We start from the raw sequence: 45,726 nt of genomic DNA, 5'->3' as shown, positions 1-45,726 counted from the left end.
AGTTGCGTATCATGATTCGTCACGGTAGTGCATTGCTTTTAAACTAAAAAAGATCAAGAGGAAATAATCCTCTTGATCTCCAATAATTCTAAGATTTCTCTTCACCAACATCATTTGACAAAGAGCCGCAATAAAAAAGGGCAAGTGTTTATGTAGTAGGTACGAACTATATCGTCTATAGTTAGGACTTCCGAAAGGTAATTAGGCCTCCTTCAGGCAACTTGATGTACCCTCTATCAAGTCTTCGAATTTATCGAACAAAATAAGCATGCTTTAAAAGTTTGGAATAAAGGAAGTTAGCTACACTTCTCACCATTAATATAACACCAGTACATAAATCAGTCAATAAAATTGTTTTGTTCAAATACTTAAAATACGTTTTTTTCACAACATCATGTAACATTTTTAACTCAAATTGTTACTATTTCGCTACATTTATCTTTAATGAGATTATGTATTACGAAAATAAAATAACAAAAAAATAATATTTTTATCAAGAAATTCTGATGGAAATTATTTTTAACTAATTAATTTGCTAACAAAAACCGCTTATTATAATAAATTTAACTACTACTAGTACCATGAATAGAAATAGCATAGTCTAATTGACAAGTTTTTACAAGTTTTCAAATGTTGGGTTTTGTTGGTTAGTCGGTTATAACAATGTAAATTATCGCTATATCTATACTAAAATCTATCTTCCTCAAATGAACTAAGAAATTTGTTTATAGAATACATTAGCACAATGATTATTATTGAATATACAACAAGTTTACCTAGAAAAATAGATACAAACATTTCCTCGCTATATCCTGCCTTTTCTACTGAATTTACTAAATTAGTCGGAAGTAAAAACATACAAAAAGAACCAAATAGATTTACAAATAGCTTTGCATACTTAATCATGACGCTACCTCCTTATTTTATAAACAATTTATTTTTATACTTATATTTTATCATTTTGAGGTGTAAATAGCACTGATTTATATGTTAGGGTCTGCAAAGGGTAAGGTTGCATACTATCCCAATAATTCCCAATATGCCTACACTCAATTTATGCCATCATTTGCCATCATGAAAATGTCAACAAATATCAACATTTTGTACCATGATTTACCATCATTGGTTGCTCTAAAATACCAACATTTACCAACATTCTAAACGCCTATTTATACCACATTTAACCACACTAAATGCTATCATATGCTATCATATGCCTGCGTGATTAAAGCCCTGTAATACTAGCAAATACTAGCATTTAACCACTAACAAATACTAACGCTCAAAGCCTTTAGAAGCGATGTCATCACCCTATTTTCATCGCCTAAATGGTTGCAAAAAAGGTTGCATACAAAATAAAAAAGGTTGCACACAAAATTATTTGCATACAACCCTATTTTAGTAATTATTATTCCTGTATATAATAATTACTTTTTAGCAATTAAGATAATATTTCGGATAGCTCATTTTCAATTTTTAACATATTTTTATTTCCCTTAAATGAGTACCCTAGTCCAATAAGATGAGATAAGCGAACAACATGTGAGTAAGCACCACAAAAAACAATAGCTGTTCTTTTATTGACTTTGGTTATTTTCCCACTGATCTCCTTACCTTGAATATTTTTACAATTAATCGTATCTCCTACTTCTAATAGCATATACTCATCTCCAAATTTTTATTATCGCTTAGATTAAACAGTACTTTAATCCTTTTCACTTTAATTTAAAAGCAATAACATGCTATATGACACAAATGTTAGGAAATAACTGTTTTGTATTAATTCAAAACATATATTTTTATCAATCATTTTAAGTCTCATCTATTTTGTATCCCAACTCCTCTAAATGTGACAATTTAACTAAATGGTTGTTTGCGTTACAGTATACAATAGCTGTTCTTTCATTAATTTTAGCAATAGTTCCTTTTATTTTTTCACCTTGTATATTTTTGCACTCTACATTATCACCTATAGATAAAATCATAGGATCACCCCCCGTATAGCGTTTTCATAACTTTAACATTTTAGTCTTTATTTAACAAAAAATAACCTACTTATATTTAATAAAAAATTAATCACGATGATTGTTGCATTCTTAACTTATTGTTTATTTACTTAAGTTTCGTTTTCTTATTTTCATCAATTTATTGTAGTACTATTACAACAATAATCATTGCTAGAATAAGTAACCTATGTTACCTAATCAATAATGTTACCTTTGATTCATTGGTAACGTGTTACTTTTGCAGGTTGTGGACAATGTCCCGACTTTTTACGGACAAATGTCTTTAATGCTTCTGTGTGTTCATACTTCTTCATACCAAGTACGATCCTTTAATCTTATTTATGCAGGCGATGGCCTTTTTTATGATCTCCTAGTAATTCTTAAGGTTGTCCAAAATTGGGCAGGCTCCTTTTTAGGTGCTCGGGTATCTCATGATAAAGAACTTCTTATAAGCGATGTCATCGCCTTTTTATCCACTTACTGAAAATCGGTATGTGGGTAACTTAGAACTTAATTTGTACAATCGGATAATGTGAGAAGTCGCCTAATGGTTCCTTTACTAAGCCTAAATACATTTCTAACATTTCGGGCAACTGATCCCCATAATTAAAGATGAGTGCTTGCTTGTTGTCTTGTGTGAATACAAAATTAGGTTCTAAATAAGTGCCATCTACTTCTTTATACTCTTTTAAATATAACTTGCCACACTTTAACCAATAACGCTCCAATCTTTCTCGTACACCATCATTAAAGGCTTTTGTTTCTTCCTTTATCGCTTGCCTTAGCTTGTCCATGATCTCACGCCTTTTAGTAGCATAACTTAGCTTATCCACTCCCAATGCTTCTGCCATCTGCTGATCTGATCTAGGCTTGTAACTATCAATAGTCGGGCGATTATCAACTATCCCGCTTTTATCATTCGTATAATATTTCTCTCCTAAAAATCGTACTTCTTTTTCATCTAATCGTTTAAGTGATCTAAAAAATACAGTGGCACACGCTTGTATACGATCATTTAATTCGTAACGATTCACCACGAACCCTTTCCAATGTCTTAAATACCAATCTATGCGAATATCCGTTCGTACAAAATCGTTCATATAGCAAACGCTCCTAACATCATATCAATATCCGTTATAAGATTTGCCTTTTCTTCTTTTGGTGGTATCGGTGGCAGGTCATATTTTAAGGATATAGCCGTTTCAATCTCGTATATCTCATCTAGTACTTTTTCTTTGATACTTTCGTCCATAGTGCCACTTAGAATACTTTCACGCTCTTTTTGAGTGATTTCGTTCATAAATCTAGTAAAATATACTTGTTTTTCCTTAAGACGCTTTAAACGTCTTTTTATAAGCTCACACGCTTCTACATTATCAGAAACTATATGCTCTACTTTTGGGGCTTTTGCGTGTATGCCTAGTTCGTCATAAGCGATGTGCGTTGCTAGTGTCTGCTCATAGATTAGATGGCTTGTGGCTTCCTGCAATACTTCCAAATACTTAATGCTAAAATCTAGGTTCAAATACTTCATGATGTCGTATTCTTCCGATGGCAAACGCTCCTTTTCTTTCCCGACAACTTGGGAAACTGTAAAAATTTAACTGTTTTTGTATAGGTGGTCGAAAAATCGGCAAGCCTGCGAACTTTTTCGCAACCCCTAAATGCTTAACGTAAAAATGCGTTTAGTGTGCTATGATTATCCAAGAATAGGTTCAATATTTGCCCGTGGTAGTGGTTGCCATGGGCTTTTTGTCTTGGGGTGCCCCTCATGTGAGAAAACCCCGTGTGTTAAATCTAGGTTGCACTCCGTTCTTAAAAAAATAATAATAATCAACAACAACAGGGGTGTTTATATTTTCAGTTGTGATTTATACTTAAATTAGTGAATTGAGTAATTTAAGGAGGCTTTTTACATGACTATTAAAAAAAGATACATTGTAATCGCTATTATTCTTATACCTGTTTTAATTTCTTTGTTTGTTCATCAAGAATACAAAAAAAGATGGCTTGATGGAACTTGGGAAACTGAACGTCAATTCAAGGAAAGAAAAATTGATATTGAAGTAATCAGTGCTAAAAAACTACATTTAACTGGTAGTCATGGAACAAGTTTCTTTGTATATAGTTATCGAAAAAATAGTAATCCATATTACTTTTTTAAGGATAAAAAACATAACGTTTACAAAATAGAAAAACTATCCGATACAAGTTTCAGATTTTACACAACTAACGAAAATATTGCGCATTATCAAGGTGTTATATTTGATAAGGTTGAAGAATAACAAAAAGGGAAAAACGGTCACAGAAGACTGTGCGTTATGCGATGATCCCTTAACCTAGCCCCGTTTCTATTCTGTGGGGTATGTCATCGCCTGCTAATGTAAATCTGATCCAAACTTGATGTTTTTTGACGTTTTTCATACGTTTTTATTCTGATTATGGTCGCTGTGAACGACTACTTTTCTAAAATGTAAGGTTTTGTAAGGTTTTCGATGTTAAGTTTTGCTAAGCTCCTAACGTCACGTGATGTCATGGCTAACGTTACTCAAGCGTTACAATGTAACAAGCTTCATGATGTGACGATCTAGCGTAACTACGATGTAACAATGTTACACCTTAATAATTTTTCATATCATCGCTTTTTTTAAGTCCGGCTTTTTCAACATAGCGATCCAAGAAATTTATTTTATCTAAAATTTGGGCGTTCTTTTGCCTAATATAAGTATCGCTATACTGCAATCGTTTCGCTATCTCCCTTAGTCCTAACTTTTCTATGTACTTCATCTTAGCAATTGCTTTTTCTATGCCTTCTAGTGCTTCTATTTTCAAATAAAACTCTCTTTCTTTGCTCATCAATTGATTTATATTCTCTTTTTTATTCTGTATATTGTTTTCTAAGTCATCTAGTCTAAAATTGTTCTCTATTTCAATCTGCGATAGTTCGCCTTCAAGCCATCTGCTCAATTCCATTTCATCTTTTTTAATTGACCATACTAGATAATCTAATTGTTGCTTTACGTCATCGTATTGATTCAATTCATCTTTTTTCATAGGGGTTTACCTCCCGACCTAACGTTTTGTTATATCATCGAACAAGGGTAGTTCTGACTACGGTTGTTTTCGCCCTTAAGTGGTCGAATAGTATCGTGCTCACAAATGGGTATGCTTGCCTGCTGATCCTAAAAAGTAATGATTGCTTAACAGACTTTTTAAAATCTTTTATATACTTCATTCGCCTATACTTTTATGTGTATCCACTATGTATCCAAGTTGTATACATTATGTTTACAAATACTTTGGTTAGCTTTTCGGCACTTCTGTCGAATGATCTCCTAAATTGGGCAACGTTGCACTATTTAACAATATTCTGCCACCGCTTACTATCCCCACAAGTGGGGACAACCTCAATCGCCCAAGTGAATTTTCCCATCGGCTTAATTTCTCCCAATCCATCTATGGCTTCGGCTAGTCACTTAGCCGATTTTTCGGCTTAGCTATCTTAGTTAGCATAATTTTATGCCACCCTGCGAATATATAGTAAAATCACAAGTCATCTAAACACGTTGCAAGCCTCATCGTTCTAAGACTAAGAAGCCTTTTTGTAAAATCATTAAATCATGCTATATTTTTACGTTTAATTCGCTATCAATCTGTGTGATAGCCGATTTGTATTTCATTTCGTTATCGTTTTAAACGATAGCCGAATTTTGTTTGATCTAATTGGTGGAAAGTCTGACCGAACGTTTCGTTATGGCAGGTACTTTTCTTTTCGCCACAAGTGGAGAACTTTAAACGCTGAACGATTCGTTACCCGTTGCGATGTGCAAGTATTTAACCATAGCCACAAGTGGCAACGATCCTTAAAAACAAAAAGGCGTGGCGTTTCGTCCACACCTCCTGCTTTTATTTGCTCATAATAAGCGTTTCTAAGGCTTCTAATATCATTACGTCTTGTTCTTCCATAATGGTCTGATGTGCCCCTGTGATTTCGATAGGTTGCCCGTAACGATCCATTAAAAATAAATCCATCGCAACGTATCGAGTCAATAACTCAAAATATTCTAATCGGTCTATGATCTCCGATGGTGTGGCATTATTTACAAACTCGGTTATACTTGCTTGCTCGGTCTGATCCTTCAAATAGTGGAACATATCGGCTACTAATTCCGCTCTTACGTTATCATGTGGCGATTCTTTAAAGTCTGCAAAGCGTTGTGATAGCTGATACTCCTTGTAAATAGTCTTTGCTAGGTTCATCGCTGATTCGTTTACATTCATTTTATACTCTCCTTTAGTACCCTGCTAGGTATATTTATTTGTTATTTCCAAGTTTGTTACCAACCTGTTACCAAGAATTTTCCAAGTTTTATCGGCTCTAACTACTGATACAAAGGCATTGTTTCCAAGTTTTCCAATTATTGTCGATTTATCTTTTATATATATTTTTTTATTATTTTTCTTTTACTATATAAAGATTTATAAAAAAGTTGGTAAAATTGGAAAGAATACTATCATATCAATGCTTGTAGCTTTTAAAAGTTGGAAAAAACTTGGAAACTAGTTGGAAATAAATTGGTAAAACTTGGAAAGAATTTAATTATTCAAGCTTGGGCGTATTAATTCTAGTCCAATGTATCTCCATTGGTTCGTTCCTCCATCTGCTCCATACCCTTGGGTGGTTCTTTTCTTAGTGATCCCTTTTTTCTCAAGATATGATTTAAATGCCTGCGATGACTTAGCAAGGTATTTATTAACGGCACAAAACTTGGTGTATTCATCGTATACAGTGGTGGCGATCTCTCCCCGATGATCCACTAGATTTATATTGGTGTATTCAGTTAAGAACTCGCCTATATGGTCATTTTCGTATAACCATTTTTGTATAGCTTCCTGCATACTCTTAGGCTTAGTAAACGTGGCCTTTTTGCCGTTAAATATCTTTCTAAACTCCCGAATACACTCATAAGTAAAGCTAGGGGCTTCCTGCTCTATCTTATTCATATCATGATCTTTCCAAAAAGTAGCGTCTTTATCTCGTTGGTTCCCATTAATAAATGGCAGGACAACTAAACGAGCTCCAAACCCTCCCGATAAATCGCTGAAACGTGGTAGACTATTTGCCGAAAAGATTTGTTTAGCATAGTTAGTCATCGTAAAGCCTTGTATCCCTTTATATTGGGCGGTAAAAAAATCGCCACCTGTAATGCGTTTCAATAAACTTGTATCTTTGATGTAATTATCTGATATATCGGCACTTACATTTATTGATTTGCCTAGTAGTTCGGCACTCAAAAATTTGTCGTTCGATAAGTCTTGGGGCGTGATTGCTGAAGCATTTTCCGATCCTACAAGGTACTTTGTAATAAAGTTAAGCAGGGAGCTTTTTCCCTCTCCGCCCTCTCCTTTAAAGAAAACCATCTCTTGTGCAGGCGAATAACTACGATAAAACATGTAGCCGATGAATTGTTTTAAAAATATAGCGTTCTCGCCTACCATTCCATCAAGTAAAGCGTTGGTATGTGGGTTCTCTTTGCCACTCATATTTAAATCATAATCATGAAAAGTCATAATATGATAATCAGGCGAATGATTGTACATTTCATCGGTCAAAAGGTTGTAGGTTCCATTTCTAAATGCGACTAGTTCGGGTTTACTTGTTTCAAATGGGGTTACACTAGGATAGCTTTTGTCATAACTCATATTAGACACGTAACGGATCGTTTGATTGACGTATTGGTCCCGTTCGTAAAAATTCCATCGCTTTAATTCGCTAATCGTTTCGTTTCCTACGAATATATCCATCTCTCTTTTACCAAAGTATCTCCAAATGCCCTTAGAAGCTTCATAGACGGCTCCCTCAATGAGTTTAGGATATTTGACTAGCTTATATTTACTGATAAGCATATCGCCCATTTTTTCATGGTTAAATGCTTTTTTAATCAGGTACTTTTTGCCTTTTTCCTCAATGTAAGCAAAAAACCAAGTGGGTGTGATTGCGTTTAGTTGGTCAAGTGCTTCTTGTGTTTCCTCCATTGTGTCTAGCGATGAAATGCGATTTACTTCCTGCTTGATGTCTACGAACTTAGGTTTTTGATTTCTTAATGTATTTTGTTCTTTAATAAATTGTGCCATGTCTTGATCTAGTGGTTCCATAAGCTATGCCCCTTTACTGTGTTTTTTCGTCATGCTTTTAAATGCTTGATCTACCTCATATTGTGGCAACGGATCAGACAAAAAGTTTTGATTTACTACGCTTATCATGGTGTAAATTGTTTCAAGTTCTGCCCCTGTATTTAACATTCGGCTGATTTGTCGTGCGATCCAATTATTACGATTGCCGTTCATCGCCCCTGCTACCAATTCATCAAGAAAAGCCCCTGTATATTTTTTGTTTGTGTGATTGCTTGTATAAAACGGCTTTTGTTTCGGTTTAGCTTGCGTATAGTTGGGGTTATTCCTAAAAATATTCAAAAACGTATCCACGGGAAAAACCTTTTTATCGTCTTGATAACGTGTTTGTGCTTCTTTGGTGTATTCCGTGATAATCGGCAATGCTTGAGCTTGTGAGAACGTCTTATTAGACTGATCGAACGTGTATACGATCCCTAGCGTTTCATACAGTCCAAAGACAAGCGTTTGATAGTCATCGCTATTTACTTCACGATCTAGCTCCACCACTAAACGATAGCGAACGTTGTCGATAGGTTTATACTTAAGCGTTGGATAAAGGGCATAATTAAATCCGCTTAGCTTAAGGTCAATTTTTGCCATCATATCGGCTTCGGGTTCCTGCACGCCATCAATATCTAAGAAAAGAAGCGAACGGCTTTGCAGGTTCTCATCATTGCGATGTAAACCGGCCATTGTGCCTGCTATAACAATTCTCATATGATATAGCTTTATCGCTCTTTCTTGATCCTTGCTAGTAGGATAGGGGAACTTTTGGGGCTCATACTCTCTAAAAAAAGAAAAGTCACGATTATCTCGCAACTTCTCAATTTTCATAGGTTCTTTTGTATTTACAATATTGGTGTATATCATGGCTAGACCTCCAATGATTCCAAATGATCTGTGTGTTTTTCTGTCAGTACCTTAACGGCTTCACTTGTGGCGATAAGTATATTTAACTTTTCAATTTGATCTTTACAATTTATGTCGTAAAGACCATTTATGATCCCCTCTAGTGCGTTTTTAATATGATTTGCTTGTACTGTAAGCGTATCTAGTAAATCATCGTTTAAACTATTCCCCATTGTGTTACATTCTCTAGTTTTATCCATGGTTAGCGTTGTCCCCCTTGTCGTTGGTTAAAAGTGAACTCCTCAAAGTCCAATACCAAGTACAATGCTATCGGCAGGCACACAATGGCTTTTACAACCAATGTAAGTGGCGATGACAACAAACAAAGTAATGCTATAAATAAAATTCTTCTTATTCTTTCCATAATCTCTTATTCTCGCTTTCTTATGATCTTTTAAAATGGTAAGATATAAGAATAAAAGCGTACGTGAAATACCGTACTGATAGCCTTTTGAGTGTTTCAGACCGTCCAAAGTTGAAAACACTCTTAAGGTTCTTTTTTTATCCTCATATCTCATCATTAAATTGCAATTCCTTTTTCTTTTTCAACCATGGCATAAATTTTTTCACTTACAGATATACCTAAGTTGTGCTTTTCTTCAAATGCCATCAATTCCACCACTTGATCCAAAATTTCACGTCTATAAATTAGCATTTCCGGTGTCATATCTTTTTTATTAATTGACTTAGGTAAATCAAATTTGATTGATACCGCTTTGTTTGTAATCATATTTGCTTTGATGTAATTTTTCGGCTTTGGATCAATGAAATTATGCTGAATAACGGCCATCGCTTCTTGTTGGTGTACCGGATCAAGTAATTTGAAAATTTCATATCCCTCAATACCGCTTGCTTGTCGCAAATTCTTGATAACTTCAAATATCCAAGTCCTAAATGCTTCGGCTTGTGGTTTATGACTACTGAATATTGCTTCATAAACGCCAAATTCTGATAATATTGCATATTCACGTCTTTGTACCTGACCATGCAAAATGCGAAACGAGGTATACGCTCTAGGAACTAGTCTTAACATATTTTTTGTTTGTTTATACTCCAATGCTTCTGCGATGTCCTTAGCAATTGCCCACCATTCGCCCTCAATTTCAACGAACCTTATTTCGTGACCGTTCCATGTTTCTACTTTCATACGTGCATTGTCCTTTCTAAATAAATACCTAGCGACAATTTAAAACTATCTGCAAAATCAATTTGTTCCATCGCCTGCATTACATAAAACCATGTGATCTCGTTTCTGCTTGCCCTAGCGTTTATTTATTTTTAATAAATTGGATCACTTCATCACGATCATAATAGTAAATTCGCTCACTCGCTTTGTATTCAGGTAAGCCCTGCATTACAAACTGTTGTAATACCTGCGGGGACACTCCTAAGAACTCACACGCCTGTTTACGGCTTAATAGTCGTTTATAGCTTGCGGACTGTTTCGCCTGCTCAATCGCTTCTAGCGTGGTTTTAAGTACCTGCTCGGCTATTTGATCTAGTTGCTCCTCTGATAGTACGTGGCTGATCTCAACGCTTAAACGTCCATCGCTCATCGTTCACACCTCCTTTCAGTGAGTTACCTCAATTATTGGGGTTGTTTCGTCAATGAGTCGATAGCTTTAAGCACTCGTTCTTTTCGTTCATCGGATAATTCCGTTCTTAGCCATACGCTTAACCTAGAATCGCTGATCCCTACGGCTTGGGCTACTTCCCAATTTTTTAAACGATTGAAAAAGATTTGATCTCTAATTTCTTGATTTGCTTTCATGTGTTTACCTCCTATTTTTTGTTCTTTATAACGAACAAATATTTTTAGAACGTTCGCTAAAAACATCTTATCATACGTTCGCTAAATAAATCAACAATAATTTTTAATGTTCATATAAATGAACATAATAAAAAAATGAACATCTTTTGTTGTTGACGTTCATTAACTTAAACACTTATAATTGTCTTGAGGTGAAAAGATGAGAAATAATATAAGTTACTTTATGGAACGTTCCAATATGACTGTAACTGAATTAGCAAAAAAATCTAATTTAGGTAGAACATTAGTATCTGAATTAGTGAACAGTTACGAATTACCTGTAAAAACAAAATTAGACTCTCTATTAAAAATTAGCGATGCTTTAAAAATTTCAATTTACGAACTGTTAAATTATGAACACGAACCAAAGCAAAATGAAATTACCTTAAAAAAATTTCTTATAGATTCAGTACAAGAACCTTATAAAACAGACAATAGCATTCATTATAATTTGGTACTAAAAAATAAAGAAGATAAAAAAATATTAGCAATACTAGTTATTTCAAGTGGTCTTAAAAATACTGAAGATAATTTTGAAAGATTCAGTAGTGCTAGACTTCATATAGTCGGATATGAAAATTTTAGTGATAATGATTTTAAAGAAATGATTTTAAAAGAAGAATTTGATGATATTTCTATCTTTATGGAGAATACTCTTAATTCAAAACACTGGGGTATTTTTGAGAGTCAAGTTTTCACAGAGTTGAGCATAGAAATAGGAAATTTAGTTTTTAAATTGTCTGCTATAAGAATTTGTTTATATGATATAAAAACAAGAAAATTTAAAACTTCAAGAAGAAAAAACGATGGAACTATAGAAACACCATAACTTTTCCACTCTCTCCGCCTGCTTGCCCTAGCTGATAGGAGAAAAAGAAAATGGGAAATTTTAAACAATACGAGAAAAAAGACGGCACTAAGAAATGGCTTATCAACTCCCTGTACCTTGGTTTAGATGAATACGGGAAACAAGTCCGTGTGACTAGACGGGGCTTTGATACGCTCAAAGAAGCGAAAAAGGAAGCTACTCGGCTTAAGATGTTATTTGATCGTGGCGAATATGGAAAACAACAAAAAGAAAGCACGTTTAAAGAAGTATTCGAATTGTGGTTTGAAACCTATTCTAAGACGGTTAAGGAAGTCACTAAAATGGAAACATACGCAAATGTCACAAAACATTTTATGCCTACTTTGGGTCATATCAAAATAAACAAGGTAACGCCTGCGATGGCTCAAAAAGAAGTCAATCGTGTTTCTAAAACAAGAAAATCATATAAGCAGGTAGTCCAATACGTGAAAGCAATCTTTAAATTTGCGGTGTCTTTAGAAATGATAGATAGAAACCCTTTTGAAAATGTGATTTATCCAAAAAGTACCGTGGAAGTGAAAGAAAAAGAAGTGAAGTTTTATACTACGGATCAAATAAAGCTTATCATGGACACGCTAGAAAACGATGTGAAGCAATCGGCTAATAAGAACATCGGGAAACAGTACAGAACCCTGTTAACACTTTCCTTATATCGTACGCTTGCTTTTTCGGGTATGCGTGTAGGCGAAGCGTGTGCCCTTACGTGGTCGGATATTGATTTTCTAAACAATACAATCACGATCAACAAAACACTAAGCAAAGTTAAAAAGGGCTATGTAGTATCATCGCCTAAAACGAAAAGCTCAAATAGAACGCTAGCGATGGATCATAAAACCATGCGAATATTAAAACAATGGCAATTAAAACAAAAAGAACTACTTTTTGCTAATGGTATTACTAAGGCGGATCATGTATTTACTCAATGGCACGGGAAAATGTTAAATTCACACACTGTTTTGTTTAACAGTAAGACAATAGCTAAAAGATGTAATTTGCCTGTTATCGGCACTCATGCGTATCGGCATTCTCATGCGTCAATGCTTTTTGAAAGTAATGTATCTATGAAAGAAGCACAAGTTCGGCTTGGTCACTCAAATATAGAAATGACCATGAATATCTATACTCATGTGACGAGTGAAGCACAAACGAAAACGATCGAAAAACTAACTAAATTTGCTAATTTTTAGGCTTACTGTAATCAAAACTGTAATCATTTTTAAATTTGCTAAAAATAAAAACGCTAAAACCCTTGATACATAAGGACTTTGGCGTTTAGTTATTATTTTATTAAGAGTTTAGCATAAAAGTATAAAAAAATATAGAATCTTTAAAGCAAGAAGCTATGACAAAAGTCTATCGTTCCTTCTTAACTTTCAAGAGACCGATATCCTAGGAATAGTTCTCTTGAAAATAAACTGAATCCTTGCCGATAATAGGTGCACCTATTATCGGCAACGATTCGGTTTATTCCGTTTACTGCTCACTTCTCGCACAGCCTTTTTGACTATGGTTGCACTAGCACTGCATGTGCCTCATATCCTGCATTAGTCAATAATGTTTCGACTGCTTGTGTGTCTGTCGTATCGACTTGTACTTCAATAATCGTTTTTGTCGTTTGATGATCGACGACGACGGTCACGATACTTAACTGGTGATCAGCTAATAATTGTGCAACTTTCGCAATTATTCCTAATTGATCGTCGACGATGGTGATGGCAACTCTCGTCCCACCTTGAGTATAGCCTGTGATTTTTAAAAAAGCATCGAAAATATCATTATTGGTGATGATCCCTACCAAGGTCGTTTCATCCAAAACTGGTAATACAGCAATATTTTTTTGTCGCATTTTTGCAATTGCTTGTTCTAACAATGCATCAGGTGCAATCGTTTCAACTTGTTTTAACATCACATCCCCTACTTTGGTTTTTGTGATTAAATAATTCAATTCATAAACACTTAATGAGGTTGCCTTTGAAGGTAGCGACTCATGAATGATTCCTTCTGTAATTAATCCAACCAGTTTTTGTTCTTGCATGACAGGTAAGCGATGGATCTCATGTTGCTTCATTAAATCAATTGCATCAAATACAGGTGTATCCGGTGTTACCGTTACAACTGTTTTCGTCATAAAATCTTGAACACTCATCTCTTATCCTCCTAGATACGCTTTTTTGACTTCTTCACTGCTTAATAATTCCTGACCCGTTCCTTCTAATACGATCTTTCCGGTTTCAAGTACATATCCACGATCGGCAATCGATAAGGCCATATTTGCATTTTGCTCAATCAACAAGACAGTAGTTCCTTGTGCTTTGATTTCCTCAATGATTGAAAAGATTTCGCGAATAAAAATCGGCGCTAGTCCCATCGAAGGTTCATCTAGTAATAGTAATTTGGGTTTAGACATCAAGGCTCGTCCCATCGCCAGCATTTGTTGTTCTCCACCTGATAAGGTCGCTGCATCTTGGTGCTTTCGTTCTTCTAATACTGGAAATTTGCTAAAGACCTGAGCATAGTCTTCTTTGACTTGTTTGTCCTTACGCAAAAATGCGCCCATCTCTAAATTTTCTTGAACCGTTAACTCTGCAAAAACGTGACGCCCTTCTGGGACTTGTGATAGTCCTGAAGAAACGATTTTTTGTGGAGCCATTTTTTGAATCGATTGGTCCTTAAATGTAATCGATCCATTAGAAGGACGAATCAATCCAGAAATCGTTCGTAAAATCGTTGTCTTCCCAGCTCCATTGGCGCCAATTAAAGAGACGATTTCTCCTTCATTTACATGAAAAGAGACATCATGAACAGCTTGGATCATTCCATAATGGACCGATAAATTTTCTACGGTTAACATCACAACTCTCCTCCCAAATACGCTTGGATCACACGTGGATTATTTTTGATCTCGACTGGTGTTCCATGCGCGATCACTTGGCCGTACTCCAATACATAGATTCGTTCGCACACGTCCATTACAAGATTCATATCGTGTTCGATCAACACGATCGTTAACCCAAACTCACGTTGGATCTTACGGATCAATTTTGTTAATTCTGCAGTTTCTTGTGGATTCATGCCCGCTGCTGGTTCATCTAAAAAGAGTACTTTTGGCTTTGTCGCCAAGGCACGTACGATTTCTAATCGACGTTGCTCACCATAAGGCAAGTTTTTTGCTAGCGTATCGATTTTTGATGCCATATCAAAAATATTTAATAATGACAGCACTTCTTCACGCATTCGTGCTTCAGTTTGATAAAATTTAGGCAAGCGAAAGACGCTCGTTAAAAAGCCTTCTTTATTCTTAGCGTTCATAGCGATTAATACATTATCCATTACGGTCAACTCTTTAAATAAGCGAATATTTTGAAATGTACGAGACAAGCCTAGATCAGCTACTTTATATGGTTTCATGCCATTTAATCGCTGGTCTTTACCATCAGTATGCAATAACACATCGCCTTCACTTGGCTCATAAACACCCGTTAATAAATTAAATAATGTCGTTTTTCCAGCTCCATTTGGTCCGATCAGACCAATCAACTCGTTTTCATTTGCTTCAAGGTTGACACGAGAGACCGCCGTCAATCCACCAAAATGCTTGGTTAAATTATTTACCGTTAATAGGGGCATTCGTGTCCTCTCCTTTCTTCGTAAACCGATCAAATATCCGTTTTACTGAAAATTCCCAAGTACCCAAAAGTCCACTTGGTTTAAAGATCATAATAATAATTAAAGCCAATGCATAGATGATCATCCGTAAACTTCCGAAATCTTGTAAGTACATATTGATAATCCCTAAAACCACAGCTGCAACAATGGCACCCGTCGTGCTGCCCAAACCACCGAATACAACGATGATTAAGATATCAATTGATTTGTTAAAGGTGTAGTCGCTTGGGAATACAGATTGTTGGTAACTTGCATACAGTGATCCAGCAAGACTTGCAATCATCGCGCCAAAGACAAATGCGATTACTTTAAATTTAGTAGTGTTTACTCCCATCGATTCTGCTGCAATTTCATCTTCACGAACAGCTAAAGTTGCACGACCAGAACCACTATTGATAAAATTTGACACAAATAAGATACTAATAAATGCAAAGATGAATACAATCTGCCAATTACTAAATTCTGGAATACCAAAGATCCCAGAAGGCCCATTGGTTAACCATCCCATATTAACGATCAAGATACGGATAATTTCAGAGATCCCTAGAGTCGCAATCGCTAAATAGTCTCCTTTTAGTCGCAGCGTAGGAATACCAACTACTAATGCTACAACTCCCGTTACGATCATCCCTACGATCAAGGCAAGTACGAATCCACCAGCTGTAGGCATTTGACTTGTAATGATCGCACTCGCATATGCACCGATCGCCATAAATCCAGCATGTCCTAATGAAAATTGACCAGAAAATCCAATGATCAAATTCAAACTAACAGCTAACATGATATTGATCCCGATATTGACAATGATAGCATCGGTAAAGATATTGATTGCACCACCGTTATACAAGCCGAATAATGCAAAATAGAACACCAAGGCAATCAGCAGCCAAACGAGATTGTATTTTAAATTTTTTTTCATTTAAGCTACCTACACTTTCTCTTTAATATTTTTACCTAAGATACCTGCTGGACGAATCAATAAGATTAAAATCAAGATCGCATATACCAATGCATCTTTATAAGCAGACAATCCTAATGCCGTTGAGATCGTTTCAACTAACCCAATCACAAATCCACCCACTGCAGCTCCCGGAATCACACCGATTCCACCTAAAACAGCCGCTACGAATGATTTCAATCCAGGTACAACCCCCATCATTGGATCGATCGAATTATAATACAATCCAATCAGCATTCCACCAGCCGCAGCAAGTGCTGAACCTAGTGCAAACGTAAATGAGATCGTCCGATTAACATTGATTCCCATCAACTGGGCAGCATCAGGATCGACACTCACTGCACGCATCGCTTTTCCCATGCGTGTTTTTTTGATGATCAATTGAAGCAAGATCATCAAGATCAAGGAAACACCTAAAATCAATAATTGGATATTGCTTATCGATAAAAAGCCGAGATTGTACGTTTGACGTTCAATTGCTTGTGGGAACGAACGTTTATCTGGAGTAAAAAAGTAGATCATCACATTTTGCAATAAATAAGATACTCCAATTGCCGTAATCAAGGCTGAGATACGTGTCGATTTACGTAGCGGACGGTACGCTAAAATTTCAATCATCACACCTAACGCCGCACAGCCGATCATCGACAAAATCATCGCTGGGAAAAAACCTAACCCTAATTGTTTAATTAAAAAATACCCAATAAAACTTCCGATCATATAGACTTCACCGTGTGCGAAGTTGATCAATTTTATAATTCCATATACCATTGTGTATCCTAATGCCATTAAGGCATAAATACTTCCTAAAAATAGTCCGTTGACTAATTGTTGGATAAGCATTTCCATATTATCTATCCTTTCTTAAAAAGAAACTGGAACAAAACCATCTGACGATTTTGCTCCAGTCTACCTTTTTATTTATGGTTCAACTGTTACGGCAGAACTTTCTTTACCGTCTTTGTATTCGATCACGACTACTGATTTTTCAGGATTATGATCTTTATCTACTGTAATATTTCCTGTTACTCCAACAAAATCTTTCAAGTTTGCTAATCCTTTTGTAATAGCTTCAGAATCCGCAGACTTTTCATCTTCGATTGCTTTTTTCACCATATTCATCGCATCATAGGCTAAAGCATTAAATGTTGAAGGTTCTTTACCATATTTTTCTTTAAAAGCATCGATAAATGGTTGGACTGTATCATTTGCAGGAGCTAACGTAGAAAAGTGACCGGTATAGTACACATTCGTTACGTTTTGTGCTCCAGCTAATTCAATCATTTTCTCATCACCAAAACCATCCGCCCCTAAAATCGGTTGTTCGATTCCCAATTCGCGCGCTTGTTTGATGATCAAACCAGCCTCTTCATAGTAACCTGGGATATATAAAACATCAAAATCCGTATTTTTTAGTTTCGTTAAGACTGCTTGGAAATCTTTATCTCCTTTAGTAAAGTTTTCTTCTAAGACGACATCACCTTTATAAGTTTCTTTAAAGGCTTTTGTTAACCCAATAGCGTAATCACTTGAGTTATCGCCTAAAATCGCAACTTTTTTAGCATCTAGATTTTTTTGTGCAAATTCCGCTAACACTTTCCCTTGGAAACTATCTTGGAAACTAGAACGAAATACGTAAGGTTGTACTTTACCATTAGTCATCGTTACCGAATCATCTGTTCCTGAAGGTGTGATCATTGGTACTTTGGCTTTTGTGATATTTGGTGTAGCTGCTTTGGTTGCTCCAGAAGTTGCTGGCCCAATGATTGCTACCACTTTATCATTCGTTGCTAGGTTTGCCGCAACAGTAGCTGCTTCATTATTATCTGATTTATTGTCTTTGACGATCAATTCGACTTTTTTACCTAAAATTCCGCCATCTTTATTGATTTGATCAACGGCTAATTCAATTCCTTCTTTTTCTTGCGTACCGTATCCAGCAACGTCACCAGATAACTCTAAATTAGCCCCGATTTTAATCGTATCACCAGATGGTTTATTGCCACCATCGCTACTATCTTTTCCAGTAGGACCCGCACTACATGCGCTTAACAAAACAAGACCCGCAAACAAAAACGCAAATTTTTTCTTCATTTAGATGTTCCTCCCTTATTTTCCGTTTGAATATGATTCATAATATACCGAAAATTAAAACGAAAGTCAACGAATTTTCAGAATATTTTCTTTATTCTGTCACTATTTGGCAAAGATAATAAAATAACAAAAAGAGAAGGAAACGATATTACTCGTTTCCTTCTCTTTTTTCGTATTTTGGTTCTACTTTATCTACTCTATTGCGTCCTAGCGAAAACTGTTCTGGCACATAATCTAGTCCACCTTGGACAAATGGATGGCAACGCGCAATTCGAGCGCTTCCCATCGCAACACCTTTGATTGCTCCGTGGACTTCAATTGCTTTGATCATGTAGCTAGAACACGTAGGATAATAACGACAACTCGGTGGAAATAAAGGAGAAATCCCTTTTTGATACCCTCTTACAAGCGTAATCAATGCTTTTTTCATGTATTTACCTTCTTTGTTAAATAAAAAACGTAAAAATATGTTGCCATAACTTATCGCTAAACACACCAAATGGCGACCCGTCACCAAACACACCATAGCCGATCATCAGCCCGATGAAAAAAAGTAAAAAGGCGATGATCATCACGATCAACACTTTGAATAAAGCCAATAAAACTGGTTGTGCTGTTCTCAATGGATTCACACTCCTAAGCGTTTACTGTAGCGTTTACTGCGTTAGTATCTGAAACTCGTTCAACGTCTGCACCTAAGCCTTGTAGTTTTTTATGGAACTCATAATAGCCACGATCTAGATATTTCAAATTGCGCACACGAGTAATTCCATTGGCACGTAAACCTACTAAGATCAAAGCAGCAGCGGCACGCAAATCTGTTGCGTTTACGATTGCCCCTTGCAAGTCTGCAGTACCTTCGATCAAGGCAACATTACCGTCGATTTTCACGTCTAAATTCATATGGCGCATTTCTTCTAAATGTTGGAAACGATTTTCAAATACTGTCTCCGTCACTACACTACGACCGTTTGCTACTGCTTGAATAGCAGTCATTTGTGCTTGCATGTCTGTAGGGAAACCTGGATGTGGCATCGTTTTAACTGTCGTAGCGTTTAATGTTTTAGGTCCAACGATACGGATTCCTTCTTCAGTCTCGATTACTTTTGCACCCATTTCGCTCAATTTTGATAGTAATGGACGGTTATGTTCAGCGATCGCATCTTCGATCAATACATCTCCTTGTGTCATCGCAGCGGCTACCATAAAGGTTCCAGCTTCGATACGATCTTGGACGATTGCATGTTTGACTGCATGTAATGATGTTACACCTTCGATTCGCATTGTCTCTGTTCCAACACCATAGATTTTTGCGCCCATTTTATTTAAAATATTCGCTAGATCCACAATCTCAGGTTCGCGCGCGACATTGCTGATGATAGTAGTTCCTTTTGCTTTGACAGCAGCCATCATAATGTTTTGTGTTGCCCCAACACTTGGAAAATCTAAGTAGATCTCTGCTCCAGTCAATTCATCTGCAATCGCTTCGATATACCCATCTTTTTGGATGATTTTTGCTCCTAGTGCTTGGAATCCTTTTAAATGTAAATCGATAGGGCGTTTTCCAATCGCACACCCCCCTGGCATCGCCACTTTTGCATGACCGTTACGCGCTAAAAGAGGACCCATCACAACAATTGATGCGCGCATTTGGCTCACATATTCATATGGAGCTTCGATATGTAGTTCTTTTGTTGCATTGATGATCACTTCATTTTGCTCTTGATTGAACGTTACACTAGTATTTAACTGGCGAATCACTTCATTCATTGTAAATACATCGGATAAAATCGGTACATTATGTAAAGTAGTAATCCCTTCTTCTGCTAATAATGTTGCTGCTAAAATGGGTAAGACGGCATTTTTTGCACCTTCAATTTTTACCGACCCCTTTAATTGTTGACCACCTTTAACGATGATTTCTTCCATAATTGTTCCCTCCAAAGGAATCAAAAACATAGCTTTGATTCTTTTTCCTATTTTTTAAAAACCGACTGTGACTAAATTTTTACTTAAGATGATTATTTCTAAAAAGAATTGGCTTGCTAAATACCCTAAGCCGATTGCCATAAGTAATAGCAAAATTTTAAGTTGAGTGGTTTTTTGTTTTTGAAATAATGTCTCAAAACGTAAGGCTTGCAAACTCCAAAAGGCAAGATAAATAAACGTCAAATGACTACAAAAACGAATGATAATATCGACTCCATAAACTTGCATCTTTCATTGCTCCTTTAACAAAAAACTCATGAGTCCATAATATCACAAAACGAAGGGTAAAAAAATAAATTATGCTTGAAAAAAGAAAGAGCCTCCATTTTGGAGACTCTTACTGGTGTTTAGATACATTGATTCGATTGACGGCACGATGAAGCGCGACCGTTGCGCGTCTTACTTCATCGATATCTTCACGCTGCTTTGCTTCTTCGATCAAACGTTCTGCACGCATTTTCGCACGTTCAGCACGTGAAACATCGATATCGCGTTCACGCTCGGCGCTATCCGCTACGATCGATACTAGATTATCACGCATTTCTAAAATCCCACCATTGACTGCAATCCAATCCACATGCGTATCCGAGTCCACACGTCTTACTTTCACTTCATCGATCATTAAAGGAGCAATAATCGGTGCATGGCGTGGTAGGATCCCTAGTTCACCGCTGATCGTTTTCGCGACGACCATTGTAGCATGGTGATCATAGACAATCCCATTTGGTGTAACGACATTGACCGTTAATTGTTGTTCCATGAGACACCTCTCCTTTAATAACCTAGCGTTTTCGCTTTTTCTACAACTTCTTCGATCCGTCCAACACTACGGAAGGCTTCTTCAGGAAGATCATCGTACTTCCCGTCAAGGATTCCTTTAAAGCCATTGATCGTTTCTTGAACCGGAACATAAGACCCTGGTTGGCCCGTAAATTGTTCCGCTACGTGGAAGTTTTGCGATAAGAAAAATTGGATTCTACGTGCACGCGCAACCAAGACTTTTTCGTCTTCAGATAGCTCATCCATCCCTAAAATAGCGATGATATCTTGCAATTCCCGGTAACGTTGCAAGGTGTGTTGCACTTCAGTTGCAATATGATAATGCTCTTCACCAACGATTTCCGGTGCTAATGCACTAGAAGAAGACGCTAATGGATCAACTGCGGGATAAATCCCTTGTTCTGTCAACTTACGTTCTAAGTTCGTTGTCGCATCTAAATGGGCGAAAGCTGTTGCCGGAGCCGGGTCAGTATAGTCATCGGCAGGTACATAGATTGCTTGGATCGATGTGATCGATCCTTTTTTCGTCGATGTGATCCGTTCTTGCAATTGACCCATTTCTGTAGCCAATGTTGGCTGATACCCTACTGCTGAAGGCATACGACCTAATAATGCTGATACTTCAGAACCTGCTTGAGTAAAGCGGAAAATATTGTCGATAAACAACAACACATCTTGTCCTTCAACATCGCGGAAATACTCGGCAATCGTTAAGCCTGTTAAGGCAACACGCATCCGTGCACCAGGCGGTTCATTCATTTGACCAAATACCATGGCTGTTTTTTCGATAACACCTGAGTCTTTCATTTCATAATATAAGTCATTTCCTTCACGTGTTCGTTCGCCTACCCCCGTGAAGACGGAAATCCCACCATGCTCTTGTGCGATATTGTGAATCAACTCTTGAATCAAGACCGTTTTTCCTACACCGGCTCCACCGAATAATCCAACTTTCCCACCTTTAAGATAAGGCGCTAGTAAATCGATTACCTTGATCCCAGTTTCTAAGATCTCAGTACTTGTACTCAATTCATCAAAATTAGGCGCTTTTTTGTGGATTCCACTACGCGGTGCATCTTTAGGAAAAGGAGTTTCTAAATCGATTGTATCTCCCAATACGTTGAATACACGACCTAGCGTTTCCGTTCCTACAGGTACAGAAATCGATTCGCCCATATCGACAACTTCCATCCCACGTTGCAATCCATCTGTTGATTCCATTGCAATCGCACGAATAATTCCATCGCCTAATTCTAATGCTGCTTCTAAAACGACTTTTGTTTTATTCGCATCATTTTTATAAACAACCAATGCATTGTTGATATCTGGTAGTGAGTGATCTAATGAAAACTCTACGTCAACAACTGGTCCGATAACTTGAACAATTTTGCCTGAACTCATTTATTCTCCTCCATTCACTCAAAAATCATTCGAGCGCAGCTGCACCACCAACAATTTCGGTAATTTCTTGTGTAATGGCACCTTGACGTGCTCGATTGTATGAGATCGTTAAATCATCAATAATATTTTTCGCATTATCTGTAGCAGTTTTCATCGCAGTCATCCCAGCAGCATGTTCTGCTGTTTTCGCATCCACGATGGCACCATAGATTAGGCTTTCTGCATATTGTGGCAATAGTTGCGCCAAGATCTCTTCACGTGACGGTTCAAAAATATACTCTTGTTCGTACGTTTTCGCTTCACTAGGATCAAGATCGACGATCGGCAACATTTTTTCCACCCGAAATTGGCTCGTCAACGAATTAATATGATGGTTATAACATACATATAACTCATCAAATACGCCACTTTGATACATCGATGTCGCCGTATTAACGATTTTTCGAACTTCTTCAAAACTTGGCTGATCAGATAGATTACGCAGTTCATAAGCTAATGTAATGCCTCGTGTCTTGAAAAAGTCAGCACCTGTAGCCCCGATAGAGATCATAACGTACTCATCTGGTGATGTATGATCTTCATTGATCATCGTCAGCATTTGCTTTAATATCGAACTATTGTAGCCACCTACTAATCCGCCATCTGAAGTGATCACGATATACCCAGTCTTTTTTACTGGACGGCTGATTAGCATACTGCCGTAATTGATGCCCACAGAAGAAGCAGGAACAGTTGCTAAGTCAGTCAACTGTTGTGCTGCTAAGTGGGTTACGATCTCTCTTACTTTTGATGCATAGATTTGAAATTTTCTCGAATGCGCTTCTGACTTGGTTAACTTCGCCGCAGAGACCATTTGCATCGCATTGGTAATTTGGCTCGTTTTTTTCGTTGAAGCGATTCGTTGTTTAATTTCATTTAAAGACGCACCCATCCTTATTCACCTCTTCTTTGCTTGTTACGCTTTCGTTAATGATGCAAGGAATAATTCTTTGCAGCCATTGATTGCTTGATCAAGAATTTTTTCTTCAGGTAAATCTTTTGTAGTGCGAATCGTTTCAAAGATTTCTGGTGCATTATTTTGAATGTAGTCAAACAATTGCGATTCAAAATGTAAGATTTCTTCCACCGGAATACTATCGATAAATCCGTGCGTTAAGGCATATAAGATCACTACTTGTTTTTCAACTGGTAACGGCTCATGTAATTTTTGTTTTAAAATTTCGACAGTACGTCGTCCACGATTTAATTTTGCTTGTGTCGCTGCATCCAAGTCAGAACCAAATTGTGTAAATGCTTCTAATTCACGATAACTCGCTAGGTCTAGACGCAAAGTACCGGCTACTTTTTTCATGGCCTTAATTTGAGCTGAACCGCCTACACGAGATACAGAAAGTCCAGCAGCTACTGCAGGACGGATCCCTGAATAGAATAAATCACTTTCTAAAAAGATCTGACCATCTGTAATCGAGATGACGTTCGTTGGGATATAAGCTGAGATATCACCAGCTTGCGTTTCAACAAACGGCAAGGCCGTCATCGACCCACCACCAAGTTCGTCACTCAATTTTGCAGCACGTTCTAATAAACGAGAATGCAAGTAGAACACATCGCCTGGATAAGCCTCACGACCTGGAGGCCGTCTTAATAGTAAAGACAATTCACGGTATGCGACCGCTTGTTTAGATAAATCATCATATACGATCAACACATGCTTGCCATTATACATAAATTCTTCACCCATTGCAGCTCCTGCATATGGTGCGATGTAGAGCATTGGTGCTGGTTGTGAAGCTCCGGCTGATACAACGATTGTATAATCTAATGCGCCGTAACGTCGCAACGTTTCAACTTGTGCACGCACCGTTGAATCTTTTTGTCCGATAGCTACATAGATACAAATCATATCTTGACCTTTTTGATTGATGATCGTATCGATCGCAATCGAGGTTTTCCCAGTTTTACGGTCACCAATAACGAGTTCACGTTGGCCACGACCAATCGGTACTAACGCATCGATTGCTTTTAATCCAGTTTGCATCGGTTCATCTACAGATTTACGTTGCATAACACCAGGAGCTGCCGCCTCAACTGGACGTGTACGCGTAGTTTTAATATCGCCTAAACCGTCAATTGGTTGTCCTAATGAATTGACAACACGACCAATCAAAGCGTCTCCTACTGGTACTTCCATGATTTTTCCAGTACGTTTTACTTTATCGCCTTCTCGAATCGATTCGAAATCACCTAAAATGATAATTCCGACATCATTTGACTCTAAATTTTGTGCCATACCAAATGAACCATTCGCAAACTCTAGTAATTCACCGCTCATCGCATTTTCCAATCCATGCGCACGTGCGATTCCATCTCCGACATACGTTACCGTTCCTACTTCTTCAACGGAAAGTTCATGATGATAATTTTTGATTTGTTCTTTAATCAAGGCACTAATTTCTTCTGCTTTAATCGACATTTAGTTCACCTCTCATCAATTATCTACTCTGATAATCTCATTCGTAATTCTTCTAAGCGACTCTTTACACTACCGTCCACAACTTGATGATTGGCTTCAACCACAACACCACCAATAATCGATGGATCAAGTTTTTCTGTAAGTTGAGCCTTTTGATATCCTAATAAAGGCGCAACTTGCGCTTCGATCGCGGATTTTTGTTGGGCTGTCAATTCAACGGCGGTTGTGACTGTACCAATAATCAATCCTTGTTTATCGTCAAAGCGTCGTTCATATTCTTTGATAATCAATAAGAGATCATCCATCCGGTTGTATTCAAATACAACCGCTAAAAAGTTTTGGATCAATGGATCAAATGAGGGTGTCAATGCACTTAAAATGGCTTGTTTCTCAGTCATTTCTAAACGGACATCACTTAAAATCTCTCCAAGATCAGTAACTTCAGTGAACACTTGACGCAGTACGAGTAATTGTTCATAAACCGCTTGTTCTTGATGCACTTCTGTCGCCAATTCAAAAAGTGCCTTAGCATAGCGTTTACCAACCGTAGCTTTATCGAGTTTCATTTGTAGATCCTAATGTATCAATGTATGTTTCAATCAATGCTTCATGCGTATCTTTAGTAAGTTCTTTGCGTAAGATTTGTTCAGCAATTTGCAATGAAATCGCTGCGACATCCTCTTTAACGGCTTGATACGCTGCATCTTTTTCAATGGCGATATCCGATTGCGCTTTTGTTTTCAAACGAGATGCTTCGTCTTTTGCATCTTCTACAATCGTTTGGCGAGTCATCTCTCCATTGTCTTTTGCTTGTTGAATGATCGTCGCTGCTTCAGCACGAGAGTTCAACAACTGAGCTTCCCGTTCTTGTTCTAGAGCAGCGGCTTTTAGTCTTGATTGTTCTGCAGAGTCGATATCATTTGCGATTTTGTCTTCACGTTGTTTCAACATTTCACTTACTGAACCCCAAGCAAAGTGTTTTAGCAACAAGAGCAAAATCAACATCGCGCCACTTACGACAATAATATTGCCCCAAGTCGTGTTTTGGACTTCTGCTACTACCAATTGATTAAGCATCGCGCAACTTCCTTTCGTCGTTTCTCGTTTTAGTTTAGGCTATTTTTTATTGACCAAAAACTAAAATAAAGGCAATTACGACCCCTAAAATCGGCACCGCTTCAACTAAACCAACTCCGATAAACATTGTTGAACGCAATTGACCTGACATTTCTGGTTGACGTGCCATTGATTCGATTGTTTTTGAAATTACCATCCCATTACCTACTCCAGCTCCGATAGCTGCTCCAATAATGATTAAACCCGCTGCGATAAAATTCATGTGTATTTCCTCCTAAGTGTGTTTTAATGTTCTGCTTCGATTTTGTGACTGAGATAAACCATTGATAGTGTAACAAAAACATAAGCTTGGATTGCTCCAATAAATAATGAAAAGGCGATCCAGATCATTTCTAATGGTAATGCGATCGGTAACGACCACCATCCTAAGCTAATGAACATATTCGCAAGCAAGCCTAATAGCACTTCTCCTGCGAAAATATTCCCATATAACCGTAGACCCAAGGTAATAATATTGGTAAATTCTTCGATCAATTTGATTGGCAGCAAGAATCCAACCGGTTTTAAATACGAATTTACTAGATATCCCTTAAATCCAAATTGCTTCACTCCAAAGAAATGCGTCATCGCGATCACCATTAACGCTAGCGTCAATGTAACTGCAGGATTAGCAGTTGGTGATTTCCATAACGTGAGTTCATTTCTTAAAATGATCCGTGTCACTAGTCCAATCTCGTTGGCTACAAATACAAATAAAAACAACGTAACCGCGACTAAGTGATACGATTTCACTTCTTTGCTTGGCAAATTATCTGCCACGACTTTACGAACAAAATCAATGACCCATTCAATAAAGTTTTGTTTACCAGTAGGCTTCAATTTCAAGTTCCTTGTGCAGACGAACACAATCAAAAAGACAATTAAACACGACAATAATGTCATCAATAGCACAGTCCCATCAAACCAAATCGGCCCAATATGAAACAATAGAGATTGTTCTTCCAAAACAGCTCACCTCTTTTCAACCAAAACCCCAAAAATGGTTTTGTGATTTTTCAATCATTCTAAACAACAACGGTATCATACCACCACTAATGCAAAAATTCAAAGTGTTTTCTTCATTTTTTCAAACAAAATCGTGAATTTGAAAAAAAACAAGCTTCATTACATTTGTAAGCGACATCATACCGTTTTTGTCATACTTGCTTATGTCTAATGCTATCAGAATCGACAGTAAATTCAAAGCAAGTTTTATTGATTTTCGTCAATTTTTTTAATAATTTTTCAACGCTCGACTAATTTGACGATCTTGGTCTTTGCGTTTTAATGTTTCGCGTTTATCATACTCGCGTTTTCCTTTGGCAATCCCAATCAAAACTTTCGCATACCCGTCTTTGATATAGACTTTTAAAGGGACTACGGTGATTCCGGCATTTTTGGTTTCACCAAACAACTTTTGGATTTGTTTTTTATGCAAAAGCAATTTTCGAGTACGTAAAGGATCATGGTTGAATAAATTCCCTTGTTCATAAGGACTGATATGCACGTTGTACAAAAAGGCTTCCCCATTTCGTACACGTACAAATCCATCTTTTAAATTGATTCGACTATTGCGAATCGATTTGATCTCGGTTCCTTGCAAGACGATACCCGCTTCCATCGTATCTAAAATGCTATAATCATGCCGTGCTTTTTTATTTTGAGCAATTAAACGGCCTTCTCCTTTTGGCATAGAGCTACTCCTTTACTTTTTTTTAGGACCTTTCTTTTTCTTTACACCTTTATAAAACGGTTTTTTCTTTCCTTTTTTCGACATTTTCTTTTCTTTAAATCCATTTTTTCCTCCCGCGCGTTGCACCTTTTCTTTAACCGCAGAAGAAGCTTTTCTCTTTTGACGTGATCCACTCTCAATCGGCAACGTTTCGACTTCCTCTGAAGAAAGGAGTTCAAAATCAATCTCACGCGTTTCTGGGTCAGATTTGGTTACGCGGATCAAGACTTTTTGACCGATTTTAAACGTTCGACCTGTGCGTTCACCAACTAAAGCGAGATGTGTTTCCACAAAATGATAATAATCATCTTTTAAAGCATTGATATGGATCAATCCTTCAACTGTATTCGGTAATTCAACAAAGAATCCAAATTTAACGACGGAGCCAATAATTCCTTCAAATTCTTCGCCAACATGATCTGCCATAAATTCAGCTTTCTTCAACGCATCGACTTCACGTTCTGTTTCGACTGCTCGACGTTCCATTTGTGAACTGTGTAAAGCAATGTCTGGTAATTGTTCTTCCCATTTTTTTTGCGTTTTTTCGCTGCGATCTGCTAGATACGTGCGGATCAAACGATGTACGATCAAATCAGGATAACGACGGATCGGAGAAGTAAAATGTGTATAATAATCCGCAGCTAAGCCGTAATGTCCTAGATTTTCTTCTGCGTATTTTGCTTGTTGCATGCTTCTTAACAATACTGTACTGATAACTGGTGCTTCTGGGCGCCCTTCAACTTCTTTTAAAACAGTCTGTAATGCTTTTGGCGTAATCGATCCATTTGTTTGTTTCACTAAAATTCCTAGCGCTGCTGCAAAATCAAAGAACCGTTTTAGTTTTTCTTCTTTTGGATCTTCATGGATTCGATAAATAAATGGCAACTGCTGAGTAGCAAAATGTTTTGCGACCGTTTCATTCGCAGCCAACATAAAAGATTCGATCATTTTTTCACCGACACCACGTGTACGCACACGAATGTCTAAAGGATGTCCATTTTCATCTACAACAACTTGAGCCTCACGATCTTCAAACGAAACCGCTCCTCTATTTTGGCGCATCGTATCCAATAACGCATGTAAATCTGCCATCTCTTCAAACATTGGAACTAGTTTTTCATAGCGCTGACGTGTTTCTTGATCTTGTTCTTCAATGATTTGATTGATTGCCGTATAAGTCATGCGTTCTGTTGTTTGAATGATGCTTGGGAAAATATCGTATTTTATAATCGAACCTTGTGCATCGATTTCCATTTCACAACTCATCGCTAAACGTGGCACACGAGGATTTAGCGAACAAATCCCATTAGATAAGCGTTGTGGTAACATCGGAATCACACGATCGGTCAAGTAGACACTTGTTCCACGCTCAAATGCTTCACGATCTAGTGGCGATTGTTCCGTCACATAATAAGATACATCGGCAATATGAACTCCTAAAAAATAATGCCCGTTCGCCAATTTTTTGACAGTGACCGCATCGTCCAAGTCTTTTGCATCTTCCCCATCAATTGTGACTAACAATTGATCTCTTAAGTCTCGACGATCTTTAAAATCATTAGGATCAATCGTATCACTCACTGCATCAGCTTGCGCGATCACATCATCTGGAAATGCCATTGGGATCCCATGTGCTGCGATTACAGATACAATATCCATTCCTGGATCATTTTTATGACCTAGTGTTTGAATCACAAGTCCTTCTGCACTTTTGGCATATCCTTTTTCAGGATAATGTGTCAAAGTTACTTTCACGATAGCACCATCTACCGGTCGGATCCCTTCTGCGGATACAAATACTTTGACACCATTAATCTTTTTATCTTTGGGCGTCACGTAACCATAGAGATCGGTATCTTTGATTTCTGCTTCGTCAAATAAATGAAATTCGCCTACCACTTCTTGAGCCGCGCGCTCACGAATCTCGACAACTTTGCCTTCTGCTCCCTTGTCACTACCTGGTTGCGCTACCTTTGTGATATCGATCGCCACTATGTCGCCATCCATCGCATATCCCGTTGCTTCTTGCGGAATGTATACATCTGCTTCATCCTCTGAGATACTCACAAAACCAAAACCACGTTCGTTGCCACAAAATGTCCCTTCCACTAAAAAGAGCGGTTGTGGCAATTGGATATTGCCTTTTTTATTAAGCATAATCGATCCTTCACGCTCCATTACAGCGATCGTTTGCACTAGTGTTTTAAATTCTGCACTTTTTTCTAAACCTAACCCTTTTGCTAGAGCTTCCATCGTGATACTTTTTTTCTCTTGTTGCGTAAGATACGCTAAAATATTTTCTTTAATTGTTTGTTTCATACTACTCCTCATTCCAAGAAAGTGTTTGTAAAAATGCCACCACATCTTGTTCAAACTGCTTTCTTTCTGGTCCTACCGTAACAACATGTCCGCTGTTTGGGTACCAGTTTAATGTAAATTTTTTATCTTTGACCTGTTGAATCGTATTGAATACTGATTCAGCAGGAATCATTTCATCTTGCGCTGCTTGGACAAATAAAATCGGCTGCGTAATCTTTGCTAATTCATCATACGTCATTTGACTATGTTCTTGAATTCCAGCTAATTGTGTAGCTACCTTTTTAGGTACCGTTTCTAGTTCACGTGCCTTTTCATCTGGACTTAAGTCAGTAAATGTATCTAATACCATATTTGCATACCATAAAAAGCTAGTTGGGACATTTGTTTCCACTGGTGTGATCGGCGAACAAAATGAGCCTCCCCCAATGATTTGTGGAATCTGTTGTTCTAATAATCGCATGGCATACATACCGCCCAATGATAACCCAAAGACGGCGATTTGATCATACCCTTTATCCACTAGTAACGTAACAGCAGCTTTTGCTTCTTCAAACCATTGATTAGGACTGGCAGCTAAAATATCATGTGGATCGACCGTTCCATGTCCTGTAAACATCGGTGTGTATACGGTATAGTGTTCTTGTTCTAATTTACGGGCAAGCATTCGGACATCATTTGGACTTCCTGAATAGGCATGAAACAAGATGACCGCTTTCTTACTTTGCTCGCTAAATATTGGCTTCGGTGTAACAAATTTCTTCTTCACTTTTATTAAACTCCTTTAACTTCCTAAATCTAGAAAAAAAACCTCCCATTTCTGAGAGGCAAAGTTACTATTTTGATGATAAAAATGACAAAAGAAATAGTAAGATAATCCATACAGCTCCTAAGATGGCTGTTGAACGTTGCATCACGGCTTCAAATCCGCGGGCCTTTTGTTTCCCAAACAGTTGGTCAGCACCACCTGTAAAGGCACTTGCTGCGCTATTTTGTTTACTTGGTTGCATCATAATTGTAATCACGATAACGAATGATAAAATAATGACTACCGCTAAAAGAAAATCATACATGTAAAACTTGCCTCCTCTTCAATCAAAAGTCTCTCAAAGTTACTCTATCATACTTAAGGCCAAGTTTCCACTAATATCAAATGAAAGTTTTATCTTTTCCAAACATCTTGATACTTTTCATCTTTTTCGAATTTCGCTTTCACATACGGGCAAATCGGTACGATCTTAATACCTTCACTACGGGCAAGGTCGACTGCGCGGTCGACTAATTGAGCTGCTAATCCTTTTCCTTGATGTGCTGTGTCTACACCAGTATGGTTGATGACCATGGCACCATCCTCTTTAGCCCAAGTAATTTCACCGATTTCTTGTTTTCCTTCAACAATAACGATGCGATTTGCTTCATTTACAAATTCCATTTACTTTTCCTCCTTGACGTTCACTATTGTTGCTATTGCCATTGATAACCAAGCTCTTCTAGTACAGAAAGTCTGACTAGGTGCGAATACACCTCACACGTGACAATGGCTGTTCGTTCATTAAATTTAATAATAATTCCTGTAATTTCTTCACCTTGAATATTGTTGCATGCTACTGTATCTCCAATTCCAATCATCATAAAGTCCGCCCCCAACATAATGTTTGTTTCTTATACATTATAGTAGTACGTCTGCTTTTTTTTTGAAAGTATAACGCTAGTCATGAAATGAATTTCTCAAAATTTCATCAAAAAAAAGCGCTAAACCTTGTCAAAACAAGATCTAGCGCTCCAATTCACATTATATTAATGCTTATTTGTTTTTTAAGTTGTAGAAAGCTTGTAAGCCTTTGTACTCAGCAACTTCACCTAATTGGTCTTCGATACGTAATAATTGGTTGTATTTTGCAATACGGTCAGTACGTGATAAAGAACCAGTTTTGATTTGGCCAGCGTTTGTTGCAACAGCGATATCAGAGATTGTAGAATCTTCTGTTTCACCAGAACGGTGAGATACTACTGCAGTGTATCCAGCTTCTTTAGCCATTTCGATTGCTTCAAACGTTTCAGTTAATGTACCGATTTGGTTCACTTTGATTAAGATTGAGTTCCCAATTCCTTGAGCAATCCCTTTAGATAAGATTTCAGTGTTTGTAACGAATAAATCGTCACCCACTAATTGAACTTTGTCGCCTAAACGTTCAGTTAATAGTTTCCATCCATCCCAGTCATTTTCATCCATACCGTCTTCGATAGTGATGATTGGGTATTTGTTAACTAATTCTTCTAGGTAATCTACTTGCTCAGCAGCAGTACGTTTCGCACCAGTTTCACCTTCGAATTTAGCATAGTTGTATACGCCGTCTTCGTAGAATTCTGAAGATGCACAGTCAAATCCTAGGTATACATCTTTACCTGGTTCTAAACCAGCAGCTTTGATTGCAGCTAAGATTGTTTCTACGCCGTCTTCTGTTCCTTCAAAACGTGGAGCAAATCCACCTTCATCACCTACAGAAGTTTCTAAACCACGGTCGTGTAAGATTGCTTTTAATGCGTGGAATACTTCAGTACCCCAACGTAAAGCTTCTTTGAATGTTGGTGCACCAACTGGTAAGATCATGAACTCTTGGAATGCGATTGGAGCATCTGAGTGAGATCCACCATTGATGATGTTCATCATTGGAGTTGGTAATAATTTAGTGTTGAATCCGCCTAAGTAGTGGTATAAAGGCACTTCTAAGTAATCAGCAGCTGCACGAGCAACAGCGATAGAAACACCAAGAATAGCGTTTGCGCCTAATTTACCTTTGTTTGGAGTACCATCTAAAGCGATCATTGCTTTATCGATAGCCATTTGGTCACGTACATCATAACCAATGATAGCTTCAGCAATCACGTTGTTTACGTTATCTACTGCTTTTGTAACACCTTTTCCACCGTAACGAGCTTTGTCGCCGTCACGTAATTCAACTGCTTCGTGCTCACCAGTTGAAGCTCCTGAAGGAACCATTCCGCGTCCAAAAGCGCCTGATTCAGTGTATACTTCTACTTCGATTGTTGGGTTACCGCGTGAGTCTAAGACTTCGCGTGCGTAAACATCAGTAATAATTGACATGTTTTGTCTCTCCTTTGAGTTGTGTAATTAATAAGGGGATTCCCTTTAATACTCTTCTATTGTAATGAACTTTTGCTCATACTGCAAATAAAAACTGAAAATGAAAGCGAATTATTTCACTGCATCTAATAATGCTAAGAAAGAATCAGCTTGTAAGCTTGCGCCACCGACTAATGCACCGTCAACGTTTTCTTTTGCCATGTATTCCGCAATGTTTTCAGGTTTTACAGAACCGCCGTATTGGATACGTACCGCTTCAGAAACTTCTTTACCATATAATTTTTCAACAGTTTGACGCACAACGCCACAGATTGTATCTGCAATTGTTGCGTCTGCTGATTTACCAGTTCCGATTGCCCAGATTGGTTCGTAAGCGATCACCATTGCGCTAACTTGTTCAGCTGTTAAGCCTTCTAAACCAGCAGTGATTTGCGTTTCGATCCATTCTGCTGTTTGGTTTGCTTCATACGTTTCTAAAGACTCACCACAGCAAAGGATTGGTGTCATGTTGTTTGCAAAAATCGCTTTTGCTTTTTTGTTGATTTCTTGATCTGTTTCGTGGAAATACTCACGACGTTCAGAATGTCCGATAATCACATAATCTACGCCTAGGTCAGCAAGAGCTGCAGGTGAAGTTTCACCAGTGAATGCTCCTTCGTTTTCCCAGTAGCAGTTTTGAGCTGCAATTTTTAATTCTGTTCCTTTAGCTTCAGTCACTAAAGTTTCTAAGAATAATGCAGGTGCTCCGATTACAGAATCCACTGCATCGTTTGATGGAATGGCATTTTTTACCGCTTCAGCAAAAGCTTTTGCTTCAGAAGCTGTTTTGTTCATTTTCCAGTTTCCGGCAATGATTGGTTTACGCATAGATAACTCTCCTTTAATGATCTCGACTTATTTGTCGTTGATTGCTGCTAATCCTGGTAATGTTTTTCCTTCAAGCAATTCTAAACTTGCTCCACCACCTGTAGAGATGTGAGTAAATTTATCTGCAAAACCTAATTGTTCCGCAGCTGCTGCAGAATCACCACCACCGATGATTGTTGTTGCGTCTTTTAATTCCGCAATTGCTTTACATACGCCGATCGTACCTTCAGCAAATTTAGATAATTCAAATACTCCCATTGGTCCGTTCCAGATTACTGTTTTCGCACCTTGTAATTCTTCAGTAAATAATTTCACTGTTTTTGGTCCGATATCTAATCCTTCAAGGTTAGCAGGGATATTTTTTTCGTGAATTTCAATGTGTGCATCATTTGAAAAGTCATCGGCACATACTGTATCGACTGGTAAGATGATTTTTCCATTTGCTTTTTCTAATAAAGATTTCGCAAGATCCACTTTGTCTAATTCACAAATAGACATTCCAACTTCGTATCCTAAAGCTTTGTAGAATGTATACGTCATTCCACCACCGATTAAAATTTTATCTGCAGTGTCAATTAAGTTTTCGATTACGCCAATTTTATCAGAAACTTTCGCTCCACCTAAAATCGCAACCATTGGATGTTCTGGATGTTCCACAACGCCACCAACAAAATTGATTTCTTTTTCCATTACGAAACCTGCAGCAGTTGGAATACCTGTAGAAGCAATTCCGACGTTTGATGCGTGCGCACGGTGAGCAGTACCGAATGCATCGTTGACAAATACATCACCTAAAGAAGCCCAATATTTTCCTAATTCAGGATCATTTTTGCTTTCTTTTTTGCCATCGATATCTTCAAAGCGAGTGTTTTCAAATAATAACACATCGCCGTCTTTTAAATCATTGATCGCTGCTTCTAATTTTTCACCGCGAGTTTGATCTACAAAAGTAACATCTTTGCCTAATAATTCAGATAAACGAGTCGCCACTGGAGCTAAAGATTTACCTTCTTTATCTTCTTCAGTTTTTACGCGTCCTAAATGAGAGAATAAAATCGCTTTTCCACCATGATCAATCACATATTGGATTGTTGGTAATGCTGCTTTGATACGAGTATCGTCAGTGATTTGACCGTCTTTTAACGGCACGTTGAAGTCAACACGTACTAAAACCTTTTTATCTTTCAACTCTAAATCTTGAACTGTCATTTTTGCCATTGAAATTGCCTCCTAGCGCATAATAGTTAACGGATAAATTCCTAAAAAAAAGCGGAGAAGCGCGTCGCTTCCCCGCTTATAACTTGCAAATTAGAATCTACTAAGAAGTGAATCTTATAAATTAGCGAAGTATTCTAAAGTACGTACTAATTGTGCAGTGTATGACATTTCGTTATCGTACCAAGCAACAGTTTTCACTAATTGTTGATCACCAACAGTCATTACACGAGTTTGAGTTGCATCAAATAATGAACCATAAGTAATACCTACGATATCAGAAGATACGATTTCATCAGTTGTGTAACCAAAAGATTCAGTCGCAGCTTTTTCCATAGCAGCATTTACTTCGTCAACTGTAACTTTTTTGTCAAGTACAGTAACTAATTCAGTTAATGAACCAGTCGCAACTGGTACACGTTGAGCAGCTCCATCTAATTTTCCGTTCAATTCTGGGATTACTAAGCCGATTGCTTTAGCAGCACCAGTTGAGTTAGGAACGATGTTTGCAGCAGCAGCGCGTGCACGACGGAAGTCACCTTTAGGATGAGGTCCATCAAGAGTCATTTGGTCACCTGTGTAAGCATGGATAGTTGTCATTAATCCTTCAACAACACCAAAATCGTCGTTTAACGCTTTAGCCATAGGTGCTAAACAGTTAGTTGTACAAGAAGCACCAGAGATAACTGTTTCTTTACCTGTTAAAGTTTCGTGGTTTACGTTGTAAACGATTGTTGGTACATCGTCTCCACCAGGAGCAGAGATAACAACACGTTTTGCACCAGCTTTTAAGTGTAATTCAGCTTTTTCTTTAGAAGTAAAGAAACCAGTACATTCTAAAACGATGTCTACACCTAGTTCGCCCCAAGGTAATTCTTCAGGGTTGCGGTTAGCTAAGATTTTTACTTCTTTTCCGTTTACGTTGAAAGAATCTTCGTGAACTTCAACTGTTCCGTTGAAACGTCCTTGAGTTGTATCGTATTTTAACAAGTGAGCTAACATTTTAGCATCTGTTAAGTCATTGATTGCAACTACTTCGATTCCTGAAACCTCTTGGATACGACGGAATGCTAAGCGTCCGATACGTCCAAATCCATTAATACCTACTTTAACTGTCATTTAAGATTTCCTCCTTATGAAAATCATAAAAAATTTATTTTAAAGGGTTACCCCTTTTAAAATCTCATTTGCCGCAGCCTCATCAGTAATGAGCCACGTTTGCTTTGGTGCATTTTTCATGTACGCATGAATGGCTTTTGCTTTATCTTTACCACCTGCGATCGCAAATACGTAAGGAATATTTTGAATGTCTTTTAACTGCAATCCAATTCTAGGAATCTTATGAATAATTTCGCCTTTTTCATTAAAAAAGTAACCAAATGATTCTGCGACTGCATTATGTTGTTTGAGCATCAAAATTTCACTTTCAGACATTTTTCTTCGTGCCGCCATGTGAAGGGCACGTCCAATTCCATGAATGACGCAATTTGCTTGATTGATCAGATTCAACACTTCTTTAATAGAAGGTTCTTGCAACAAGGTTTCATACGCTAATGAACTCAACTGTTCTGGGACAAATAACGACCGGTATTCTCCTTGCGAACGAATCGCCATTACTGCACTCACTGAGTTGGCTTGAACATTAACTGTTTCACCAATCCCGCCTCGTGCTGGTACGAAAATATTATGTCGTTTTTCAGTTTCCAATTTGCCTATTTCTTCGGCAACAGTAGCCATTGTTGTACCACCCATTACAGCGATGATATTTTGACCGTCTGGCAATCGAGTCAGCAAACTTTCATTTACCATCTCACCAAATGAACTGATCACTTTAGTTTGTTGATTTGAGTCTCCTTTGGCAATCAAACATTTCTCAATTCCTAGATACTTCGCTAGCTGTAATTCAACTTGCTTCGTTTCAAATAATTGATCCATGATCGTTCCCATTTCAAGATAAACCAAATCCCCTTTGTTTGTCAACATCATGCCACTTTTTGAACTTTCGACTAAACCAATCTGCTTTAAAAAATCGGTCTCTGTTCTAAGCACACGCTCTGTCAAACCAAGTTGGTCTGATAAATTTCTTCTTCCTACAGGTTGCATCCAATAAATCTGTTGAAGAATACGATACCGTTCTTGCAGTACGGTCAAAATATCAGGAATAATCCCCTCTAACAATTTTAATTCGTCTTGCATTTTTCTCGATCCTTCCATTGGACGTTTAATGTCCAACATAGACTTATTACGACCCATTAAGGTTAAAAAAAATATCAATGTAAGAATTTCAATGCTTCCTACAAAAAATATGATAGCACGATTTTTCTCCTCGTGCAACTTAAAACTCCCTTTCGAAGCGAAAAAAAACAGCGTGTACCCTAAAAAGGTAGCACACGCTTTAAGAAAAACGTTTTCGCTGTTTTGAAGTCGGAATCGCTAGTGCTTCACGATATTTCGTGACGGTTCGTCTTGAGATTGTAAAGCCAACTTTACTTAATAAATCTGCTAATTTCTGGTCAGATAATGGTTTGGTCTTGTCTTCATGAGTAATCATCTGTTTCAAATGTTCTTTTACTTGAGTTGTTGCAATCTCTTCTCCAGAGGCAGTCAAGACTCTGGTGGTGAAAAAATGTTTTAATTCATAGGTACCAAATGGAGTCGCTATGTATTTTTTGTTAACCGCTCGACTAATAGTCGATTCATGCAACTCTAAGACTTCTGCAACTTCACGCATAGTTAAAGGATTTAAAGGATGAGCATCTTTTAAAAAGAAATCAGCTTGGCGTTGGATGATCAACTCACCGATTCGTAAAATCGTTTGTTCCCGATGGTCTAATGTTTGCTTTAGCCAATCAAAGGTCTGGCGACTTTGTTTTAAAAATTGTGAAATTTCTTGGTTGTTCACCTGATTCAATTCTTCATAATAAGCCTGATTGAACTTTAAAGGAGGTTGCATCGAACGCAAGCTAGAAAGCGTCAATTCATTATTCTCAATTGTCACTTCTAGATCTGGAATGATCATCAGTCCTTCTTCACGTTCAAAAGCTGCACCAGGTTTTGGCGTTAATGTTTGAACATAATCAAAAACTTGTTGAATCTCTGTGATGTCGCAAGGTATTGTTGCCGCGATTTCCTCCCACTTTCGTTCAACAAAGGACATAAAATAAGTTTCTAAAATCAAGTAAGCTAGATTAGGTGCTTGACGATCTCTTTCTGTTTGCAGCATGAGACATTCTTGCAAATTTTGAGCACCGACCCCTGGTGGATCTAATTGTTGTAAAAGTGTCAATGCATCTAGCCATTCTACATAGGATTCTTGATGCTCTGTAGCGATTTGTGATAAAGAGGTAACCAACCAACCATTCGAATCGATATATTCTAATAATCGCAAGATACGTTTTCTTATTGGTGTATCACGGTAATTCAAATGGACTTGTCCTACTAAGAAATCAAACAAAGATTGTTTTGTATCTTGTAACTGACCGAAATTGACTTCATATGTATTAGCCGTGTGCGTTTGACTTAATCCTGAAAAATACCGATCGTTTAAAGCAATCAATGGGTTTTCTAGCGTTTTTTGGTTGATAAATTCAAACAATTCTTCGCTTGAATAATTCAATATTTGCAACGATTGTTGTAACTGTTGTGTAAGGGCTAACTTTTGGGTTTGTTTTTGTTGCTGTGATAACTGTTGCTCAAATTTCATCTAACTCCCCCTTGTTTTTTTAAAAATTTCCGGTATACTTAATGAGTATTTGCATCCTTAGTGTAGTGGATATCACGCAAGATTCCGGTTCTTGAGACAGGGGTTCGATTCCCTTAGGATGCGTTGGCATGTTCAAAATGAACATGCTTTTTTTGTTGGCTAAATTAAAGCGCCACCATCTCTTGTTGTAGTATAGCATATCTAATCAAAAATATTCTGTACAAAAATAGATTAAATAAAACGTGCATGAAATCCTAAGATCTCATGCACGTTTTATTATTCTTCGTTCTCTTCGTATTCATCATCGAATTCGTCTTCTTCGTCATCATCGATAATCGTTAAGTCTTCTTCAATATTTTCTGGAACAACTTCTTCATCATCAGAGTTATCTGCGCCAATTTCTTGTAAGTCAGAATTGTATGCTGAGATTTCTTCATCATCTTCATCTTCATCTTCAAATAAATCGTCATCGTCTTCATCTTCAGATAGATCAGTATCTTCTGGATCATCATCGTTGTAGTCAATTGCATCTTCATCATCATTGATAAAGGCATTTACTTTTTTACGTTTACGTTTTCTTGGTGTATCTTCATCATCTTCATCTAAGCCATGATTGATCTCTTCATCGATTGAGTCGATTGCATACCAAGAGCGTAATCCCCAACGATTATCACCTAATGAAATAAAACTTCCATCAATATTCAAATCCGTATAAAATTGAGCCAAAGCATCACGAATTTCACCATCAGATTTTCCAAGGTAGGTTTGGATTTGATTGACTAAATCAGAAAAATCCATCACATCTCCACGTTGTTCTAAAATCGCATGCGCCACTTCAATCATGGACAATTCGCTTCTATCCAGGCCTTCAAATACATTAATTTCCAATCGGGACACGTCCTTTCACAGTCTACTCCTAATCATACAAAAATGTCGCCGAAAAAGCAATTTTTTCTTTCAAATTCTTAAAATTTATGCTGTGAAAGATAACTTCATCTGATACTCGCCGGCTTTTTGATCTGCTAAATATAAATCATATGTCAACGCAATCTCACCTGCATTCGGACGATCTTTTAGGCTAACGTGCATATCGTGCGTAAAAGTACTAAAAAACATCATGCCATAAGGAGTTTTATAATGGCTTTCGACAGTTTGTTTATACTCGAATTTCAATCTTAAACGCATCTCACTTGCTCGTATTAGTTGTAAGCTACCATCTGGTAATAATTTGATCGTCACCGGAATTTGCCCTTCTTCGGTCTCTTCTTTATACCGAATGTATAGTGTATCTCCAATTTTAACAAGTTGTCCTGTCAAATCAAATACAAAATTTTGTGTCTCGCCTTCTTGTTGCACAATCGTTTCTAAATGGATCGCGATTGCTTGCCCTTGTTTTTCTGCCACACTTTGACCTCCTTGTGTTTTCTGTTCACATTTTCAACGGTTTTACTCGATTTGTCAACGATTCTTCATTTTAATGGGAAGTTTTCGCAAAAAAAAGCATGAAATCGTTTATAATATAATTAGGAAATTAGAGAAAGGATTTTTTTATGACTGTTTTTTTATTCGATCAGTTGCAACTTACTGATCAAGAAGCATTATTGCCATTTGTGTTTACCGATTGTTTATTAGACACTTTACCAGCTGATGAACAAGTTTTACACTTTTGGCAACTTCAACAATCTTTCATTTTAGGAATGAAAGACACTAAAGTTCCAGAACTTCTAAGTGGCTTAGCTCAATTACGAATGCAAAAATTCACACCGATCGTACGCAATTCAGGCGGTCTAGGTGTAGTGGCTGATCAAGGCGTGCTCAATCTATCTTATATTTTCAAAAAAAATGAAACTGTCCAATCGATCGATGATGCCTACGCACACTGCATGGCCTTCATCCAACAGGCTTTTCCTGAACTTAACATTGAAGCCTATGAAATTACCCAATCATACTGTCCCGGAACTTTCGATCTGAGTGTCAAAGGCAAAAAAATTGCCGGGATGGCCCAAAGAAGAATCAAAGACAATATTGCGGTAATGGTGTATCTTAGTGTCAATGGTGATCAATTTGCGCGCGGGGCGATAGCTAAAGCCTTCTATACTGCTGCGAACATTATACCCGATTCTGGCTATCCGGATATTGAACCGACATGCATGACCACCTTAGCGTCGGTATTAGGGTATGAGATCAGTATCGCTGAAACCAAGGAACGATTGATGAATGCTTTTCAAGCAACTGATGATCCTAAAGTTCAACACGCGCTAAACGAAACATTGCAAAAAAACCCTTTATTTACAAAACGCTTGGCGAATATGATCGAACGAAACGAACAAATAAAGGAGGAATAAGTTTGGCCTATAAACAACAACTGCTCCCAATGGAAAAAGTCTTTCGTGATCCGGTACACAGTTATATTCATGTACAACATCAAGTCATTTTAGATCTGATCAATTCAAGAGAAGTGCAGCGGCTACGTCGAATCCATCAATTGGGAACTGCTTCATTTACCTTTCACGGTGCCGAACACACTCGCTTTTCTCATTCATTAGGCGTCTACGAAATCGCGCGTAATATTTGTGATCTTTTTGAACGAAACTACTCTATCGAAAAAATCGGTCCATCCGGTTGGGACGATCGAGAACGCTTAGTGACGCTTTGCGCAGCCTTATTGCACGATATCGGTCATGGTGCTTATTCTCACACGTTTGAATATTTATTTCAAACCGATCACGAGGTGCAAACTGTAGCGATCTTGACTTCTCCAGAAACTGAAGTCTATCAAATTTTAAATCGCGTTGAAGCAGGATTTCCAGAAAAAGTCGCTAGCGTCATTACGAAAGAATATCCTAATCCTCAAGTAGTCCAAATGATTTCTAGTCAAATCGATGCCGATCGTATGGATTATTTGTTACGTGATGCCTATTATACTGGAACAGAATATGGAACATTTGATCTAAAGCGTATCTTACGTGTGATTCGTCCATATGAGCACGGAATCAGTTTTTCAATGAATGGCATGCATGCCGTTGAAGATTATATCGTCAGTCGCTATCAGATGTATGTCCAAGTGTACTTCCACCCAACGTCTCGCGGTATGGAAGTTGGGTTATCCCATTTATTAGCACGTGCAAAAGAACTATTCTCTACTGAAATCGCCTATTTTGAACGAAGTGCTCCACTTTTAGTTCCATTTTTAAACGAAACGTATCAGTTAGAAGACTATTTGAAACTAGATGATGGCGTATTAAACACTTATTTTATCCATTGGTTAGAAAGCCGCGATCCTATTTTAAGTGATTTAGCTCGTCGTTTTTTAAATCGTAAACCTTTAAAATCAGTCACTTTTTCACCAGAGACTGATCAAACACGAATCACTAGTTTAGTCGAAGCAGTAGAAAAAGTCGGGTTTAACGCGACTTACTATACAGCAATCAATTCAAGTTTTGATTTGCCTTATGATCTTTACCGACCGAATGCAAAAAATTCACGTACACAAATCGAGCTACAAGAAAAAGATGGAACACTAATCGAGTTATCCCATGTCAGTGCGCTAGTGGCAGCACTGGCAGGACAATCACAAGGAGATCATCGCTTTTATTTTCCTCGTGAGATGACTCATGAAGATCATTCAACTTCTTATGATCTCTTTTATGAAACGTATTTGCAATTTCGTGCACATATTGTCAACGGTGCACTTATTTAGAAAGGATGAGACTATGTCAATCAAATTAATCGCCATTGATATCGATGGTACTTTATTAAACGATCAACACCAAGTAACTGAGGAAGTAAAAGCAGCACTCAATGACGCCCAAGCAAGAGGCATTAAAATCGTTTTGTGTACAGGTCGTCCAATCATCGGTGTATTGCCTTTAGTTGAAGAATTAGGGTTAGACAAAGAAGATGATTTTGTGATCAGTTACAACGGTTCGATCATTCAAAATGCACACACCAAAGAAAAAATTTCGTTACATGGTTTAACTCACGAAGATTTTCTGGATATCGAAATGACCGCAAGACGACTAGATGTTCATCTGCATACTGAAACAGAAGAGCATATCTATACAGCAAACCGGGATATCAGTCCTTATACTGTTCACGAAGCATACTTGGTGCAAATGCCGATTCGCTATCGTACGCCTGAAGAAATGACTCCTGATCTATCGATTATCAAAATGATGATGATCGATGATCCCAAAAAACTGGCACAAGTCGAACAAAACCTACCTGCATTTATGCATGAGCGCTTTACAGTAGTGAAAAGCACTCCTTTCTTTTTAGAAATCTTAAATAAAAAAGTTAATAAAGGAGCCGCTGTCCATCAGCTAGCGACTCACTTGCATTTAACTAGTGAAGAAGTTATGGCAATCGGCGATAATGAAAATGATTTAGAGATGATCAAATATGCTGGAACTGGTGTTGCTATGGGAAATGCTACTGAAAATGTTAAAAACCATGCAACCGTAGTCACAAAGACGAACAATGAACACGGTGTAGCCCATGCCATTTATACGTATGCTATCTAAAAAGAGGCTGTGACAGATTTCTGTCACAGCCTCTTTTTTATGATTTCATCCACTTTTGAACAGCCCAGCGATGACTTCCACGTTTCAATAACAACATTGCCTCTTCGGGTGTTGTCCACAAAAGATTATTTGTCGTTTCTGTAGGTTCAGCGACTTTTTCAAATGCATCTACAACATAGAAATAACCTGGATGTTCATAGTACGTATCGCGATGACTAGAGTAAAAGTACTCGATCGCTTCACCAAGATATTCTCCGATTTCGACTTCAAATCCGACTTCTTCTAACATTTCTCTTGCAATCGTTTCGTGATGCGTTTCATTTTGTTCAATTTCTCCACCAGGTAAAAAATAAGCCCCATTTGGTGCCTGAACCAAAATGATTTCTTGTTTTGTTTCTCGCGAAATGACAACATATGCCCCTTTACGTTCTTTGTATACTTTATCTTCTTCTTTTTTTCCAAACACAGGTTGTTTATTCATTCACATTCGCTCCTTTTAAAAGAAGTGTAGCGTGATTTTTCTTTTGACACAAGTCTAAACTAAACAAAGTAATGTATGATTTTTATATGTTATGTTATTATGTATTTATCAATGAAAAGAATGGAGGGATCTTTTTATGAAAATGGCACATACTTGTGTACGCGTAAAAGATTTAGAAGCATCATTAGCATTTTATACGGAAGCTTTCGGCTTTGAAGAAAGCCGTCGTCGTGATTTTCCAGATGCAAAATTCACGTTAGTTTACTTGACTTTACCTGGTGATGACTATGAGTTGGAATTAACCTATAATTATGATCATGAAGCTTATGATTTAGGAAATGGCTATGGTCATATTGCTATCGCTACTGAAGATGTTGCAGCTTTACATGACAAACACAAAGCAGCAGGATTTAATGTAACTGATCTTAAAGGATTACCAGGAACACCCCCATCTTACTATTTTGTAGTAGATCCAGATGGCTATAAAATCGAAGTTGTTCGTACAAAATAACCAACATATCGAGTTGACGCTAAAAAGCGTCAACTTTTTTTAAGGAGTCTTTATGATACGTAAAATCGGAATTGCTGGAAATGAGCGTAAAGCCATCAATCCAGAAGATCAAAATGAATATACTTTTTCTTATACCCCAAAAGAATTTGTCGAAGGTGTCACTAATGCAGGTGGTCTACCTATTATCTTACCTTTAGGAAAACCTGAACAAGCAAAAGCCTATATCGAATTAATCGATGTGCTCCTCCTTGCTGGTGGCCAAGATGTCGATCCAAGTTTATATAATCAGGAACCACACGAAAAACTTGGCGAGCTATTTAAAGAACGTGATGCGTTTGAACTTGCCTTGATCAAAGAAGCTGTTCGTCAAAAAAAACCGATCGCTGGTGTTTGTCGTGGGATGCAATTGTTAAATATCGCATTTGGCGGAACCATGATTCAAGATCTATCACTTGAACCTACTTTGACGTTAGCACATGTGCAATCACCTGTTCCATTGAGTGAAACGACACATGATATCACAATTGAACCAAATAGCTATTTAGCAGAGTTTTTACCAAAAACAGTTGCAGTGAACTCTTATCATCATCAGGCTATAAGTCAAATCGCACCCGATTTTAAAGTAACTGCGCGTGCCACAGATGGTGCGGTAGAAGCAATTGAAGGTGTGATCGAAGACTCTTGTATTTTAGGAGTACAATGGCATCCTGAACAAGGTTTTAAAACCAGTCCAACAGATCAACAGTTTTTTACCTATCTAGTAGAAACATTCAAATAAAAAATACACCACAGATTATTCCTGTGGTGTATTTTTGTGCAATGCTTGATACGTATTTTCTGCTACTTTACGAGGTAGTCCTTTAGCTTGTAATTCTTCAATTGTTGCTGCTTCGATTTTCTTCAGTGATTTAAATTCTTTCAATAACTCTTGCTTACGTTTTGGACCTAAGCCACTGATTCCATCTAGTTTTGACGCAAAGCTATTTTTACTGCGCAACTGACGATGAAACGTAATCGCAAAACGATGG

The 45,726-nt window shown here is 37.5% G+C and carries 56 protein-coding genes and 1 tRNA gene (1 of these 57 cut by a window edge); 9 read left to right on the top strand and 48 right to left on the bottom strand.

Annotation, left to right across the window (positions count from 1 at the left end; all coding sequences use genetic code 11):
* Positions 1-687: 687 nt before the first annotated feature.
* The 5 genes from ACWOEC_RS02235 to ACWOEC_RS02215 all read right to left on the bottom strand — a co-directional run bounded on the left by ACWOEC_RS02235 (position 688) and on the right by ACWOEC_RS02215 (position 3,540).
* Positions 688-906, bottom strand: a complete 219-nt coding sequence (locus ACWOEC_RS02235; RefSeq protein ID WP_455305635.1) for a hypothetical protein — start codon at positions 904-906, stop codon at positions 688-690.
* Between the two features lie 535 nt (positions 907-1,441).
* Entirely contained in the window at positions 1,442-1,660 is a 219-nt protein-coding gene (locus ACWOEC_RS02230; protein WP_455305633.1) for a hypothetical protein, read from the bottom strand.
* Positions 1,661-1,811: 151 nt separating this feature from the next.
* A complete protein-coding gene (locus ACWOEC_RS02225) occupies positions 1,812-1,985 on the bottom strand; it encodes a hypothetical protein (RefSeq protein ID WP_455305631.1) in 174 nt (57 codons plus the stop codon).
* A gap of 524 nt (positions 1,986-2,509) precedes the next feature.
* Positions 2,510-3,106 carry a hypothetical protein gene (locus tag ACWOEC_RS02220; RefSeq protein WP_455305629.1) on the bottom strand — a complete coding sequence of 199 codons (597 nt, stop codon included), beginning with the start codon at positions 3,104-3,106 and terminating at the stop codon, positions 2,510-2,512.
* A complete protein-coding gene (locus ACWOEC_RS02215; RefSeq protein ID WP_455305627.1) occupies positions 3,103-3,540 on the bottom strand; it encodes a hypothetical protein in 438 nt (145 codons plus the stop codon). The genes ACWOEC_RS02220 and ACWOEC_RS02215 overlap by 4 nt, the downstream gene beginning before the upstream one ends.
* A gap of 382 nt (positions 3,541-3,922) precedes the next feature.
* On the opposite strand from ACWOEC_RS02215, the gene ACWOEC_RS02210 reads away from it, so the two are divergent.
* Positions 3,923-4,291, top strand: a complete 369-nt coding sequence (locus ACWOEC_RS02210) for a hypothetical protein (RefSeq protein WP_455305625.1) — start codon at positions 3,923-3,925, stop codon at positions 4,289-4,291.
* Between the two features lie 334 nt (positions 4,292-4,625).
* Here the strand turns inward: ACWOEC_RS02210 and ACWOEC_RS02205 are convergent, their stop codons facing one another.
* From ACWOEC_RS02205 to ACWOEC_RS02165, 9 genes are all read right to left on the bottom strand, one after another.
* Positions 4,626-5,060: a hypothetical protein gene (locus tag ACWOEC_RS02205; RefSeq protein ID WP_455305623.1), complete on the bottom strand. Its 435-nt coding sequence runs from the start codon at positions 5,058-5,060 to the stop codon at positions 4,626-4,628.
* Positions 5,061-5,912: 852 nt separating this feature from the next.
* Positions 5,913-6,287 carry a hypothetical protein gene (locus ACWOEC_RS02200; protein WP_455305621.1) on the bottom strand — a complete coding sequence of 125 codons (375 nt, stop codon included), beginning with the start codon at positions 6,285-6,287 and terminating at the stop codon, positions 5,913-5,915.
* A gap of 315 nt (positions 6,288-6,602) precedes the next feature.
* A complete protein-coding gene (locus ACWOEC_RS02195) occupies positions 6,603-8,162 on the bottom strand; it encodes a DNA primase family protein (RefSeq protein WP_455305619.1) in 1,560 nt (519 codons plus the stop codon).
* A 3-nt stretch (positions 8,163-8,165) separates the two neighbouring features.
* Entirely contained in the window at positions 8,166-9,050 is an 885-nt protein-coding gene (locus ACWOEC_RS02190; RefSeq protein ID WP_455305617.1) for a primase alpha helix C-terminal domain-containing protein, read from the bottom strand.
* 2 nt (positions 9,051-9,052) lie between these two features.
* Positions 9,053-9,289: a hypothetical protein gene (locus ACWOEC_RS02185; RefSeq protein WP_455305615.1), complete on the bottom strand. Its 237-nt coding sequence runs from the start codon at positions 9,287-9,289 to the stop codon at positions 9,053-9,055.
* A 42-nt stretch (positions 9,290-9,331) separates the two neighbouring features.
* The gene (locus ACWOEC_RS02180) at positions 9,332-9,607 is read right to left on the bottom strand and encodes a hypothetical protein (RefSeq protein ID WP_455305613.1); all 276 of its coding nucleotides are present in this window, start codon (positions 9,605-9,607) and stop codon (positions 9,332-9,334) included.
* 2 nt (positions 9,608-9,609) lie between these two features.
* The gene (locus ACWOEC_RS02175) at positions 9,610-10,236 is read right to left on the bottom strand and encodes a BRO-N domain-containing protein (protein ID WP_455305611.1); all 627 of its coding nucleotides are present in this window, start codon (positions 10,234-10,236) and stop codon (positions 9,610-9,612) included.
* Between the two features lie 121 nt (positions 10,237-10,357).
* Positions 10,358-10,645, bottom strand: coding sequence for a helix-turn-helix transcriptional regulator (locus ACWOEC_RS02170; protein WP_455305609.1), 288 nt, complete (start codon positions 10,643-10,645; stop codon positions 10,358-10,360).
* Positions 10,646-10,677: 32 nt separating this feature from the next.
* The gene (locus ACWOEC_RS02165) at positions 10,678-10,860 is read right to left on the bottom strand and encodes a hypothetical protein (protein WP_455305607.1); all 183 of its coding nucleotides are present in this window, start codon (positions 10,858-10,860) and stop codon (positions 10,678-10,680) included.
* Between the two features lie 199 nt (positions 10,861-11,059).
* Between ACWOEC_RS02165 and ACWOEC_RS02160 the strand changes: the two genes are divergently transcribed.
* Entirely contained in the window at positions 11,060-11,728 is a 669-nt protein-coding gene (locus ACWOEC_RS02160; RefSeq protein WP_455305605.1) for a helix-turn-helix domain-containing protein, read from the top strand.
* Positions 11,729-11,778: 50 nt separating this feature from the next.
* Positions 11,779-12,954 (top strand): tyrosine-type recombinase/integrase, encoded by a 1,176-nt coding sequence (locus tag ACWOEC_RS02155; RefSeq protein WP_455305603.1) that lies wholly within the window; start codon positions 11,779-11,781, stop codon positions 12,952-12,954.
* 317 nt (positions 12,955-13,271) lie between these two features.
* On the opposite strand, the gene ACWOEC_RS02150 is transcribed toward ACWOEC_RS02155, so the two are convergent.
* The 30 genes from ACWOEC_RS02150 to rpoN form a co-directional block, all read right to left on the bottom strand.
* On the bottom strand, positions 13,272-13,913 hold the full coding sequence (locus tag ACWOEC_RS02150; RefSeq protein ID WP_297075842.1) for a CBS and ACT domain-containing protein: 642 nt from the start codon (positions 13,911-13,913) through the stop codon (positions 13,272-13,274).
* A gap of 3 nt (positions 13,914-13,916) precedes the next feature.
* The gene (locus ACWOEC_RS02145) at positions 13,917-14,618 is read right to left on the bottom strand and encodes an ABC transporter ATP-binding protein (RefSeq protein ID WP_455305602.1); all 702 of its coding nucleotides are present in this window, start codon (positions 14,616-14,618) and stop codon (positions 13,917-13,919) included.
* On the bottom strand, positions 14,618-15,394 hold the full coding sequence (locus ACWOEC_RS02140; protein ID WP_297075837.1) for an ABC transporter ATP-binding protein: 777 nt from the start codon (positions 15,392-15,394) through the stop codon (positions 14,618-14,620). Before ACWOEC_RS02140 ends, ACWOEC_RS02145 begins: the two co-directional genes overlap by 1 nt.
* A complete protein-coding gene (locus ACWOEC_RS02135) occupies positions 15,372-16,352 on the bottom strand; it encodes a branched-chain amino acid ABC transporter permease (RefSeq protein WP_297075835.1) in 981 nt (326 codons plus the stop codon). Before ACWOEC_RS02135 ends, ACWOEC_RS02140 begins: the two co-directional genes overlap by 23 nt.
* Before the next feature lie 9 nt (positions 16,353-16,361).
* Positions 16,362-17,240 (bottom strand): branched-chain amino acid ABC transporter permease, encoded by an 879-nt coding sequence (locus tag ACWOEC_RS02130; RefSeq protein ID WP_455305601.1) that lies wholly within the window; start codon positions 17,238-17,240, stop codon positions 16,362-16,364.
* Positions 17,241-17,312: 72 nt separating this feature from the next.
* Positions 17,313-18,485 carry an ABC transporter substrate-binding protein gene (locus ACWOEC_RS02125; RefSeq protein WP_455305600.1) on the bottom strand — a complete coding sequence of 391 codons (1,173 nt, stop codon included), beginning with the start codon at positions 18,483-18,485 and terminating at the stop codon, positions 17,313-17,315.
* Positions 18,486-18,633: 148 nt separating this feature from the next.
* Positions 18,634-18,915: a membrane protein insertion efficiency factor YidD gene (gene yidD, locus ACWOEC_RS02120; RefSeq protein WP_455305599.1), complete on the bottom strand. Its 282-nt coding sequence runs from the start codon at positions 18,913-18,915 to the stop codon at positions 18,634-18,636.
* A 16-nt stretch (positions 18,916-18,931) separates the two neighbouring features.
* On the bottom strand, positions 18,932-19,108 hold the full coding sequence (locus tag ACWOEC_RS02115) for a DNA-directed RNA polymerase subunit beta (protein ID WP_455305598.1): 177 nt from the start codon (positions 19,106-19,108) through the stop codon (positions 18,932-18,934).
* A gap of 13 nt (positions 19,109-19,121) precedes the next feature.
* Positions 19,122-20,414: a UDP-N-acetylglucosamine 1-carboxyvinyltransferase gene (gene murA, locus ACWOEC_RS02110; RefSeq protein WP_455305597.1), complete on the bottom strand. Its 1,293-nt coding sequence runs from the start codon at positions 20,412-20,414 to the stop codon at positions 19,122-19,124.
* Between the two features lie 54 nt (positions 20,415-20,468).
* The gene (locus ACWOEC_RS02105; protein ID WP_297075821.1) at positions 20,469-20,702 is read right to left on the bottom strand and encodes a DUF1146 family protein; all 234 of its coding nucleotides are present in this window, start codon (positions 20,700-20,702) and stop codon (positions 20,469-20,471) included.
* A gap of 109 nt (positions 20,703-20,811) precedes the next feature.
* Positions 20,812-21,234 carry a F0F1 ATP synthase subunit epsilon gene (locus tag ACWOEC_RS02100; protein ID WP_297075819.1) on the bottom strand — a complete coding sequence of 141 codons (423 nt, stop codon included), beginning with the start codon at positions 21,232-21,234 and terminating at the stop codon, positions 20,812-20,814.
* A 14-nt stretch (positions 21,235-21,248) separates the two neighbouring features.
* The gene (gene atpD, locus ACWOEC_RS02095; protein ID WP_297075817.1) at positions 21,249-22,655 is read right to left on the bottom strand and encodes a F0F1 ATP synthase subunit beta; all 1,407 of its coding nucleotides are present in this window, start codon (positions 22,653-22,655) and stop codon (positions 21,249-21,251) included.
* A gap of 25 nt (positions 22,656-22,680) precedes the next feature.
* Positions 22,681-23,586 carry a F0F1 ATP synthase subunit gamma gene (locus tag ACWOEC_RS02090; RefSeq protein WP_297075816.1) on the bottom strand — a complete coding sequence of 302 codons (906 nt, stop codon included), beginning with the start codon at positions 23,584-23,586 and terminating at the stop codon, positions 22,681-22,683.
* 24 nt (positions 23,587-23,610) lie between these two features.
* Positions 23,611-25,128 carry a F0F1 ATP synthase subunit alpha gene (gene atpA, locus ACWOEC_RS02085; protein WP_455305596.1) on the bottom strand — a complete coding sequence of 506 codons (1,518 nt, stop codon included), beginning with the start codon at positions 25,126-25,128 and terminating at the stop codon, positions 23,611-23,613.
* A 23-nt stretch (positions 25,129-25,151) separates the two neighbouring features.
* Positions 25,152-25,694, bottom strand: coding sequence for a F0F1 ATP synthase subunit delta (locus tag ACWOEC_RS02080; RefSeq protein WP_297075812.1), 543 nt, complete (start codon positions 25,692-25,694; stop codon positions 25,152-25,154).
* A complete protein-coding gene (gene atpF / locus ACWOEC_RS02075; protein WP_455305595.1) occupies positions 25,681-26,205 on the bottom strand; it encodes a F0F1 ATP synthase subunit B in 525 nt (174 codons plus the stop codon). The genes ACWOEC_RS02080 and atpF overlap by 14 nt, the downstream gene beginning before the upstream one ends.
* A gap of 46 nt (positions 26,206-26,251) precedes the next feature.
* The gene (atpE, locus tag ACWOEC_RS02070; RefSeq protein ID WP_016185790.1) at positions 26,252-26,467 is read right to left on the bottom strand and encodes an ATP synthase F0 subunit C; all 216 of its coding nucleotides are present in this window, start codon (positions 26,465-26,467) and stop codon (positions 26,252-26,254) included.
* Positions 26,468-26,490: 23 nt separating this feature from the next.
* Complete coding sequence (atpB, locus tag ACWOEC_RS02065) at positions 26,491-27,210, bottom strand: F0F1 ATP synthase subunit A (RefSeq protein ID WP_455305594.1); 720 nt, start codon at positions 27,208-27,210, stop codon at positions 26,491-26,493.
* Positions 27,211-27,478: 268 nt separating this feature from the next.
* Positions 27,479-27,937: an SsrA-binding protein SmpB gene (gene smpB, locus ACWOEC_RS02060; RefSeq protein ID WP_297075803.1), complete on the bottom strand. Its 459-nt coding sequence runs from the start codon at positions 27,935-27,937 to the stop codon at positions 27,479-27,481.
* Positions 27,938-27,949: 12 nt separating this feature from the next.
* Positions 27,950-30,295 (bottom strand): ribonuclease R, encoded by a 2,346-nt coding sequence (gene rnr / locus ACWOEC_RS02055; protein WP_455305593.1) that lies wholly within the window; start codon positions 30,293-30,295, stop codon positions 27,950-27,952.
* Between the two features lies 1 nt (position 30,296).
* The gene (locus tag ACWOEC_RS02050; protein ID WP_455305592.1) at positions 30,297-31,061 is read right to left on the bottom strand and encodes an alpha/beta hydrolase; all 765 of its coding nucleotides are present in this window, start codon (positions 31,059-31,061) and stop codon (positions 30,297-30,299) included.
* A gap of 67 nt (positions 31,062-31,128) precedes the next feature.
* Positions 31,129-31,365: a preprotein translocase subunit SecG gene (gene secG, locus ACWOEC_RS02045; protein WP_016185795.1), complete on the bottom strand. Its 237-nt coding sequence runs from the start codon at positions 31,363-31,365 to the stop codon at positions 31,129-31,131.
* Positions 31,366-31,454: 89 nt separating this feature from the next.
* Entirely contained in the window at positions 31,455-31,724 is a 270-nt protein-coding gene (locus ACWOEC_RS02040) for a GNAT family N-acetyltransferase (protein WP_455305591.1), read from the bottom strand.
* A gap of 32 nt (positions 31,725-31,756) precedes the next feature.
* On the bottom strand, positions 31,757-31,939 hold the full coding sequence (locus ACWOEC_RS02035; protein WP_455305590.1) for a hypothetical protein: 183 nt from the start codon (positions 31,937-31,939) through the stop codon (positions 31,757-31,759).
* 157 nt (positions 31,940-32,096) lie between these two features.
* Complete coding sequence (gene eno, locus ACWOEC_RS02030; protein ID WP_297075783.1) at positions 32,097-33,398, bottom strand: surface-displayed alpha-enolase; 1,302 nt, start codon at positions 33,396-33,398, stop codon at positions 32,097-32,099.
* A 111-nt stretch (positions 33,399-33,509) separates the two neighbouring features.
* Positions 33,510-34,265: a triose-phosphate isomerase gene (gene tpiA, locus ACWOEC_RS02025; protein WP_297075781.1), complete on the bottom strand. Its 756-nt coding sequence runs from the start codon at positions 34,263-34,265 to the stop codon at positions 33,510-33,512.
* Between the two features lie 27 nt (positions 34,266-34,292).
* On the bottom strand, positions 34,293-35,483 hold the full coding sequence (locus tag ACWOEC_RS02020; RefSeq protein ID WP_297075778.1) for a phosphoglycerate kinase: 1,191 nt from the start codon (positions 35,481-35,483) through the stop codon (positions 34,293-34,295).
* Between the two features lie 114 nt (positions 35,484-35,597).
* The gene (gap, locus tag ACWOEC_RS02015) at positions 35,598-36,599 is read right to left on the bottom strand and encodes a type I glyceraldehyde-3-phosphate dehydrogenase (RefSeq protein ID WP_297075776.1); all 1,002 of its coding nucleotides are present in this window, start codon (positions 36,597-36,599) and stop codon (positions 35,598-35,600) included.
* Positions 36,600-36,638: 39 nt separating this feature from the next.
* On the bottom strand, positions 36,639-37,733 hold the full coding sequence (locus tag ACWOEC_RS02010; RefSeq protein ID WP_455305589.1) for a sugar-binding transcriptional regulator: 1,095 nt from the start codon (positions 37,731-37,733) through the stop codon (positions 36,639-36,641).
* 142 nt (positions 37,734-37,875) lie between these two features.
* Positions 37,876-39,183: an RNA polymerase factor sigma-54 gene (gene rpoN, locus ACWOEC_RS02005; protein ID WP_455305588.1), complete on the bottom strand. Its 1,308-nt coding sequence runs from the start codon at positions 39,181-39,183 to the stop codon at positions 37,876-37,878.
* Between the two features lie 51 nt (positions 39,184-39,234).
* Between rpoN and ACWOEC_RS02000 the strand changes: the two genes are divergently transcribed.
* A tRNA-Arg gene (locus ACWOEC_RS02000) sits at positions 39,235-39,306 on the top strand.
* Positions 39,307-39,459: 153 nt separating this feature from the next.
* Here the strand turns inward: ACWOEC_RS02000 and rpoE are convergent.
* Together rpoE and ACWOEC_RS01990 are read right to left on the bottom strand one after the other, a co-directional pair.
* The gene (gene rpoE / locus ACWOEC_RS01995; RefSeq protein ID WP_297077142.1) at positions 39,460-40,071 is read right to left on the bottom strand and encodes a DNA-directed RNA polymerase subunit delta; all 612 of its coding nucleotides are present in this window, start codon (positions 40,069-40,071) and stop codon (positions 39,460-39,462) included.
* Positions 40,072-40,155: 84 nt separating this feature from the next.
* The gene (locus tag ACWOEC_RS01990) at positions 40,156-40,587 is read right to left on the bottom strand and encodes a DUF1934 domain-containing protein (protein WP_455305587.1); all 432 of its coding nucleotides are present in this window, start codon (positions 40,585-40,587) and stop codon (positions 40,156-40,158) included.
* 146 nt (positions 40,588-40,733) lie between these two features.
* Here ACWOEC_RS01990 and ACWOEC_RS01985 point away from each other — a divergent pair, with 146 nt between their 5' ends.
* Genes ACWOEC_RS01985 through yidA form a run of 3 tightly spaced genes read left to right on the top strand, consistent with a single transcriptional unit; the run spans position 40,734 to position 43,706 of the window.
* On the top strand, positions 40,734-41,528 hold the full coding sequence (locus ACWOEC_RS01985; RefSeq protein ID WP_455305586.1) for a lipoate--protein ligase family protein: 795 nt from the start codon (positions 40,734-40,736) through the stop codon (positions 41,526-41,528).
* 29 nt (positions 41,529-41,557) lie between these two features.
* Positions 41,558-42,883: an HD domain-containing protein gene (locus ACWOEC_RS01980; protein ID WP_455305641.1), complete on the top strand. Its 1,326-nt coding sequence runs from the start codon at positions 41,558-41,560 to the stop codon at positions 42,881-42,883.
* Positions 42,884-42,896: 13 nt separating this feature from the next.
* Positions 42,897-43,706, top strand: a complete 810-nt coding sequence (yidA, locus tag ACWOEC_RS01975) for a sugar-phosphatase (RefSeq protein ID WP_455305585.1) — start codon at positions 42,897-42,899, stop codon at positions 43,704-43,706.
* Positions 43,707-43,743: 37 nt separating this feature from the next.
* On the opposite strand, the gene ACWOEC_RS01970 is transcribed toward yidA, so the two are convergent.
* A complete protein-coding gene (locus ACWOEC_RS01970) occupies positions 43,744-44,187 on the bottom strand; it encodes an NUDIX hydrolase (RefSeq protein ID WP_455305584.1) in 444 nt (147 codons plus the stop codon).
* Between the two features lie 136 nt (positions 44,188-44,323).
* Here ACWOEC_RS01970 and gloA point away from each other — a divergent pair, with 136 nt between their 5' ends.
* Entirely contained in the window at positions 44,324-44,698 is a 375-nt protein-coding gene (gene gloA / locus ACWOEC_RS01965; RefSeq protein ID WP_297077132.1) for a lactoylglutathione lyase, read from the top strand.
* Positions 44,699-44,750: 52 nt separating this feature from the next.
* On the top strand, positions 44,751-45,476 hold the full coding sequence (locus ACWOEC_RS01960; protein ID WP_297077130.1) for a gamma-glutamyl-gamma-aminobutyrate hydrolase family protein: 726 nt from the start codon (positions 44,751-44,753) through the stop codon (positions 45,474-45,476).
* 15 nt (positions 45,477-45,491) lie between these two features.
* Here ACWOEC_RS01960 and uvrC read toward each other — a convergent pair whose 3' ends face one another.
* On the bottom strand, positions 45,492-45,726 hold the end of the coding sequence (uvrC, locus tag ACWOEC_RS01955) for an excinuclease ABC subunit UvrC (RefSeq protein WP_455305583.1). Its footprint extends 1,553 nt past the window's final position; only the last 235 of its 1,788 coding nucleotides appear in the window; its start codon lies off the right edge, out of view; the stop codon is at positions 45,492-45,494.

The organism is Enterococcus bulliens (assembly GCF_053761865.1).
Note: the sequence above shows the minus strand (reverse complement) of the source record. Positions and strands in the feature narration are given on the sequence as shown.

Coding starts and splice junctions, on each gene's coding strand:
- gap (WP_297075776.1), bottom strand. CDS start 36,599: ATGACAGTTAAAGTAGGTATTAATGGATTTGGACGTATCGGACGCTTA.
- ACWOEC_RS02225 (WP_455305631.1), bottom strand. CDS start 1,985: ATGATTTTATCTATAGGTGATAATGTAGAGTGCAAAAATATACAAGGT.
- ACWOEC_RS02140 (WP_297075837.1), bottom strand. CDS start 15,394: ATGCCCCTATTAACGGTAAATAATTTAACCAAGCATTTTGGTGGATTG.
- ACWOEC_RS01985 (WP_455305586.1), top strand. CDS start 40,734: ATGACTGTTTTTTTATTCGATCAGTTGCAACTTACTGATCAAGAAGCA.
- ACWOEC_RS02195 (WP_455305619.1), bottom strand. CDS start 8,162: ATGGAACCACTAGATCAAGACATGGCACAATTTATTAAAGAACAAAAT.
- ACWOEC_RS02040 (WP_455305591.1), bottom strand. CDS start 31,724: ATGGAATTTGTAAATGAAGCAAATCGCATCGTTATTGTTGAAGGAAAA.
- ACWOEC_RS02130 (WP_455305601.1), bottom strand. CDS start 17,240: ATGGAAATGCTTATCCAACAATTAGTCAACGGACTATTTTTAGGAAGT.
- ACWOEC_RS02180 (WP_455305613.1), bottom strand. CDS start 9,607: ATGAGATATGAGGATAAAAAAAGAACCTTAAGAGTGTTTTCAACTTTG.
- ACWOEC_RS02100 (WP_297075819.1), bottom strand. CDS start 21,234: ATGGAACAACAATTAACGGTCAATGTCGTTACACCAAATGGGATTGTC.
- rnr (WP_455305593.1), bottom strand. CDS start 30,295: ATGAAACAAACAATTAAAGAAAATATTTTAGCGTATCTTACGCAACAA.
- ACWOEC_RS02125 (WP_455305600.1), bottom strand. CDS start 18,485: ATGAAGAAAAAATTTGCGTTTTTGTTTGCGGGTCTTGTTTTGTTAAGC.
- secG (WP_016185795.1), bottom strand. CDS start 31,365: ATGTATGATTTTCTTTTAGCGGTAGTCATTATTTTATCATTCGTTATC.
- tpiA (WP_297075781.1), bottom strand. CDS start 34,265: ATGCGTAAACCAATCATTGCCGGAAACTGGAAAATGAACAAAACAGCT.
- ACWOEC_RS02020 (WP_297075778.1), bottom strand. CDS start 35,483: ATGGCAAAAATGACAGTTCAAGATTTAGAGTTGAAAGATAAAAAGGTT.
- ACWOEC_RS02220 (WP_455305629.1), bottom strand. CDS start 3,106: ATGAACGATTTTGTACGAACGGATATTCGCATAGATTGGTATTTAAGA.
- atpE (WP_016185790.1), bottom strand. CDS start 26,467: ATGAATTTTATCGCAGCGGGTTTAATCATTATTGGAGCAGCTATCGGA.
- yidA (WP_455305585.1), top strand. CDS start 42,897: ATGTCAATCAAATTAATCGCCATTGATATCGATGGTACTTTATTAAAC.
- ACWOEC_RS01970 (WP_455305584.1), bottom strand. CDS start 44,187: ATGAATAAACAACCTGTGTTTGGAAAAAAAGAAGAAGATAAAGTATAC.
- atpF (WP_455305595.1), bottom strand. CDS start 26,205: ATGCTTAATCAATTGGTAGTAGCAGAAGTCCAAAACACGACTTGGGGC.
- ACWOEC_RS02200 (WP_455305621.1), bottom strand. CDS start 6,287: ATGAATGTAAACGAATCAGCGATGAACCTAGCAAAGACTATTTACAAG.
- atpA (WP_455305596.1), bottom strand. CDS start 25,128: ATGTCGATTAAAGCAGAAGAAATTAGTGCCTTGATTAAAGAACAAATC.
- eno (WP_297075783.1), bottom strand. CDS start 33,398: ATGTCAATTATTACTGATGTTTACGCACGCGAAGTCTTAGACTCACGC.
- ACWOEC_RS02235 (WP_455305635.1), bottom strand. CDS start 906: ATGATTAAGTATGCAAAGCTATTTGTAAATCTATTTGGTTCTTTTTGT.
- ACWOEC_RS02080 (WP_297075812.1), bottom strand. CDS start 25,694: ATGAAACTCGATAAAGCTACGGTTGGTAAACGCTATGCTAAGGCACTT.
- ACWOEC_RS01980 (WP_455305641.1), top strand. CDS start 41,558: ATGGAAAAAGTCTTTCGTGATCCGGTACACAGTTATATTCATGTACAA.
- gloA (WP_297077132.1), top strand. CDS start 44,324: ATGAAAATGGCACATACTTGTGTACGCGTAAAAGATTTAGAAGCATCA.
- yidD (WP_455305599.1), bottom strand. CDS start 18,915: ATGAAAAAAGCATTGATTACGCTTGTAAGAGGGTATCAAAAAGGGATT.
- ACWOEC_RS02105 (WP_297075821.1), bottom strand. CDS start 20,702: ATGCAAGTTTATGGAGTCGATATTATCATTCGTTTTTGTAGTCATTTG.
- ACWOEC_RS02205 (WP_455305623.1), bottom strand. CDS start 5,060: ATGAAAAAAGATGAATTGAATCAATACGATGACGTAAAGCAACAATTA.
- ACWOEC_RS01960 (WP_297077130.1), top strand. CDS start 44,751: ATGATACGTAAAATCGGAATTGCTGGAAATGAGCGTAAAGCCATCAAT.
- ACWOEC_RS02010 (WP_455305589.1), bottom strand. CDS start 37,733: ATGGGTCGTAATAAGTCTATGTTGGACATTAAACGTCCAATGGAAGGA.
- ACWOEC_RS02090 (WP_297075816.1), bottom strand. CDS start 23,586: ATGGGTGCGTCTTTAAATGAAATTAAACAACGAATCGCTTCAACGAAA.
- ACWOEC_RS02150 (WP_297075842.1), bottom strand. CDS start 13,913: ATGAGTGTTCAAGATTTTATGACGAAAACAGTTGTAACGGTAACACCG.
- ACWOEC_RS02145 (WP_455305602.1), bottom strand. CDS start 14,618: ATGTTAACCGTAGAAAATTTATCGGTCCATTATGGAATGATCCAAGCT.
- ACWOEC_RS02230 (WP_455305633.1), bottom strand. CDS start 1,660: ATGCTATTAGAAGTAGGAGATACGATTAATTGTAAAAATATTCAAGGT.
- ACWOEC_RS02185 (WP_455305615.1), bottom strand. CDS start 9,289: ATGGATAAAACTAGAGAATGTAACACAATGGGGAATAGTTTAAACGAT.
- ACWOEC_RS02155 (WP_455305603.1), top strand. CDS start 11,779: ATGGGAAATTTTAAACAATACGAGAAAAAAGACGGCACTAAGAAATGG.
- ACWOEC_RS02175 (WP_455305611.1), bottom strand. CDS start 10,236: ATGAAAGTAGAAACATGGAACGGTCACGAAATAAGGTTCGTTGAAATT.
- ACWOEC_RS02210 (WP_455305625.1), top strand. CDS start 3,923: ATGACTATTAAAAAAAGATACATTGTAATCGCTATTATTCTTATACCT.
- ACWOEC_RS02170 (WP_455305609.1), bottom strand. CDS start 10,645: ATGAGCGATGGACGTTTAAGCGTTGAGATCAGCCACGTACTATCAGAG.
- ACWOEC_RS02215 (WP_455305627.1), bottom strand. CDS start 3,540: ATGAAGTATTTGAACCTAGATTTTAGCATTAAGTATTTGGAAGTATTG.
- smpB (WP_297075803.1), bottom strand. CDS start 27,937: ATGCCAAAAGGAGAAGGCCGTTTAATTGCTCAAAATAAAAAAGCACGG.
- murA (WP_455305597.1), bottom strand. CDS start 20,414: ATGGAAGAAATCATCGTTAAAGGTGGTCAACAATTAAAGGGGTCGGTA.
- ACWOEC_RS02190 (WP_455305617.1), bottom strand. CDS start 9,050: ATGATATACACCAATATTGTAAATACAAAAGAACCTATGAAAATTGAG.
- ACWOEC_RS02135 (WP_297075835.1), bottom strand. CDS start 16,352: ATGAAAAAAAATTTAAAATACAATCTCGTTTGGCTGCTGATTGCCTTG.
- ACWOEC_RS02165 (WP_455305607.1), bottom strand. CDS start 10,860: ATGAAAGCAAATCAAGAAATTAGAGATCAAATCTTTTTCAATCGTTTA.
- rpoN (WP_455305588.1), bottom strand. CDS start 39,183: ATGAAATTTGAGCAACAGTTATCACAGCAACAAAAACAAACCCAAAAG.
- atpD (WP_297075817.1), bottom strand. CDS start 22,655: ATGAGTTCAGGCAAAATTGTTCAAGTTATCGGACCAGTTGTTGACGTA.
- ACWOEC_RS02160 (WP_455305605.1), top strand. CDS start 11,060: ATGAGAAATAATATAAGTTACTTTATGGAACGTTCCAATATGACTGTA.